49 protein-coding genes, 1 tRNA gene and 1 pseudogene (1 of these 51 only partly in view) are annotated in these 57,671 nt (G+C 44.9%); 30 read left to right on the top strand and 21 right to left on the bottom strand.

Annotated features, from left to right (window positions below; translation table 11 throughout):
- Positions 1 to 1,049 carry the final stretch of a translocation/assembly module TamB domain-containing protein gene (locus M2133_RS10240; RefSeq protein WP_277466026.1) on the top strand. It extends 3,358 nt beyond the left edge of the window, so only the last 1,049 of its 4,407 coding nucleotides appear in the window; the start codon falls outside the window, past its left edge; it ends in the stop codon at positions 1,047 to 1,049.
- A gap of 214 nt (positions 1,050 to 1,263) precedes the next feature.
- A complete protein-coding gene (locus tag M2133_RS10235; protein WP_277466025.1) occupies positions 1,264 to 3,270 on the top strand; it encodes a DNA topoisomerase 3 in 2,007 nt (668 codons plus the stop codon).
- 5 nt (positions 3,271 to 3,275) lie between these two features.
- Here the strand turns inward: M2133_RS10235 and M2133_RS10230 are convergent, their stop codons facing one another.
- Positions 3,276 to 4,847 carry a glycerol-3-phosphate dehydrogenase/oxidase gene (locus M2133_RS10230; protein WP_277466024.1) on the bottom strand — a complete coding sequence of 524 codons (1,572 nt, stop codon included), beginning with the start codon at positions 4,845 to 4,847 and terminating at the stop codon, positions 3,276 to 3,278.
- A gap of 281 nt (positions 4,848 to 5,128) precedes the next feature.
- Here M2133_RS10230 and M2133_RS10225 point away from each other — a divergent pair, with 281 nt between their 5' ends.
- The gene (locus M2133_RS10225) at positions 5,129 to 5,893 is read left to right on the top strand and encodes a DeoR/GlpR family DNA-binding transcription regulator (RefSeq protein WP_277466023.1); all 765 of its coding nucleotides are present in this window, start codon (positions 5,129 to 5,131) and stop codon (positions 5,891 to 5,893) included.
- Positions 5,894 to 5,956: 63 nt separating this feature from the next.
- Here M2133_RS10225 and M2133_RS10220 read toward each other — a convergent pair whose 3' ends face one another.
- The 11 genes from M2133_RS10220 to M2133_RS10170 form a co-directional block, all read right to left on the bottom strand.
- A complete protein-coding gene (locus M2133_RS10220; protein WP_277466022.1) occupies positions 5,957 to 6,121 on the bottom strand; it encodes a hypothetical protein in 165 nt (54 codons plus the stop codon).
- A 298-nt stretch (positions 6,122 to 6,419) separates the two neighbouring features.
- Positions 6,420 to 7,808: a phosphoglucosamine mutase gene (glmM, locus tag M2133_RS10215; protein ID WP_277466021.1), complete on the bottom strand. Its 1,389-nt coding sequence runs from the start codon at positions 7,806 to 7,808 to the stop codon at positions 6,420 to 6,422.
- A 5-nt stretch (positions 7,809 to 7,813) separates the two neighbouring features.
- Entirely contained in the window at positions 7,814 to 8,407 is a 594-nt protein-coding gene (locus tag M2133_RS10210) for a DUF4827 family protein (protein WP_277466020.1), read from the bottom strand.
- A 55-nt stretch (positions 8,408 to 8,462) separates the two neighbouring features.
- Positions 8,463 to 9,512, bottom strand: coding sequence for a bifunctional oligoribonuclease/PAP phosphatase NrnA (locus M2133_RS10205; protein ID WP_277466019.1), 1,050 nt, complete (start codon positions 9,510 to 9,512; stop codon positions 8,463 to 8,465).
- 54 nt (positions 9,513 to 9,566) lie between these two features.
- Entirely contained in the window at positions 9,567 to 10,829 is a 1,263-nt protein-coding gene (locus M2133_RS10200; RefSeq protein WP_277466018.1) for a ComEC/Rec2 family competence protein, read from the bottom strand.
- A 36-nt stretch (positions 10,830 to 10,865) separates the two neighbouring features.
- Positions 10,866 to 11,516, bottom strand: coding sequence for a ribulose-phosphate 3-epimerase (gene rpe, locus M2133_RS10195; protein WP_277466017.1), 651 nt, complete (start codon positions 11,514 to 11,516; stop codon positions 10,866 to 10,868).
- 323 nt (positions 11,517 to 11,839) lie between these two features.
- Positions 11,840 to 12,433 (bottom strand): sigma-70 family RNA polymerase sigma factor, encoded by a 594-nt coding sequence (locus M2133_RS10190; protein ID WP_277466016.1) that lies wholly within the window; start codon positions 12,431 to 12,433, stop codon positions 11,840 to 11,842.
- 204 nt (positions 12,434 to 12,637) lie between these two features.
- Positions 12,638 to 13,303 (bottom strand): lipoyl(octanoyl) transferase LipB, encoded by a 666-nt coding sequence (gene lipB, locus M2133_RS10185; protein ID WP_277466080.1) that lies wholly within the window; start codon positions 13,301 to 13,303, stop codon positions 12,638 to 12,640.
- A gap of 1 nt (position 13,304) precedes the next feature.
- Positions 13,305 to 14,984, bottom strand: coding sequence for a bifunctional metallophosphatase/5'-nucleotidase (locus tag M2133_RS10180; protein WP_277466015.1), 1,680 nt, complete (start codon positions 14,982 to 14,984; stop codon positions 13,305 to 13,307).
- Positions 14,985 to 15,079: 95 nt separating this feature from the next.
- The gene (locus tag M2133_RS10175; protein WP_277466014.1) at positions 15,080 to 17,500 is read right to left on the bottom strand and encodes an alpha-L-rhamnosidase C-terminal domain-containing protein; all 2,421 of its coding nucleotides are present in this window, start codon (positions 17,498 to 17,500) and stop codon (positions 15,080 to 15,082) included.
- Between the two features lie 25 nt (positions 17,501 to 17,525).
- Positions 17,526 to 18,035 carry a TlpA disulfide reductase family protein gene (locus M2133_RS10170; RefSeq protein WP_277466013.1) on the bottom strand — a complete coding sequence of 170 codons (510 nt, stop codon included), beginning with the start codon at positions 18,033 to 18,035 and terminating at the stop codon, positions 17,526 to 17,528.
- Positions 18,036 to 18,246: 211 nt separating this feature from the next.
- On the opposite strand from M2133_RS10170, the gene M2133_RS10165 reads away from it, so the two are divergent.
- Positions 18,247 to 18,501, top strand: a complete 255-nt coding sequence (locus tag M2133_RS10165) for a type II toxin-antitoxin system Phd/YefM family antitoxin (protein ID WP_277466012.1) — start codon at positions 18,247 to 18,249, stop codon at positions 18,499 to 18,501.
- Positions 18,501 to 18,773 (top strand): Txe/YoeB family addiction module toxin, encoded by a 273-nt coding sequence (locus M2133_RS10160; protein ID WP_277466011.1) that lies wholly within the window; start codon positions 18,501 to 18,503, stop codon positions 18,771 to 18,773. The genes M2133_RS10165 and M2133_RS10160 overlap by 1 nt, the downstream gene beginning before the upstream one ends.
- Positions 18,774 to 18,909: 136 nt before the next feature.
- On the opposite strand, the gene M2133_RS10155 is transcribed toward M2133_RS10160, so the two are convergent.
- Complete coding sequence (locus M2133_RS10155) at positions 18,910 to 19,059, bottom strand: hypothetical protein (RefSeq protein ID WP_277466010.1); 150 nt, start codon at positions 19,057 to 19,059, stop codon at positions 18,910 to 18,912.
- A gap of 264 nt (positions 19,060 to 19,323) precedes the next feature.
- Here M2133_RS10155 and M2133_RS10150 point away from each other — a divergent pair, with 264 nt between their 5' ends.
- From M2133_RS10150 to mnmA, 24 genes and pseudogenes are all read left to right on the top strand, one after another.
- Positions 19,324 to 21,627, top strand: coding sequence for a TonB-dependent receptor (locus tag M2133_RS10150; protein ID WP_277466009.1), 2,304 nt, complete (start codon positions 19,324 to 19,326; stop codon positions 21,625 to 21,627).
- A 773-nt stretch (positions 21,628 to 22,400) separates the two neighbouring features.
- A complete protein-coding gene (locus M2133_RS10145) occupies positions 22,401 to 23,735 on the top strand; it encodes a glycosyltransferase family A protein (RefSeq protein WP_277466008.1) in 1,335 nt (444 codons plus the stop codon).
- Positions 23,732 to 24,712: a DUF4922 domain-containing protein gene (locus tag M2133_RS10140; RefSeq protein WP_277466007.1), complete on the top strand. Its 981-nt coding sequence runs from the start codon at positions 23,732 to 23,734 to the stop codon at positions 24,710 to 24,712. The genes M2133_RS10145 and M2133_RS10140 overlap by 4 nt, the downstream gene beginning before the upstream one ends.
- Positions 24,713 to 24,857: 145 nt before the next feature.
- Positions 24,858 to 25,961, top strand: a complete 1,104-nt coding sequence (gene lpxK, locus M2133_RS10135) for a tetraacyldisaccharide 4'-kinase (RefSeq protein ID WP_277466006.1) — start codon at positions 24,858 to 24,860, stop codon at positions 25,959 to 25,961.
- A 6-nt stretch (positions 25,962 to 25,967) separates the two neighbouring features.
- Entirely contained in the window at positions 25,968 to 26,990 is a 1,023-nt protein-coding gene (gene thiL, locus M2133_RS10130) for a thiamine-phosphate kinase (protein ID WP_277466005.1), read from the top strand.
- A gap of 158 nt (positions 26,991 to 27,148) precedes the next feature.
- Positions 27,149 to 27,221: transfer RNA gene (locus M2133_RS10125), tRNA-Phe, on the top strand.
- Positions 27,222 to 27,473: 252 nt separating this feature from the next.
- A complete protein-coding gene (locus tag M2133_RS10120) occupies positions 27,474 to 28,595 on the top strand; it encodes a site-specific integrase (protein WP_277466004.1) in 1,122 nt (373 codons plus the stop codon).
- Between the two features lie 585 nt (positions 28,596 to 29,180).
- Positions 29,181 to 29,489 carry a metalloregulator ArsR/SmtB family transcription factor gene (locus M2133_RS10115; protein WP_277466003.1) on the top strand — a complete coding sequence of 103 codons (309 nt, stop codon included), beginning with the start codon at positions 29,181 to 29,183 and terminating at the stop codon, positions 29,487 to 29,489.
- A gap of 75 nt (positions 29,490 to 29,564) precedes the next feature.
- Positions 29,565 to 29,798: a thioredoxin family protein gene (locus tag M2133_RS10110; protein WP_277466002.1), complete on the top strand. Its 234-nt coding sequence runs from the start codon at positions 29,565 to 29,567 to the stop codon at positions 29,796 to 29,798.
- Between the two features lie 10 nt (positions 29,799 to 29,808).
- Positions 29,809 to 30,255, top strand: coding sequence for a nitrophenyl compound nitroreductase subunit ArsF family protein (locus M2133_RS10105; RefSeq protein WP_277466001.1), 447 nt, complete (start codon positions 29,809 to 29,811; stop codon positions 30,253 to 30,255).
- Positions 30,255 to 30,956, top strand: a complete 702-nt coding sequence (locus M2133_RS10100; RefSeq protein ID WP_277466000.1) for an aromatic aminobenezylarsenical efflux permease ArsG family transporter — start codon at positions 30,255 to 30,257, stop codon at positions 30,954 to 30,956. Before M2133_RS10105 ends, M2133_RS10100 begins: the two co-directional genes overlap by 1 nt.
- Before the next feature lie 10 nt (positions 30,957 to 30,966).
- Positions 30,967 to 31,293, top strand: a complete 327-nt coding sequence (arsD, locus tag M2133_RS10095) for an arsenite efflux transporter metallochaperone ArsD (RefSeq protein ID WP_277465999.1) — start codon at positions 30,967 to 30,969, stop codon at positions 31,291 to 31,293.
- A gap of 9 nt (positions 31,294 to 31,302) precedes the next feature.
- Positions 31,303 to 33,012 (top strand): arsenical pump-driving ATPase, encoded by a 1,710-nt coding sequence (arsA, locus tag M2133_RS10090; RefSeq protein WP_277465998.1) that lies wholly within the window; start codon positions 31,303 to 31,305, stop codon positions 33,010 to 33,012.
- Positions 33,013 to 33,017: 5 nt separating this feature from the next.
- Positions 33,018 to 33,422: pseudogene (locus M2133_RS10085) on the top strand (arsenate reductase ArsC); the annotation flags it as partial.
- 241 nt (positions 33,423 to 33,663) lie between these two features.
- Positions 33,664 to 34,710 (top strand): ACR3 family arsenite efflux transporter, encoded by a 1,047-nt coding sequence (gene arsB / locus M2133_RS10080; RefSeq protein WP_277465997.1) that lies wholly within the window; start codon positions 33,664 to 33,666, stop codon positions 34,708 to 34,710.
- A gap of 510 nt (positions 34,711 to 35,220) precedes the next feature.
- Entirely contained in the window at positions 35,221 to 35,748 is a 528-nt protein-coding gene (locus tag M2133_RS10075) for a dihydrofolate reductase family protein (protein WP_277465996.1), read from the top strand.
- A 69-nt stretch (positions 35,749 to 35,817) separates the two neighbouring features.
- Positions 35,818 to 36,240, top strand: a complete 423-nt coding sequence (locus tag M2133_RS10070; RefSeq protein ID WP_277465995.1) for a DUF302 domain-containing protein — start codon at positions 35,818 to 35,820, stop codon at positions 36,238 to 36,240.
- A gap of 70 nt (positions 36,241 to 36,310) precedes the next feature.
- Complete coding sequence (locus tag M2133_RS10065; protein WP_277465994.1) at positions 36,311 to 36,733, top strand: transcriptional repressor; 423 nt, start codon at positions 36,311 to 36,313, stop codon at positions 36,731 to 36,733.
- Positions 36,734 to 36,762: 29 nt separating this feature from the next.
- Positions 36,763 to 37,080, top strand: coding sequence for a hypothetical protein (locus M2133_RS10060; RefSeq protein WP_277465993.1), 318 nt, complete (start codon positions 36,763 to 36,765; stop codon positions 37,078 to 37,080).
- 105 nt (positions 37,081 to 37,185) lie between these two features.
- Complete coding sequence (locus M2133_RS10055; RefSeq protein WP_277465992.1) at positions 37,186 to 41,532, top strand: CusA/CzcA family heavy metal efflux RND transporter; 4,347 nt, start codon at positions 37,186 to 37,188, stop codon at positions 41,530 to 41,532.
- Between the two features lies 1 nt (position 41,533).
- Positions 41,534 to 42,754, top strand: coding sequence for an efflux RND transporter periplasmic adaptor subunit (locus M2133_RS10050; protein WP_277465991.1), 1,221 nt, complete (start codon positions 41,534 to 41,536; stop codon positions 42,752 to 42,754).
- Positions 42,755 to 42,885: 131 nt separating this feature from the next.
- The gene (locus M2133_RS10045; RefSeq protein ID WP_277466079.1) at positions 42,886 to 44,745 is read left to right on the top strand and encodes a heavy metal translocating P-type ATPase; all 1,860 of its coding nucleotides are present in this window, start codon (positions 42,886 to 42,888) and stop codon (positions 44,743 to 44,745) included.
- A gap of 91 nt (positions 44,746 to 44,836) precedes the next feature.
- Positions 44,837 to 45,769, top strand: coding sequence for an IS982 family transposase (locus M2133_RS10040; protein WP_277465990.1), 933 nt, complete (start codon positions 44,837 to 44,839; stop codon positions 45,767 to 45,769).
- A 40-nt stretch (positions 45,770 to 45,809) separates the two neighbouring features.
- Positions 45,810 to 46,877, top strand: coding sequence for a tRNA 2-thiouridine(34) synthase MnmA (mnmA, locus tag M2133_RS10035; protein WP_277465989.1), 1,068 nt, complete (start codon positions 45,810 to 45,812; stop codon positions 46,875 to 46,877).
- Here the strand turns inward: mnmA and M2133_RS10030 are convergent.
- Positions 46,874 to 47,746, bottom strand: coding sequence for an Mfa1 family fimbria major subunit (locus M2133_RS10030; protein ID WP_277465988.1), 873 nt, complete (start codon positions 47,744 to 47,746; stop codon positions 46,874 to 46,876). The genes mnmA and M2133_RS10030 overlap by 4 nt on opposite strands.
- Before the next feature lie 54 nt (positions 47,747 to 47,800).
- Entirely contained in the window at positions 47,801 to 49,186 is a 1,386-nt protein-coding gene (locus tag M2133_RS10025; protein WP_277465987.1) for a DUF3575 domain-containing protein, read from the bottom strand.
- A 315-nt stretch (positions 49,187 to 49,501) separates the two neighbouring features.
- On the opposite strand from M2133_RS10025, the gene M2133_RS10020 reads away from it, so the two are divergent.
- Entirely contained in the window at positions 49,502 to 50,401 is a 900-nt protein-coding gene (locus tag M2133_RS10020; protein WP_277465986.1) for a helix-turn-helix transcriptional regulator, read from the top strand.
- Between the two features lie 351 nt (positions 50,402 to 50,752).
- Here the strand turns inward: M2133_RS10020 and M2133_RS10015 are convergent, their stop codons facing one another.
- The 6 genes from M2133_RS10015 to M2133_RS09990 form a co-directional block, all read right to left on the bottom strand.
- Positions 50,753 to 52,021 carry a site-specific integrase gene (locus M2133_RS10015; RefSeq protein ID WP_277465985.1) on the bottom strand — a complete coding sequence of 423 codons (1,269 nt, stop codon included), beginning with the start codon at positions 52,019 to 52,021 and terminating at the stop codon, positions 50,753 to 50,755.
- Positions 52,022 to 52,112: 91 nt separating this feature from the next.
- Positions 52,113 to 52,415, bottom strand: coding sequence for a dihydrofolate reductase family protein (locus tag M2133_RS10010; RefSeq protein ID WP_277465984.1), 303 nt, complete (start codon positions 52,413 to 52,415; stop codon positions 52,113 to 52,115).
- Positions 52,416 to 52,510: 95 nt separating this feature from the next.
- Positions 52,511 to 54,304: a DGQHR domain-containing protein gene (locus M2133_RS10005; protein WP_277465983.1), complete on the bottom strand. Its 1,794-nt coding sequence runs from the start codon at positions 54,302 to 54,304 to the stop codon at positions 52,511 to 52,513.
- Between the two features lie 9 nt (positions 54,305 to 54,313).
- Positions 54,314 to 55,579, bottom strand: a complete 1,266-nt coding sequence (locus M2133_RS10000) for a site-specific DNA-methyltransferase (RefSeq protein WP_277465982.1) — start codon at positions 55,577 to 55,579, stop codon at positions 54,314 to 54,316.
- Positions 55,580 to 55,654: 75 nt separating this feature from the next.
- Positions 55,655 to 56,908 carry a type II toxin-antitoxin system HipA family toxin gene (locus M2133_RS09995; RefSeq protein ID WP_277465981.1) on the bottom strand — a complete coding sequence of 418 codons (1,254 nt, stop codon included), beginning with the start codon at positions 56,906 to 56,908 and terminating at the stop codon, positions 55,655 to 55,657.
- A gap of 5 nt (positions 56,909 to 56,913) precedes the next feature.
- A complete protein-coding gene (locus tag M2133_RS09990; protein WP_277465980.1) occupies positions 56,914 to 57,279 on the bottom strand; it encodes a helix-turn-helix transcriptional regulator in 366 nt (121 codons plus the stop codon).
- Positions 57,280 to 57,671: the final 392 nt, after the last annotated feature.

Here is a 57,671-nt window from a genome sequence, read left to right as displayed (position 1 = left end):
GGCGACCGGCAAACACCGACGGCGCCGAGTTGCGCATGAACTTCCAGGTCGATATCACACCCGACGCAACCATCGAACTGATCATGGACCCGGCAGCCGGCGACCGGATCAAAGGCAATACCAACGGGAACCTGCAAATCCAGTACGGCACCCGATCCGATCTGAAGATGTACGGAGGTTTAAATATCGTTCAAGGCAACTATAACTTCAGCCTGCAGCAGCTGATCTACCGCGACTTTAAGATCCGCGACGGCAGTACGGTCAGCTTCCAGGGCGATCCTTTCGGGGCGACGATGAATATCGATGCGATCTACAGCGTGACGGCGAATATCGGCGATCTGGATCAGCATCTGTTGCAGGAGAGCGACCGGGTGAACGTTCCGGTCAACTGCGTATTGAAGCTCGACGGTATGCTGCAGAACCCGCTGATCTCTTTCGACCTCGAACTGCCGGGATCGAACGATGAGATCGAACGACAGGTCCGCAGCTTCATCGATACGGAAGATATGATGATCCGGCAGGTGGTGTATCTGATGGTGCTTCATAAGTTCTACACGCCCGACTATGCGACGACCTTATACCGGACCAATGAATTCAGCGCCGTAGCCTCCTCGGCTATCTCTTCCCAACTGTCGAATATGCTGAATACGATCACCGACAAAGTGCAGATCGGCACGAATATCCGCACCAGCCAGGACCGTTTCGACGATACCGAAGTCGAGATGCTGCTCTCCAGCCAGCTGCTCGACAACCGGCTGATCTTCAACGGCAATTTTGGCTACCGCAACAGCATCAGCCTGCAAAAGAATGTATTCGTCGGTGAGTTCGACCTCGAATACAAACTCACCCCCGGCGGAGAAGTCCGCCTCAAAGCCTATAACCATGCGAACGATATGTATCAATACCTCAAGCAATCCCTCTTCACCCAGGGTGTAGGCATCCTTTTGAAGAAAGATTTCACCACGCTGTACGACCTGTTCTACCGGCGCCGCCGCCCTCTCGTACCCGCCCTTCCTCCCGAGCCACAGGAGGCAGCCCTTTCCGACTGATCATCCGCCTTTTTTGGTTTCCCGCCGGCCATTATTATTTTGAGGTACCTCAAAACAGATTATGACGTACCTCAAAACGAATTATGACGTACCTCAAAACGGATTATGACGTACCTCTAAATAATTTTAGCCGGCAGCATGGCAGATTTTTCGGCCGGACTGAAAAGAAAAGACTACTTTTGTTTTTTAAACAGAGCGAAAGAAAGAAGAGAAAATGAAAGTATGCATTGCGGAAAAGCCCAGTGTGGCGCGTGAGATAGCGGAAGTATTAGGCGCCCGCCAACGAATGAACGGATATATCGAAGGCAACGGATACCAGGTGACCTGGACATTCGGACATCTGTGCACCCTGAAGGAACCGCATGAATATACCGACCGCTGGAAGCAATGGTCGATCTCTTCCCTTCCCATGATCCCGCCCCGCTTCGGCATCAAACTGATCAGCAATCCCGGCTATGAACAACAATTCAAGGTGATCGAAGGACTGATGCAGAACGCCGAGATGGTGATCAACTGCGGGGATGCCGGGCAGGAAGGGGAACTGATCCAACGCTGGGTCATGCAGAAGGCGGGGTGCAAATGCCCGGTCTACCGCCTGTGGATCTCTTCTCTAACGGAAGAAGCGATCCGCGAAGGGTTCCAACACCTGAAAGATCAATCCGAATTCAATCACCTCTACGAAGCCGGACTCTCGCGAGCGATCGGCGACTGGCTATTGGGCATGAACGCCACCCGCCTGTACACCATCCGCTACGGGCAAAACCGGCAGGTACTGTCGATCGGAAGGGTGCAAACCCCTACCCTGGCTTTGATCGTCAACCGGCAGGCGGAGATAGACCATTTCAAGCCCGAACCGTATTGGGAGCTTAAAACCGTCTATCGCCACACGACCTTCTCGTCGACCAAAGGCAAGTTCACGAAAAAAGAAGAAGGGGAAGACTTTCTGAAAACCGTACAGGAGAGCGACTTCACCGTGACCGATATCACCGAGAAGAAAGGCAAAGAATATGCGCCGCGGCTCTTCGACCTCACCTCGCTGCAGGTGGAATGTAACAAAAAGTTCTCGTTTACCGCCGACGATACGCTCAAACTGATCCAGTCGCTCTACGAGAAGAAAGTCACCACCTACCCCCGCGTGGATACCACCTTCCTGAGTGAAGATATCTACCCCAAGGTGCCCCAGACCCTGAAAGGACTGACAAACTACGCCGAATTGGTCGCCCCCCTCCTCAATGCCAAACTGCCCAAGAGCAAGAAGGTGTTCGACAACGCGAAAGTGACCGACCACCACGCCATCATCCCCACCGGTGTGCCGGCACGCGGACTGAACGAGAACGAAGAGAAGGTGTACGACCTGGTCACACGCCGCTTTATCGCCGCTTTCTATCCCGATTGTGAGATCTCGACGACCACCGTCCTGGGGAAAGTCGATAAGGTAGACTTCAAGGTGACCGGCAAACAGATCCTCAAACCCGGATGGCGCATTGTCTTCGGTGCCGAAGAGAAAGATCCCGAGAACGATCCGGCGGCAGAAGAGGAAGAAGGGGTACTGCCGGCTTTTGTCAAAGGCGAGAGTGGGCCGCACAAACCATTATTGAAAGAAACCTGGACACAGCCACCCAAGCCCTATACCGAGGCGACTCTGTTGCGGGCGATGGAGACCGCCGGTAAGCTGGTGGACAACGAAGAACTGCGGGATGCCTTGAAAGAGAACGGGATCGGACGCCCTTCTACCCGCGCGGCGATTATCGAAACACTCTTTAAACGAAACTATATCCGCAAACAACGCAAAAGCCTTATCCCGACGCAAACGGGCATAGAACTGATTGCCAACATACAGGAGGGACTGCTCAAAAGCGCCGAACTGACCGGCTTATGGGAAAAGAAACTGCGGCAGATCGAACGGGGCACTTACGAAGCGCGTATCTTTCTGGAAGAGTTGAAAGAGATGGTCTATCAGGTGGTCAGCAGTGTTCTGTCGGCCGCGCCCAACAAAGCTCCGCAGCAGCCTGCGCCGCAAGAGAAACCGCTCGCTCCGGCTCCGGCGGCGGAAAAACCTATCTGCCCGGTCTGCCGGAAAGGACATATCCTGCGCGGCAAGACAGCCTACGGATGTGCCGCCTACAAAGACGGCTGCACCTTCCGCCTCGACTACGCCACCTATGGCGAAGGGCTGACCGACGCGCAACTGATCGAGATCATCCAAGGATTACCCGGCTGATCGGATCATTTCAATAAGTAGCCTTGCGCCACAGCCGTGAATGCTTCTGTCTGCGCTTTCGCCCAGGCGTCGTCTTTCTTCAGCTCTTTGGCCATCAGCGCTGCGACCGTTGGCGCAATCTCGATGGCTGCCCGAGCATCCAGGAATAGTAAGCGCAATCGCCGCGCCAATACATCCTCCACGGTCAATGCCATCTCTTTGCGAACGCCCCAGATCACTTCGGCCGCGATATAATCGTACTGCGGATGGAGCTTCTCCGCCCATTGCGGCTCCTCCGCGGCAAGCGCCAGGATGTGTTCGTAGTCCGATCCGTAGACATAACCGAAATGCGTGCGGTCGACATTTTTTTTGTATCCGTGAATAGGGAGATCCTTCGTTTTACATTTGACCCGCGGCAAGCCGCCGACGACGATCGCTTTGTTGATCACATCCTCGGCCATGTCCCTGTACGTGGTCCACTTCCCGCCGGTGACGGTCAGCAAGCCATTCTCCGAGAGGATAATCTTATGGTTTCGGGAGATCTCTTTTGTCTTTCTCCCGTCGGCATTATGCTTGGGAGCGGCCAAAGGACGCAATCCGGCGAAGACGGAAAGCACATCCTCCCGCCGGGGTTGTCTGACCAGGTAGTCGCCCGAGGTCTTCAGAATGAAGTCAATCTCTTCCTCCAGGGCTTTAGGTTCCAACTCAAAGGTATCCACAGGCGTATCGGTCGTTCCCAAAACGACTTTCCCGTGCCAGGGCACACCGAACATCACCCGCCCGTCGCTGGTCTTAGGGATCATAATGGCCGTATCGCCGCCCAGGAAAGATTTGTCGACCACCAGATGGATGCCCTGGCTCGGACGAACGATCTTACTTTTGCCCGCAATATCCATTTGCATCAGTTCGTCGACGAATATCCCGGTCGCGTTGATCACGACTTTGGCCTGAAGCGTGAAGGTCTGCTGCCCGATCAGGTCGACCGCCTCCACACCAATGATCTTGCCGGTTTCGTTTTTAAGCAATTGAGTGACTTTGGTATAATTCACGGCAACGGCATGGTGTTCGCAAGCCGTTTGCAGGATATTGATCGCCATACGCGAATCATCGAACTGACCGTCGTGGTAGACCACTCCTCCTTTCAGGCCTTTGCTCACGATCTGTGGGATCTCACCGACTACCTCTTTCTTCGACATCGGAAGCGAACGACCCAACGAGCGCTTCCCCGCCAACAGGTCGTACATCATCAGCCCTATGGCATAGAACGGTTTCTCCCACCATTTGTAATTCCCGATGATAAACCGTTGATCTTTGACCAAGTGCGGAGCATTCTGTCGCATCACGCCGCGCTCGTGCAACGCTTCGATCACCAAACCGACATCACCCTGCGCCAGATAGCGCACTCCGCCATGCACCAGTTTAGTACTCCGGCTCGAGGTCGCTTTCGTAAAATCGGATTGCTCCAGAAGCGCAACCTTATAGCCTCTGGATGCCGCATCCAAGGCAGTTCCCAACCCGGTGGCCCCGCCACCGACAACGACAAGATCCCATACCGTCGTACGATCGGCTAAAAGGTCTATGAAATGTATTCGATTCATGTTTGCAAATCTTTAGGACTTTCGCAAAGGTAAATAGTCTTTGTTGAAAAAAAAATAATATCGAAACTTTTTAATTCTCTATCGAAGCAATTCGAATATGTTTCAAAACATTTAATGCATATTTCGAAACCATTCCGAAATTAATACAAAGAAATCTAATGGCCTTTCGTTCTATTTCATTTTTCCATATCTTTGCAGAAGATAGGATGCGCCTCAGCAGAAGCAAGCTTGCTTCTGCATTCGGCTTTCACTATCTTTGTACGGGACAAGAGACTTAAGTTATGGCCAATATTGATCAAAGACATAAATACATCCTGGAGCAACTCAAGCTACACGGATACGTGAAAGTACAGGAACTCAGCGAAAAACTGAATGCCTCGGAAGTGACCATACGAAAAGATTTGAAATTCCTCGAAAGCAAAAAGCTATTAACCCGAAATCATGGGAGTGCCAGCAACCTGACGTCGATCATTTCAGACAAGCATATCGATATCAAAGAGAAGATGCAGGCGGAAGAGAAGATCCGTATCGGTCAGGCGGCTAATCGCCTATTGGAAGCGAACGACAAGATTATCATTGCCTCTGGAACCACCCTTTTGGCTTTTGCCCATGCCATCGATATCCAGGACAACCTCACGGTCATCACCTCCTCGGTGAAGGTGTCGCTTTCGTTGTGTTACAAACCGAATATCGAGATTGTTCAACTGGGCGGATCCATCCGCAAAAATTCCGTCTCCGTGATCGGCCATTACGCGGAAGGGATGCTGGAAAGCTTGTCCTGCAATAAGCTATTTATCGGTGTCGATGGCATCGACCTGGAGAACGGTTTATCAACAAGCGATATGAGCGAAGCACATATCAACAAGAAGATGATCAAAGCGGCGCAGAAGATCGTCGTACTGACCGACTCCTCCAAATTCGGCAAAAGAGGCTTCTGTAAGATCTGTGATTTCGACAAGATCCATCAGATCATTACCGACACCAACGCCCCGCAGCATATCATCGAAATGATCCGGGATAAAGGGATTGAAGTGACACTGGTATAGAGGCTCACCCGCGATCTGAATAAAAAAAAAGGACTGCCTCAATCCGACAGTCCTTGTTATTAATTAGCCTAACTTCTTTAATACTTCTGCGAAGGGAATAAAATGTCCTCGCTCCGCATGGTCTAGATTCGTTCGTTTGTCACGTTCCAGATTAACATCTCCATCATCAACTCTTTGCCTTTCGACTACCTGAGTCGAAACATACATCTTCATTTCTTTTTCTTTCATTTCTTTTACTTTTCCAGTTGAGGTTATTACTAGCAAAGATAGGATTATTTTCAAGGGATGCACTATCTTTATTATTAAAATAACATAATCACGGCTTCAATTGTTCTACGGTTTTTATGCTTTTTACAACCGTGCCCTCCTTTTTCGTGAGACATCCCAGCCCCGTTCGGACGGCCCAAATAAAACACCGGTATTTCGCGAAGAAAACATCAGTATTTCGCAACAAAAATACCGATGCTTTGCGAACAAAACATCGGTACTTCGGAATAGGAATATTTTTAGGGGGGCAAACCGGGGTTTAACCGGCCATATCCTGAATGATCTTGATCAGTTCATTGCCCAAAGCTTCGGCTTCTTCCATCGTATGGGCTTCGGCGTAAATCCGGATGATCGGTTCCGTATTGCTCTTGCGCAGATGCACCCATTTGTCGGGGAAATCGATCTTCACGCCGTCGATATCCGTAATATCATACGCGGCAAATCGCTCTTTAACCTTGGCCAGGATGGCATCGACATCGATATCCGGTGTCAGTTCCACCTTTTGTTTGGCAATGAAATACGGCGGATAGCTCGCGCGCAGTTCGCTGGTCTTCATTTTCTTCTTCGCCAGATGAGTCAGGAAGAGGGCGATCCCCACCAGGGCATCGCGCCCGTAATGGCTGGCCGGATAAATCACACCGCCATTGCCTTCGCCACCGATCACGGCCTGGGTCTCTTTCATCCGGGTCACGACATTCACTTCGCCCACCGCAGCGGCAGTGTACTGTCCGCCATAGGCTTGCGTCACGTCGCGCAAGGCACGGCTCGAGCTCAGATTGCTCACCGTATTGCCGGGCGTATGGCTTAATACATAATCGGCCACGGCTACCAGCGTGTATTCTTCGCCAAACATTTCGCCATTCTCCGACACAATCGCCAGACGGTCGACATCGGGATCGACCACAAAGCCAACATCGGCCTTGGACTGCCGCATCAGTTGGGAGATCTCCGTCAGGTTTTCGGGCAGCGGCTCCGGGTTATGGGAGAAATTACCATGAGGCGCGCAATGCAACTTCACGATATCCTTTACACCCAAAGCAAGCAGGAGGTCAGGCAAGACAACGCCTCCCACAGAGTTCACAGCATCGATTGCAACCCGGAACTGCGCGGCCTTGATGGCTTGCACATCGACCAGTTCGAGATCCAATACGCTCTGAATATGTTTGTTGTTATAGGAAGTATCCAACGTGACTTTCCCCAGTTGGTCGACATCGGCAAAAACAAAGTCTTCGGCTTCCGCCAAGGCCAGAATCTCCGCCCCTTCGGCGGCATTCAGAAACTCGCCTTTTTCATTGAGCAGCTTCAATGCATTCCATTGCTTCGGGTTATGGCTCGCCGTGAGGATAATGCCTCCGCAAGCCTCTTCCCAGACAACGGCCAACTCGGTGGTCGGCGTAGTGGCCAGGTCGAGGTCGACCACATCGAAGCCCATACCGGTCAAGGTGCCCAGCACGATTTGTTTCACCATCGGACCGGAGATACGTGCATCACGCCCTACTACGATCTTGTTTGTCTTAGCCTTTGAGTTTTTCCGAATGAAAGTGGCATAGGCAGCCACAAACTTCACAATAGCCAGAGGGTTAAGGCCTTCGTCGGCGGCACCACCGATCGTCCCCCGGATACCTGAAATCGATTTAATTAATGTCATGAGTTTTATTCCAATATTTTGTATTCTAAGTCTTCGAAATGTACGGCATATCCATATTGCTGGTCATAGCTTGATCCTCTCTTGAAAGGAACAATAAGCCTTACCCGGCCTTTATTCCCGACATATTCCAAGCCGGCCTGAAGCCCTTCGCTCATAAAGCCTTCCAGTACGGACTGATAATCAGTAGTTGAGGATTGAGGGATGACAGTCGTATAGCCATAGATAAATTCGATCGGCGCCGTGCCGTTGCTGTTCGGGCCGAAGTTGGAGTAGCGGTTTTGGTAAGTCGCCGTATCCAGCATAAACCGGTTGGCCGTGAAACGACACAGGATATGACTGCTGTATTGCGTTGCCCGAGTGCCGTCACCCGTATCTACGATCTGCAGGTAAACGTCATTATCCAATTTGACATACTCATTCTCTTTGAATTTGTAATCCGATGGCATCCGCTTGAGGATTTCCAATCCTTCCTGGTCGATCAGCCGATCTATAGCTTTTCCTTCCGCTTTCAACATATCGGTATAGGACTTCGTTTTATTACAAGACAGAATGACCATACCGACAAACAAAATCAACAAAACATTAAAACCTCTCTTCATCTCTCAAAGCTTTTATTTATATGAACTGGCAAATGTATACATTCTCTGCCAGAACTTAGTCATGATTAACTATTTCTTCATTTTTATTAGGATTAAATTCGATTAATCCTTTCTCGAATAAGGCAATGGCATCCTCCAAAGAACCATAGAACTCCCCACCGGAAGCATTCAGGTGACCGCCACCGTTGAAGTATTCCGCGGCAAACTTATTGACCGGGAATTCGCCTACCGAGCGCAACGACACCTTGATGTAGTCTTCGTCTTCGCGCAGGAAAACAGTGAAGGCTACGCCAGCGATGCTCAAAGGCAGATTCACAAAGCCTTCGGTATCTCCCGTCTGGTAGCTGAACTGCGCCAATTCTTGCTTCGACAAAGTGATCAATGCGGCCTGTTGTTCGGGGTAAACCTTCATCTTTTCATACAGGACATAGCCCATCAGGCGCAAACGCGATTCGGAATAGACATGATTGACTTCGCGGTAGATCAGGTCTTTGTCGATACCCTTTTTGATTAATTCGCCGATGATCGTATAGACCTCGGGGTGATTGGAGTTATAGGTAAAAGAGCCGGTATCCGTCATCATACCGGTATAGATGCACTCGGCTGTTTTCCTGTCGATCAGATCAAACAAGCCCATGCGGCATATCAAGCGGAAGATCATCTCACTGGTCGAAGACATTTCGGGATAAGACATCACCACCCGGCAGAAGTCGCCCGGATTGAGGTGATGATCAATCATGACTTTCCGCCCCTCTGCCGCCAATACCGCAGGCGCCATCTTCTCCATGCGTTTGGGTTCATTGAAATCCAGACAAAAGATCACATCCGCCTCGCCGATCAGTTGCTCGGCAAACTCGGGATACTTCTCATAGATAATAATCTCTTTCCGTCCCGGCATCCAATTATAAAAAGAAGGGAAACTGTTGGGAACGATAACCGATACGTTATCTTTCCCGTAATTGGTAAGGAAATGGTATAAAGCCAGGGATGAGCCTAACGAGTCTCCATCCGGAGAAACATGGGAAACGATGACAAAACTATCTCCCCGTTCGATGTACTTATGTGCTTTTTGGATCTTATCCTCGTGAATGATCTTGGTAATCATAGATTCTCTCTGTTATTTTAAGTCACAAAGGTAATCCTTTTTTGTTTTATTAGATCATAATCGATTAAACAACCGAATAAGTAAAAGTAATAAGCAAAGACTCAAAGCCAATAATAGCATCCACGGAGAACGTCGCCGGAGATAAAAGAACAAGAGGAAAAGCATACCATAACCGGCAATCATCGAAAGGAGGCCAAAAGGGAAATCAACAGAAGCTCCGGGTAATGAAGCGATGAAATCGACCACCCGGACAAGCAAACGGGTCAGCCATTCCAATCCACTCTGCAACAGGGAATAACCCGGCACTCCCGCCGGCAATAACAGCCAAAGCAGCCCCAACGGAATAAGCAAATTAGCAAACACAATCACCGGCAGGTTGGCATAAAGGAAAAAGACCGAGAAACGTCCGAAATAGTACAAACAAAGGAAAGTCGTGCCGATCTGCGCCGCCAGGGTGACCGTGATCCATCGCCAAGGCATTGCCAACACGGGGTTTCGCACCTTGATCCAGGCGGCCAGGCGCGGTTGAAGATAAAGAATGAAGAAGACAGCGGAATAACTCAACTGAAAGCCGATATCAAAAAGATAAATCGGCCGGTAGGCCAACATACAAAAAGCCGAAGCCGCCAGGGTATTATAACTGTCGGAAGAGCGCTGAAGCAGTCGTCCGGTCTGGAAAAACGTAAACATAATGCCCGCACGCGTCGCCGGAGCAGACATCCCGGAAATAAAGACAAAACTCCAGACCAATAGCATCAGAAGTATGTAACGCAGCCAGAGCAAAAACAAATTACCTCGGGGCAGAAAAGAAAAGAAGAAAGTCAGGAAGCCCGCCACCACCGCCACATGGAAGCCACTGACGGACAGGATATGAGAGACGCCCGCTATCGAAAATTTCTCGCGGGCATCCCGCGACATCGCTTTGCGGTAGCCCAACACCAGGGTAGCCAACACGGATTTCTCCGCATCCGTCAGTTGTAAGCGGTCAATCGATTCGACCAATTCCAACTGGATCGCCCGCGGCTTGGCCATCATTCGCTCAGAAGAATAAGCATAATCGGTTGAGAAACGGGAGACCGTAAACGACAAGAGCAACAAAAGGAAAAACAAGACGCTCCCTCCTACCCACCGGTTGCCGTAGGTCAAAGCCAACGGATAAAATCTCGCCAACCCTAAAGAAACAAACAGGAATACGAACAGAAAACATAAAAGCCCCCCGAAGCCGATAGAGGTATAAACAGAAGAAGAGAATACGATCCCCACGATCCAGCATAACAGTGGACGGACAAAAGGACGCTTTCGTAATTCAGCGATCATAACAGTCAGGTTTTAGTTTTCGTTATCTTTAGCCTGTCATAGCTCTTTCAATGCGTGAATAGCTTGCTTCTGATCGTGCGCTTTAAAGACAAAGTTACCGGCCACCAAAACATCCGCACCGGCATCCACCAGCCGCTTTCCGGTTTCCAGATTCACTCCGCCATCCACTTCGATCAGGGTATCCAATCCTTTATCTACAATCATTTCTTTCAGCCGGGCCACTTTGGCTACCGAATGTTCGATAAACTTCTGCCCGCCATAGCCGGGATTGACCGACATCAACAACACCATATCCACATCGGGCAGGATATCCTCCAATAAGGCTACCGGCGTATGGGGATTCAATGTCACACCGGCCTTCATTCCGGCTTCTTTTATCGCCCCTATCGTACGATGCAGATGCGTGCAGGCTTCATAATGCACGTTCATCAGATAAGCGCCCGCAGCAGCAACCTCAGCGATAAACTTCTGCGGCTCCACAATCATCAGATGCACATCCAACGGTTTGCGACAAATGCCTTGCACGGCTTCTAACACAGGAAAACCAAAAGAGATATTGGGAACAAAAACTCCATCCATCACATCGATATGAAGCCAGTCGGCTTCACTTTCATTGATCATTTCCACTTCCTGTGCGAGATGCAGGAAGTCTGCGGCTAACAGAGACGGAGCAACTAAGTGTTTCATACGTAAAAGTTTTCGACAAAGATAAACAAAAAAGGGAACATCTTCTAAAGATGCTCCCTCTTTCGCAGTTTCTTAATTCAACACATACGAGCCAAGTTCACTTCCCAAGGCCGGTTCAACCTTGTACACTCGTGCCAATTGAGTAAGAAAGTCCAACGTTTTCTTACGTGGATTACCGCCAACCTCACTGAGGTTATTTTTTCGGATACTTCCGCATCTTTGCGGAGAACGGGTAGAAAGTCTCTTCATAGGCCATTTATTCATTTATATAAATAAACGGACCTACTCCCGGCTTATTGTGTGAAGCCCTGTTTTTTTTGACTTTAGGCCAAAGACAATTCCATTTTGTTTTCTTCGGCCATCCGGCGCATGTTTAATATGGCATAACGCATACGTCCCAGAGCCGTATTGATGCTGACACCTGTCATATCCGCAATTTCTTTAAAGCTCAGATCCTGGTAATAACGCATTTCCAAAACCTCACGCTGGTTTTCCGGCAAATGTTTGATCAATTTCTTCACGTCGGAAAGCACCTGGTGGCGTACCAGATTGTCTTCGACGGTGCCGTCACACAGCTTGATATTATTAAAGAGATCGACTTCGACCTCATCGTTGGAAAGCGTATTCTCACTGCGCTCCTGACGGAAATTATCAATAATAAGATTGTGGGCGATGCGGGTGATCCAGGCTTTGAATTTACCGTTTTCAGTATACCGGCCTTGCTTGATGGTCATGATAACCTTCACGAAAGTCTCCTGAAAGATGTCTTCCGTCAGATCTCTGTTGCGCACGATATAATAAATATAGGAATGGATACTGCTTTTATAACGGTTCAACAAGACGTCAAAAGCTGCGTTTTCACCTTTAGCATACAAACTGACCAACTGCTCGTCGGCCATTGATTTCAATGTACTCATTACTTCTAATTTTTCAATTTATCGAGTAATGTCTTGCTATAGGCTTGAAGTTTTTAAGTTGAACAATATTTTTTAGTCGGAGCAAATTAACGAAAACTATTTTGAACCGGCAAATATTTTTTCTTTAATTAATAGATAATTGTCCCTTTCCATGGGGTTTCACGAACAAAAGGATGCTTTCTCCCAACAAAACCGCCTTTTCTATCAGGAGAAATAATCTTCAAAAAGAAGATATAATTCATCTTTTGCTTTTTCAAAGTCCTGCACGCCTCCCAACTCATTCGCCAGCGAAGTGACTCCTTTATCGATGAATCCGCAGGGGTTTATTAATGAAAAATAGCTTAGATCGGTATTGATATTCAAAGCAAAACCATGCATCGTAACATACCGGCTGCTCTTCACCCCGATCGCGCAGATCTTTCTGGCCCGGCCCGGCACATCGGGATCCAGCCAGACACCGGTTGCCCCCGTCAGGCGTTCGCCTTTGAGGCCGTATGATGAGAGGAAACGAATAACCACTTCTTCCATCCGATAGATATACTCTTTCAGCCCCAGGTTCCACCGATCCAGGTCGAAAACCGGATAACCCGTGATCTGCCCGGGTCCATGATACGTAATGTCTCCGCCCCGGTTTATATGAAACAGGGTTGCGTCTTTTGCTTTCAGGAGCGCTTCAGGGATAAGCAGATTCGAATCATCCCCGCTTTTACCGATCGTAAACACATGATTGTGTTCACAAAAGAGCAGGGTGGATTCTCCCGATTGCCCGTCTTTCTTTTGCGCCAACAATTCCTCGAAGATTGCCGTTTGCGCCGTCAGGGCTTCCGCGTAGTCTACGCGCCCCAGATCTCTAAATACAAAACCCGCCATATTATTCCTCTTCAAACAAAAGTCTATAATCCTTTTCTGTGCCACTTCTGACCCAGTTGTCCGGAACAAATTTCCAATGATTCAAGACTCTCGGATGAATCACCTTATTCTGTTTGATATAGTCGACCAGATAATACAAAAAATCCTTCTCGGTAATGGAGAGTATACGATTGTCCAGGTCTTCTATACGCAGACCCGCCCCTCGCGTCAACAGTTCTCCGCCGCCATTCCCGCGGTAAGAGGTCAATGCGACCGAATACATGTGATCCAATTCAAAAGGAGCCCCATCACTCAGACACAATATGGATATTTTCTCTCCTCTTGGCTTGGTCACATCTACCACATAGATGATACCTGCCGCCGAGTCGAAGAAATAATAGAAATTGGCGAACAAGGTTTCTTCATCGTCATTATCCAGGAATAAAAGTAAATGGTCGTCCTGGTTTTCCATTTGGTTCGTCCACAGAGCGTAAGATTCTTCCAGGTAATTCTTGATCTCCATCCCGGATAAGCTCATGGTATAGATCAGGTTCTTGTAGCGATACAACCGGAACACGTCGCAGATCCGGATATCTCCGCTTTCGATCGACGCATCAAAAGACAAAGGAGAAGCGAAGGAGACATCAGCCTCCGTGATATTCAATTGAAGCGAATGGATAAAATCGACAAAAGCAGAAGGGCCGAAATAAGCCGGACGCGTTGTTACCCGCTCGGTGAATACGCCTATTTTCTGCGAAACGAAATCATTCACGGTTTTATGCTGAACGGCATAGCGCTTGACGAAGTCTTCATCCGGCGTGTAACTATCCACATCCACCAGGCGCCCATCAATATTCTTTTGCACCACAAGCCCGTCTTTCAATTTTACCGACAGGGTGATATCAGCCACCATAAGCCCGGCGCTTCCGGGGTTGACCAAAAATACAGAGTCGCCATCCGCATTCGCGATCTTCTCACAATACAGATTATGATCATGGCCCATCATCACCACATCAAAACCCGGCACATTTCGGGCAACCTCCAACGCCACATCATCTTTATAGGTATTCCCAATCAACCGGGCATCTTTTCCCGAATGGAACAAGCCAACGACTATATCCGGTTTTTCTTTTTCTTTGATTACCGCCAACCATTCCTTTGCCGCTTCTTCCATATCCTGAAACTCCAACCCTGCCCACAGGCTTTTGCATACCCATGCCGGAGTTGCGGCCGTACTCAAACCCAACACTGCGATACGGAGCCCGGCGCGTTCGAAAACCGCATAAGGTTGCATATAGGGTTCACCCGTCGCTTTCCACAGCACGTTTGCCGCCAATATTGGGAACTCACAGTCCCGGATCCAACGATTAAGGACCGGCTGACCGGTTTCTATTTCATGATTGCCCAAATTCCCCAGATCGTACTGCATATAGTTCATCATATCCGCAGCGACATGAGGGGATACGGTATCTACATAGTTATAATAATAAGAGATAGGCTGGCCTTCGATCATATCTCCATTGTCAAACAACAATAAGTTACGGCCATACTTCTTACGCTCCTGCTTGAGATAAGAATGGATCCTGGATAAGCCCCCATTCCAATCACATTGATCGACATAATTATAGGGAAGATAATTCCCATGGATATCGCTTGTCTCAACAAGCTTCAACTCCACCACCCCAGTTTTTCGTGCAGACATTGAATATCCGCACATGCAGACGAATAAAAGTAAAATACAAATAATACGTTTCCTATAATTCTCCATTTTTCCCCATTTCAACGGAACAAAAATAACTAAAACTCTGTTATAATCCGCTGTTTTCCTGCTTTTAATGCATATTTTTTATCTTTCCATACAAATTCACCGGAGGTATCTGCCGGCAGTTCAAATGCTGCGATCAATTGGCCCTTTTGAGTTACAATATACGAGGCAGAAATATTTCCTTTGGGATGGGGAATAGTACCTGAAACTTCTTTCAATTCGCCTAATGCCGGGGCAAAATGGATCTTCTCAAAACCGGGCGAAGCGCTCCGGATTCCCAGGACAATGCGATAGAACTCGATATTGGGACTGGCTCCCCAGGCATGACAATCGGAGCGTGCCGGCTCGGGCATCTCTGCCCAGGTGGTCAGCCCCAATGCCATCTGATCGCGCCAGATCTGCAGGTTATCGAAGTATTGATCGCCCAGTCCGGCTTTCGCCAAGGCCTGGTTCAGGTAATAACGGAAATAGATCGTGGCCTGAATCAAGCTGTCGTCAGTCAAGGTGCGTTTCATCACCTCTTTTGCCTCATCCCCTTCGACAATACCGGCCAGGATGGCCAGGGCATTCACATGCTGCGAGAAACTTTCCTGGGCAAACGTATCGGCAAACAGCCCTTTGCGCGCGTTCCAGTATTTCGTTCGGATGGTCTGCCGTATGGACGTGGCTTGTTGTTTATACTGCTCACCAAGGGCGGCACTACCCAAATGCTGTTCCATCTCCGCCGCGGCATCCAGCGTCATCAGATAGAGCAGATCCTGGAAGGCGGAGTTGCCCTCCTTTTCCCGTACCGGCTCGCCATAGTCGAACCCGCCGGCCCAATCGGCAAAGAACCAATGGGGCACGTAGTTCAGGCTGTAGTCCGGCCGCAGCCACTGTGCATACCAGGACAAGACATTACGGAAAGCGGGAAGCAACGTCTTCATATACGCTTCGTCGCCCCGGTGCATCCAGTAGTCGTGGCCCATCTGTATCCACCACAAAGAGAAAGAGGAGATAAACTGGTGAATGGCCGAGGGATAACGGCTCATGGTAATGCCATCGGCTACCATCGACTGCCGTCCCTGCTCCAGGGCGTTCTTCACCATATACGGGTCGCGTGTATTATATAATGTAATCATCGCCTGGATACGGGTGTCGCCGAAATACTGCAATTGTTCGTAGTACGGGCAATCCATATAGGTCTCGTTGGCACAAAGACGAGCCGTCCGCCAGCCGATATCCAGCATCCGGTTGAGCTCCTCATGCCCGGGGGCAGAGAAAGCAGTGGCATTCTCGAAAGGATAAGCCGAGAAGGTGCCGTAGATATCGTCCAACACCAGGGGTTCATCAGCGGTGGTGATCTCCAGGTTCACATAGCGCCAGGTGCGCCACCAGAGCGTCGTAAACTCCCGGCGATCACCGCCGTCGGGTAGGATCTTGTCTTCATAGCCGATAAACAATTTATCGTCGATCACATCGCGGTTTTGCTTCGGATTCAGGTGATAAGATTTGGTGGTCGCTTCTTTGTTCGCCAGATATAAGGCTTCGGCATAGCCAATGCGGATCTCGGCGTTCCGTCCTTTGCTGAACAAGAGGGAGAGATAGCCGGTAGTCAGTTGTTTATGATCCAACAACAGGCGCACCTTCCGGTTGGCCGGGATCGTCAAGGGGGTAGGTTGCGCGGGAAATGCCTGCGGACAGTTGATCCCTTCCGCCAGGCGGACAGCATCAAACCGCTCTTTCCGGTATTCCATCGGCGGGATAGGCGACGGCACCAGAAGTCGCTCGGGATAGTCACGGCTTCCTTTCATGGCTCCTTCCCTGCCCTGTGCGGCAGGCAGCCAGGCCTGATCGTCGTAGTCGGGCTGCTCCCATCCCCAGGGATAAGCTGCGGCCTGCAAGAGTTCGCCCGGTCCGGCGACGTAATAGCCCAATACGGTCCAGTCCCACCAAGGGGCATACGCCTTATTCTTCTGGCAGATCCATGTCGCGTTCGTATTGAAAACGGCTTCTTTTTCCGTATTGCCTTGCAGGATAAATCCGGTTTTGTTCAGGCTGATCTGCGCGGCAGGCTTCTGCTCGGCGTAGTTCCAGACCACAGCCGCCAACACATTCTTTCCCTGCCGGAGATAGGGTGCCAGGTCGACCGTCTCGAAGTTCCAGTTGTACACATCGCCCCGCGCCGGTCCCAACGCCACCAATTGTCCATTCACATACAATTTGTAACGGTTATCGCCCGACACATGCACCACACAGGATTCGGGCGCTTCAGGCAGATCCACCGTCTTGCGGAAATGGTAAACGCCATAGACATTTTGCGGTTCCCCCGGCAGGGAGATCCAACGGGCTTTCCAGGGCGTGGTGTACAACTCGGGATGAATCAACGCTTCGTTATACCCCCTCAACTGAATTTGTGCAGCGAGGGAGGGCATAAGAATTAATGCCAACAAAAACAAGACAGTACGTTTCATGGATCAGGTATTTACAGGTAACAGTTTATTTGAGCGCGGCTTCGATCTTCTGCATCAGTGCCGCAAAATCCTCCTCGTTGTATCCGATGGATTTATAGATCACCTTGCCGTCCTTGCCGATCAGGTACGATCGCGGGATCAGGCTTTTGGCAAAAGAATCGTAGATCTTCCGGTCGCGGTCGGGATAGAGCGGAAAGGTAAAGCCTTTCTTCTCATTATACGCCTTCAGGTCGGCATCGGTATGCTCGCGTCCCAAGGTCAGCATCACAAAGTCTTTATTCTTACTGTATTTCGGCCACAATACCGCCTCCATCTCCGCCAGCTCTTTCTGACAGGGAGGACACCAGGTGGCAAAAAAATTGATAAACACGACCTTCCCTTTCAAGGAATAGGAATGAAACACCGCCCCATCATCGGAGACAATCACAAAAGCAGGCATGGCATCCCCTTCTTTCACGATATCCTGATCGGCTTGTTGTGCTTTCGCCGTAAACAGCGTAACAGCCAGCAGACTCAAAATCAAATGTATCTTCATAAAAATTGCGCTATTTAGATTTCTCTTTATAGCGCAAAAATAGGGAAATATTTCTTCTTTAACCCGCATTATCACCCAAATTTAGTGTTTCCGCATTCCTATATACGGGTATTAGGGCAAAAAAGAAGACACCCGGCAGCCTGTTGTACGAAAAATATCAGTACATTTGTACACAAGAATAAAACGAACATCTCATTCAACCGTATTGATTATGATTATTATCAGCTCTTCCGAATTCAGAAACAAGCAGCGTGAATACTTCGACCGGGTCGACAGAGGCGATCAGGTTATCATTCAAAGAGGTGACAACCAGGCCTATAAATTAACACCCGTCACCGATGAAGATATGTATTTCACTCCCGAGATGATCGAAAAGATCAAACGCTCCATTCAACAAGCCGAAGCCGGAAACGTCATCAGCCTTAAAACCCCTGCCGAACTAAATGCCTATTTAGATTCATTCTGATGTATACCATCGAAATCACCCCGGAAGCCGATAAAGACTTGCGTCGGCTAAGCAAGAACGACCCTGCCGCCTATAAAAAAGCCAAAACGCTCATTAACGAACTTGCGACACACCCCTACTTTGGCACCGGCCGCCCCAAAACACTCACCGGAGATCTTGCCGGATACCAATCCCGGCGAATCACTGACTACCATCGCTTAGTATATAAAGTAATTCATGACAAAGTTGTTGTAGTCATCATCTCCGCATACGGGCATTACGGCGATAAATAGATTAAAAAAATAAAAAGCGAGTCGTTCGTTAGCTATTATCTATTATCTTTGCGCCCGTTTCACGCTACGCAATAAACTTCAAGAGTTTTAGGTGAGAAAGATTAAGACACATTTTTCAAAATGGTTTTTGCCCGTATTATTTATCGGGTACTATTGCTGCATCTCTCTCTGCGCCCACGTCCATCTCGAGAATGGGGTCGTTATCGTTCACTCTCACTTCTCGCCCAAGGATAAGGGCCAAATACCTCATCAGCACCATTCGCTGGAAGAAATCATCTTCTTTCATACGCTTTCCACGGTTCAAGCAACCGACGGAGCGGTACAGACATTTGCCTTAGAACAATTTACTTATCCATACTTCACCATTGTCGCGACTAAAGAATCGCCCGATCTCTCCTGTCCGACATTCGGGGCCGCTGCGCCGAGAGCTCCTCCTGCGTTTTTTGTTTAATATGTTTTTTAGTTTGTCAGACAGACATTCAGATGTCGGAGCGCCCAAACCGGGAAGCTTCTGAGATTGGAGTTGATTTTTTATTAAACAAAAACACTTATGCATAAAATAATACTGCTGATACTGGCTATCAGTTTTACCACCAGCCCTGTATGGGCGAATCATGATGAAGTGACACTGAACCCGTCCGACGCGAATATCGTGGGGCATGTCGTGGACAAAAAGACCGGCGAGCATCTCTCGTTTATCAATATCTTTATCGAAGGGACAACGATCGGCACGATGACCGATGCCACGGGCCATTATTACCTGAAGAATCTCCCGGAAGGACATTTTAAGGTGGTGATGAAATCGATCGGCTACAAGACGTTCCTGCAGGATGTCGACGTGAAGAAAGGCGTCACGCTCGAAGTAAATTTCGACGCCGAAGAAGATGCCGTAGCCCTCGACGGGGTGGTGGTATCGGCCAATCGCAACGAGACGACCCGCCGCCTGGCGCCTTCGCTGGTGAATGTATTGGACGGCAAAGCTTTTGAGAAATATCATTCGGCAACCCTTTCTGATGGATTGAACTTCCAGCCAGGCGTACGGGTGGAGAACAACTGTCAGAACTGCGGCTTCCAGCAAGTACGCATCAACGGCTTGGAAGGTCCCTACACCCAGATCCTGCTCGACAGCCGCCCGATCTTCAGTGCGCTGACCGGCGTATACGGTATCGAACAGATCCCTGCCAATATGATCGAACGCGTCGAGGTGATGCGCGGAGGCGGCTCGGCCCTGTTTGGCTCTTCGGCTATCGCCGGAGTGATCAATATCATCACCAAAGAGCCGTTGCGCAACTCCGCCCAGGTGGCGCATTCCCTGACGATGATCGACGGCAGCCGGCCGGATAATAATACGACGGTCAATGCCTCATTGGTGACCGACGACCACAAAGCCGGCATCTACGTGTTCGGGCAAAACCGTTACCGCAGCGGATACGACCACGACGGCGACGGCTATACCGAGATCGGCCATATCGACGCCAAGACCATCGGTTTCCGTTCGTACCTGAAGACCAGCAATTACGCCAAACTGACTTTCGAATACCATAACATCTCGGAATTCCGCCGGGGTGGTAACCTATTGGACCGTCCGCCGCACGAAACGAATATCACGGAGCAGACCGATCATAACATCAATGGCGGAGGCCTTAAGTTTGATCTCTTCTCCAAGAATCTATTGCACCATCTCAATATCTACACCTCTGCCCAACATACCAAACGGGACAGCTACTACGGAGCGAATTTCGACGCGAACGCCTATGGCAATACCACCGGACTGACTTTTGCCGGCGGAGCGCAATACGCCTACGACTGGGCAAACTGCTTGTTTATGCCCGCGCAGTTCACCGGCGGCGCCGAATACAATTACGACGACTTGCAGGACGAGATGATCGGCTACGAACGCGTGATCGCCCAGACCGTGCATATCGGAAGCGTATTTGCCCAGAACGAATGGAAAAACGATCGCTGGAGCTTCCTGATCGGCGCCCGACTCGACAAGCATAACCTGATCGATAACGCCATCTTCAGCCCGCGTGCCAACCTGCGCTATAACCCGACACAGGATATCAACCTGCGCCTGTCGTACACCAGCGGATTCCGCGCACCCCAAGCATTCGACGAAGACTTGCATATCACCGCCGTCGGTGGCGATGTGGCATTGATCAGCCTCGCACCCGACCTGAAAGAGGAGAAGTCGCAGAGCCTGAGCGCTTCCGCCGACCTCTACAAACGTTTCGGAACGGTGCAGACCAACTTCCTGGTGGAGGGCTTCTACACCGACCTGCGCAATGTCTTTATTCTCGAAGAGATCGGACACGATACACAGGGCAACCTGATGCTCGAACGCCGTAACGGTGCGGGCGCCCGTGTGATGGGTCTCAACCTGGAAGGCAAGATGGCCTATTCCTGGCTACAGCTTCAGGCAGGCTTTACGTTTCAAAGAAGCCGCTACAAAGAACCAGAACAGTGGAGCGAAAACGAAAACATCGCGCCCCAAAAGAAAATGTTCCGCTCGCCGGATACCTACGGTTATTTCACCTCAACGATAACGCCGGCAAAAGATTTCAGTATCGCCCTGACCGGCACCTATACCGGCAGCATGCTCATGCAGCACATGGCGGGTTATATCGCAGAAGACCGCGAAGAGAACACCCCCGAGTTCTTCGATGCCACCATCAAACTGGCATACGACATCCCCTTATTCAACGGCACCAAGCTGCAAATCAACAGCGGCGTACAAAACATCTTCAACGCCTACCAGAAAGACTTCGACCAGGGCCCCGACCGCGACTCCGGTTATATCTACGGCCCAGGCGTGCCCCGAAGCTATTTTGTGGGTTGTAAGATTAGCTATTGAAATTCGCTTATCATTATCGGAGACGGGGTAGATCTTCAGATTTCCTTCCATACGAATGGACTTTGCGTATTTATAAACCGTTGAAAATGAGGTGTTAATATTTTCTTCATAAACTACCGGTACTTTGTGCACAAAATACCGGTAGTTTGTCGACAAAATATTAGTAGTTTGTGGCAAAGTACTGGTAGTTTGAAAAAGGGGGTCTTATAGGGGTTTAAACAGGTTGAGATATAGGGAGTATTTTCCCCTTGTCTTTGGAGTATTTGTTTGTTGACAACCGTCAACACATTTGTTGATAATTGTCAACAGATCTGTTGATAACTATCAACAAACTTGTTGATAATTATCAACAAATGAATGCTCTCGGCAATATATTCATTTACTGCTGCTTACATCTACCGGATCACTCCGAACCGAAGGTCGCTTAGCGAAGCGTAAAGCAAAAGTTGTGGAGTCGAAATTCGAGTGGGTATTAAAAATCAGCCCAAAAAAGAAAGGTAGGTCTATAAAAAAGGAAAGGCTGTCTTCACAGACAACCAATCTTCATTGTTAACCTTAAAATCTAATACCATGAAAAACACAATGCAAATATACGACATTTTATGTTATGCAGCATGAAAAGACGCCTAAATCTCGCGGCGTTTAAATATATTTAACGCTATACCTGCCGCACAACATATTTTCATCCGACGATAATCTCGATTAAAAGACTACACGCCAGCGGATTTTCATTGCCCCACTCTATTTTTCACTACTTTTACGAAAAAAAGAATATGGAAAAAGTCAAAAGCTTCCGGATCAGTCCGGAGGTAGATCTTCGAAACACAGAGACCCTGCGGCAGATCGCGACACAGGCAGACACGGAATTCATACTACTTTATACCCATAGCGAAGCGCCGGTGCCGGGCTTGTTCGCTCTGGAACGATTTATCGCCATTGCGGAAGATACACGGGCGGGATTGCTCTATTCGGATTATTACGCAGTGAAGGAAGGCGTGCAAACACTTCATCCACTCATTGATTATCAGATGGGGAGCCTACGCGACGACTTCGATTTCGGACCGCTATTGTTCTATCGCACAGCGGCATTGAAAGAAGCGGTGGCGGCAATGGATCGGACTTATAGTTTCGCGGCGCTCTACGACCTGCGATTGAAGGTCTCGCAAAAATATCCGGTCATACATATCAACGAACCGCTTTACACCCACATCGAACAGGATACGCGCCTGTCCGGCGAGAAGTTATTCGATTACGTAGACCCCAAAAACCGGGCGGTACAGATCGAAATGGAAGAAATATGTACCCACCACCTGAAAGAGATCGACGGATACCTGCCGCCTCAGTTTCGCCACGTGGATTTTGCGGAAGAGTTCGAAACGGAAGTGTCTGTGATCATCCCGGTGCGCAACCGGGTGAAAACGATCGAAGATGCGATCCGGTCGGTCTTAAACCAGCAAACGACATTCATTTTCAACCTGATCATCATCGATAATCATTCGACCGACGGGACAAGCGAAGCGATCGCGCGTTACGCCTCCGACCGGCGGGTGATCCACCTGATCCCGGAACGGAACGACTTAGGCATCGGAGGCTGCTGGAACCTGGGCGCGCATCATCCGGCATGCGGGAAGTTCGCGGTTCAGCTGGACAGCGACGACCTTTACAGCCGGGAAGATACATTGCAGATCATCCGGGATGCCTTCTACGAACAACAATGCGCCATGGTTGTCGGTACCTATCAGATGACGAACTTCAACCTCGAACCCATCCCGCCCGGCATCATCGACCACAAAGAATGGACACCGGAAAACGGACGCAACAACGCCTTACGTATCAACGGCCTGGGAGCACCACGGGCATTCTACACCCCAATCCTGCGCGCATTCAATCTGCCCAACACCAGCTACGGCGAAGACTATGCCATGGGCCTGCGCATCAGCCGGGAATACCCGATCGGACGGATCTACGAGGTGCTCTACCTCTGCCGCCGCTGGGAAGAGAATTCGGACGCCGCATTGAACATATCCCAGACCAACGCGCACAACCGATACAAAGACCGCCTCAGAACCTGGGAATTGCAAGCCCGTATAAACCGTTCGCGCTCATGAAACCCAACAAATGGATCAGTTCGGCACAGGCAGACGAACTACTGAAGAAACAATTGGTGACCTGGTCCCTGCCCAAAAAGAATTACGACGATCTGCAGCAGGTACAAACCCGGCAATTGGACCTGGGAGGCATCACCGTACAGGTACAACATAATCCCGCCCGGATCGCCTCAACGGGAGCAAAAACCGACGGACAGTCTATTCGGCAGCGGCAATGCTTCCTGTGCGCCGACAACCTGCCTGCGGAACAGATACGCCTGCCGTTCGGCTACAATTATGATGTCTTGTGCAACCCCTACCCGATCTTCCGCGAACATTTCACCATCGTTTCCAGAAAGCATGAAAACCAGGAAATAGCGAAACGTCTACCGGATTTTCTGGAGCTGGCCTACCGCATGAACCGCCATACGGTCTTTTACAATGGTCCCCGCAGTGGAGCCTCCGCACCCGACCATGCCCATTTTCAAGCCGTCACCCGCGGACAAATGCCGATCGAAAAAGAATTACACGACCTGCCCAATCGTTACGCCAAAGAGATCCTCTCGCTGGAATACGGGAAACTTTTTGCCCTCACCCATTATTTCCGAAACGGTTTTGTGATCGAAGCAAGCGACAAAAAGACAATATCCCTCCTGTTTCACCTTATATATAAGGTATTGGACAAAAAACCGGACGAACCGGAACCCGGCATGAACCTATTCGCATCATACGATGAAAATCAATGGCGATTGATCCTTATTCCCCGCCACAAACATCGTCCCTGGCAGTACGACGCAACCGGAGAAGACCACATCCTGTCGAGTCCCGGCGCAGCAGACATAGGCGGATTATTCATTACGCCAAGAGAAGAAGACTTCATGAAAATCAACCCCCACATCATTCAGAATATCTACGAACAAGTAGGCTATGCGGATGATGAGATTCTAAAATTAACCGATCAGATTGTAGCGAAACACAAGAGTAATAACAAATTATGAATAAAAAGTAAGGTTTAAAAGAATATGTTAATTATCTTTGTAGACAGATGTTGTTCCGGTTCCGATTTTACACAAAAATGAGGTCGTGTTGTATCCGTTCGGAATCCGGCCAGAGCTTCCTTGAACTGAGTTATTTTGGAGAAAAATGTCATCTGATAGCGAGATAAAATTTAATTATTCATTGGCGCCCCTGTCCTACTTCTACGGCTTGGGGGTAAGAATAAGAAACAAATTGTTTGACGCAGGAATACTTCCCAGCGAACGATTTCCTGTCCCCGTTATCTGCGTCGGAAACTTAGCGGCCGGCGGGACCGGCAAAACACCCCATACGGAATACATCATCAGACTTTTGCAACGACGCTACCGGATTGCCGTCCTCAGCCGGGGATACAAGCGCAAAACAACCGGTTATATACTGGCTACGCCGCATAATACCAGTAGCGATATCGGAGATGAACCCTATCAGATCCTGCAAAAATTCCCGGACATCACACTGGCGGTCGACGCCGACCGGCGCCGAGGCATACGTAACCTCTTGGAACTGCCGGAAGACAAACGCCCGGATGTGATCCTCCTCGACGACGGCTTCCAACATCGCTACGTCAAGCCGTCTTTCGCGATCATCCTGACCGATTATCACCGGAGATTTAATTTCGACAAACTGCTGCCGATGGGATTCCTGCGGGAACCGATAGAAGCGATACGCCGCACCGATATGGTGATCGTGACCAAATGCGAGAAAGACCTCAAACCGATCGAATACCGGATCATGGAAGAAGATATGCACTTATTGGCCCACCAGCAGGTATTCTTTACGCGCGTGGTGTATAGCGATCTGAAACCCGTATTTCCGAAGGTGGCAAGCCCACGGGTACTGCGGGATATCCGCCGGAACGATGAGGTATTGGCCATCTCGGCCATCGCGAACCCCGCACCGTTTGAGGAAGAAATAAAAAGATATTCCAAAAAAGTCCATTGCGCGAACTTCCCCGATCACCACGATTTTACAAAAAAAGACTTCAAAGACCTGACCGAAGTATTCAACACCATGGTCTCCTCCGAGAAACTGATCGTTGTGACCGAAAAAGACGCCGCACGGATACAAAACAACCCCCATTTCCCGGAAGAATGGAAAGGAGTGATCTACACCCTGCCCATTTCGATCGTCTTCCATGGAAAACGGGAAAACTTTGATGAAATTTTAATTAAACATATCGAAACCATTCGACGAAAAGGTTTCACTGAATAAAAATATATGAATAACCGAACTGAAATTGCATCTTTAGGCGAATTCGGACTCATTCGCCACCTGACCGACAGACTGGAAATCAAAAATAACAGCACTCTTTTTGGAGTAGGCGACGACGCTGCCGTATTAAACTACCCGGACAAACAGGTGCTTGTCACAACCGACCTTCTGATGGAAGGCGTTCATTTTGATCTGATGTATGTTCCCCTCAAACACCTGGGCTACAAAGCGGCTATTGTGAACTTCTCCGATATTTACGCCATGAATGGGCATCCTAAACAGATCACCGTCTCTTTAGGCATCTCCCAACGATTCGCGGTAGAAGACCTGGATGAATTCTACTCCGGCCTGAAACTGGCCTGCGATATCTATGGAGTGGACCTGGTCGGAGGCGACACCTCCTCCTCACTGACCGGATTTACGATCAGCATCACCTGCATCGGCGAAGGGGAAAAAGAGAAAATTGTCTACCGCAACGGCGCCAAAGACACCGACCTGATCTGTGTCTCCGGCGACCTGGGCGCCGCCTATATGGGACTGCAACTATTGGAACGGGAGAAAAAAATATTCCACGGACAGAAACACTTCACCCCTGATTTCTCCGGAAAAGAATACCTCCTGGAAAGGCAATTGAAACCCGAAGCCCGCAAAGACATCATCCAGCTATTGAAACAATCGGGAATTACACCGACCGCAATGATTGATATTTCAGACGGCCTCTCTTCCGAACTACTGCATATCTCCAAAGAAAGCAACACGGGATGCCGCATTTACGAGGAACGCATCCCCATAGACTTCCAAACCGCGTCTATGGCCGAACAATTCAGTATGAATGTTTACACGATCGCCCTCAACGGAGGCGAAGATTATGAACTATTGTTCACCGTCCCCTTAACCGCACACGATCAAGTGGCAGCCATTGAAGGCATTCGCATCATCGGCCACGTAACCAAGCCGGAATTAGGCAACTACCTGATTGGCCGCGATGGCGGAGAAGTCGCCCTCCAGGCACAGGGCTGGAAGATGTAATGGAGTAACAGGCGTTTTCTTCAACGAACAACAAATATTTCTTTCACACAAACAACAGATTATTTTCACAGAAAACGCCCCACCCCATTGCATATTAAAAAAACTTCCCTATCTTTGCACCCGTATTGAAAAAAACGGTACAAAAACACGCAACCCACGGTGCCATAGCTCAGTTGGTAGAGCAAAGGACTGAAAATCCTTGTGTCCCCGGTTCGATTCCTGGTGGCACCACTTAAGAAGAGTAGCAAAACGAAGCAAATCCCTGAAACATAGACAGTTTCAGGGATTTTTCTTTTTAGGGCAACCCCGCGAAAATGGCAAAAAACGGCGGTTTACAGCATATTTCTCTATGTTCATTCATATGCTTTTTTTCGACACAAAAAAAGCAAACGAAATGGTATTTAATGTATTGATTTGCTGCGTTTTGCATACCGACCATCTCATTTCATTTCCTTATTTTTAAACCATTAAAAAAGAGGTATTATGAAGCAAGAAATGATGAGTGCTCTGGTCTACATTATCAAGACCCGAAAATTGAGAAACGGAGAATGCCCTGTATTACTTAGGGTAACTATTGACGGGGTTTACAGCGACATCCGTATTAACCGCAGCGTAAAAGAAGAACTCTGGGATGCAAAGTTAGGAATGTGCCGGGGAAAGAGCCGGGAGGCTAATGAACTGAACGATTATATCCGCGGCCTCCATACCCGCCTGCATGAAATCCATCGGAACATGGTATTGCAGGATGAGCATTTCACCCCTGAAATCTTATTAAAAAAACTCTTTAATAAGGAAACAACAAAAACCGTCCTTACATTTTTCAAAGAGCATAACGAGGATTGCCGACGGCGTATCGGGCTGGATTATGCCTACTCCACTATCAATAGGTATGATAACTGTTATAAGTCCCTGCAAGTGGTCATAGAGAAAGAGTACGGAAAACCCGATATAACCTTCAGCGAGTTTACTACCCAGCTTATTCGAAAATATGAACTATATCTGATAGTTGATAAAAGGTTGAGCCAAAATACACTCGTCCGGTATATGAAAGTGATTAAAAAAGTAACATCCCTTGCTTTTGCAGCAGGTTTACTGAAAAGCGACCCTTTTATGGGAGTTAAATTTAGGCAGGTAAAAACCAACCCCGTTTTTCTTACAAAGGAGGAATTGGATACAATTGCAACCAAAGATTTTAACCTGCCCAGAATTGATTTAGTAAGAGACGTGTTTGTCTTCTGCTGCTTCACCGGGCTAGCTTTTATTGATGTAAGCAACTTGAGAAAGGAGCATATTGTTTTGGATAACGAAGGTACCTACTGGATTCGTAAGTCAAGAGAAAAAACAGATAATATGTGCGACATACCACTGCTTGATATTCCGTTGGAGATAATTCGCAAATATGAGAACCATGAGATGTGTAAGTCCAAAGGTCTTCTTCTTCCGGTTATGTGTAATCAGAAGATGAACTCGTATCTGAAGGAAATTACCGATTTCTGCGGGATTGATAAGGATGTTACTATGCATTGCTTAAGGCATAGAAAATTTTTCAGTCGATTGAATTTCAGTGCATTACAAATTCGATTTTGCAGACAGGTAACGATTTAGAAACCAGCTATCATCATTCGCTGATTAGCTTCGTTTTCAACAATACATTAAGAGCGACTTATTAGTGCAAAATTACTAAATAATCCCCATATTGCCAATATTCTTACCCGATTTTCAACAGTATTTTTCATCCAGCGATTAATGTACGGGACACAATGCAGGCCAAAATAACACGTAATAAAAAAAATGAAAAAGATCATCCTATACATTGCTGCATCACTCGACCAGCGTATTGCAGCCGGACGGTAGTTTGGATTGGCTTACCGAATTTCCCAGCTCCCAAAAGATAGATTACGGTTATAAAGACCTGTTGGTTTCTGTCGATACGGTTATCATAGGTGGTAAGACCTACCGCGAATTACTGAGTATGGACGTAATTTGGCCATATCCAACCTGTTCAAAGATACATCTTCTTTTCAAATAAATAACTATCTGGATTATAGTAGTTTATTTTTAGTGCAAGGTGCAAGCATCTATATATAGATAAACTTGCACCTTGCACTAAAAAACAGAAATACATTTGGAATATTAGAACATTGTTCGTAAGTTTGCGAACAGCAATAAAGAAAGAAAATGAAAACAGCAATGAAAATAGAAGACCAAGAGTTGATCGCCCGGATTGCAAAAGCGTTGGGGCATCCGACAAGGGTGGCTATATTGTTGTTTTTAGCAAAACAGGATAGCTGCTTTTTCGGCGATATTCACGAAGAACTACCTATCGCAAAAGCTACGGTTTCCCAACATTTGAAAGAACTGAAAGATGCCGGATTGATTCAGGGTGAAGTAGAAGCACCCAAAGTAAGGTATTGCATCAATAAAGAGAATTGGGAGAATACCCGTAATTTATTCGCAAGCCTGTTCAATATATACGTTGAAAAGAACGGATGCTGCTGATGTAGCATATGTTTTTTGCTTTGAGTGTTCGCTGTTCGGCAAACAACTGTCTGTAAAACTTAATAAAAGCAAGATATGGAAATTAAAGTATTAGGAACGGGATGTGCAAACTGCAAAACGCTATTATCAAGGGTTGAGCAGGTCGTTGCGGAATTAAACTCGGATGCAACAGTAACCAAAGTGGATGATATTCTTAAAATCATCGAATACGGTGTACGAGGGCTTCCCGCACTGGTTGTCGATGAAAAGGTTTTATCGACAGGGAAAGTTTTATCAAAGGACGAAATTGAACAATTAATCACTCAATAACCGTTAACGTATGAAAAATCTGATTTATGTTTTTGCTGCAATAGTCCTGATCTCTTGCGGTGGCGGAACAAATAAGAAAGCGAGTGCGACGGCGCAAACAAAGGGAGCAGCTCAGGGCGACCGCATAGAAGTTCTTTATTTTCATGGAGCGCAACGCTGTATTACCTGCCGTGCCATCGAGAAACATACCATAGAATTACTGGATAGCCTATATTCAAAAGAGTTGGCAAACGGCGCTATCGTGTTCAAAGCGATAGATATTTCGCAAAAGGAAAACGAAGCGATTGCGGACAAATATGAAGTTACTTGGTCTTCATTGTTTATCAACGGATGGAAGAACAATCAGGAAACCATTAACAATATGACCGACTACGCTTTTTCTTATGTGAAAGGGCAACCGGACGTTTTCAAAACCGGAATTAAGGATAAGATTGAAGAACTACGCCCGAAGCAGTAATGGAGTACATTCAGTCGCTTTTAGAGAATAGCAACATCCCCGTTATCACCGCATTTCTTTTAGGGATTCTGACAGCTATAAGCCCGTGTCCGTTGGCTACTAACATAACGGCCATAGGCTTTATCAGTAAAGATATAGAGAATAAGCATAAGATTTTCTTAAACGGTCTGCTATATACGCTGGGAAGGGTTATCGCCTATACCGCTTTGGGATTCATACTCATTCCGATACTACGGGAAGGTGCAAGTATGTACTCCGTTCAGAAATTCATCGGCAAATACGGCAGCATGGTTATCGCTCCGGCACTTATTCTTATCGGAATTTTTATGCTGGATATAATCAAAATCAGAATGCCACAAATCAACATGGGCGGGCATAAAGTGAAAGCCAAAGGCGGATGGGGAGCGTTATTGTTAGGGATTCTTTTCTCCCTTGCGTTCTGCCCCACAAGCGGAGTGTTTTACTTCGGGATGTTGATACCGATGTCGGCTACCGTATCAGGTGGTTTTCTACTACCCGTTGTGTATGCCATAGCAACAGGATTACCCGTAATTATCGTTGCATGGATATTGGCTTACAGCGTTGCCGGGCTGGGTAAATTCTACAACCGGATGCAAACGTTTGAAAAATGGATGCGAAAAATAGTAGCTGTCCTTTTTATTGCAATCGGTATTTGCTATTTGATAATTAACTATTTATAATAAGAACAATATGAAAAAGATAGAAATATTTGACCCCGCTTTATGTTGCCCCACAGGATTGTGTGGGCCGAACATAAACCCTGAACTGTTGAGGATCGCCGCAATGACGGAAGCCCTGAAACGCAAAGGGGTAGCTATCGAACGCCATAACCTGCGGGATGAACCGCAACTCTATGTTTCCAACAAGGTGGTGAACGACTATTTGCAGGAACACGGTGCGGAAGCCTTGCCTATTACCTTAGTGGACGGCGTTGTAACCGTATCGAAAGGTTATCCGACAACGGAACAGCTAATGGAATGGACTGGCGTGGATTTGGGTTTTGTGAATTTAAAATAAACAGGGATAATGAAAGCATTTAATCTGTCCGGCATTGGGCTTACAAAATACCTGTTCTTTACAGGAAAAGGTGGGGTAGGTAAAACATCGGTTGCCTGCGCTACTGCCGTAAGTTTAGCCGACAAAGGAGCGAAAATTTTATTAATCAGTACCGACCCCGCTTCCAACCTGCAAGACGTATTCGGTCAAACGTTGGACGGACACGGTATTGCAATCAAGGAAGTTCCCGGACTTACGGTTGTCAATCTCGACCCCGAACAGGCAGCAGCCGAATACCGCGAAAGCGTAATTTCTCCGTATAGGGGCAAATTACCCGAAAGCGTTATTCAGAATATGGAAGAACAGCTTTCAGGCTCTTGTACGGTAGAAATAGCCGCTTTCAATGCCTTTTCGGACTTCATAACCGATGAAAAGAAACAGACCGGGTTCGACCATATTATTTTCGACACTGCACCCACCGGACACACTTTGCGTATGCTTCAACTGCCGTCGGCGTGGAGTACGTTCATTGACGAAAGTACGCGCGGCGCGTCTTGTTTGGGACAGTTATCGGGACTGGAAGAACGCAAGGGAATCTACAAACAGGCTGTTGCCACCCTTTCAGACGGGGATAAAACACGCCTGATACTGGTTAGCCGTCCTGAAACGACTGCTTTAAACGAAGCTGCCCGTTCCTCCCACGAACTTATGTCGCTGGGGATTAAGAACCAAACATTGGTTATCAATGGAGTGTTGCAACAAGTCGATGAACAGGATTCCGTTTCGAGTCAGATTCACGGCAAACAGCAGTCGGCAATTAAAAATATGCCGGAAGGACTTACCGGATTTCCTCTGTTCAATGTTCCGCTTCGCTCTTACAACCTGTCAAACGTGGCGAATATCCGCCGTTTGCTGAGCGAAGATGAAGTTCAGCCTGTTGCCGGCTATAAACCGATAACCGGAGAAAAGAGCCTCGACAACCTGATAGACGATTTATACGCATCGGGCAAGCGGGTTATTTTCACTATGGGTAAAGGCGGTGTCGGCAAAACCACATTGGCCACCGGTATCGCATTAGGGTTGGTTTCCCGTGGTGCGAAAGTCCACCTGACAACTACCGACCCTGCGAATCACCTGAATTATGACCTTGCGGTTAAATCGGGACTGACAGTTAGCCGGATTGATGAAGCAGAGGTGTTGGAAAAATACAAAAACGAAGTCCGCAGTACGGCTGCGCCAACCATGAGCGCCGAAGATATGGAGTATATCGAAGAGGATTTACGTTCGCCATGCACTCAGGAGATAGCCGTGTTCAAGGCTTTCGCGGAAATCGTCGATAAAGCGGACAACGAGGTCATTGTGATTGATACCGCACCTACCGGACACACGCTGCTCCTGTTGGATGCTACGCAAAGCTACCACAAAGAAGTGGAGCGCACACAGGGTATTCCCGATTCGGTAAGCAAACTTTTACCCCGTTTAAGGAATGCCCGTGAAACGGAAGTGGTTATCGTTACGTTACCCGAAGCCACGCCCGTATTTGAAGCGGAACGATTGCAAGTCGACCTGCAACGTGCCGGAATCAATAACAAATGGTGGGTGGTCAATTCCTGCCTGTCGTTGGTGGAAACCCAAAACCCATTCCTGCAAGCTAAAGCGCAAAGCGAATTAACATGGATAGAGAGAGTTAAACAACTATCGAGCGGGAATACTGCGCTGGTAGAGTGGAAAAATATATAGAACAAATGGAAAAGAAAATTTTAATCCTTTGTACGGGAAATAGCTGTCGCAGCCAAATGGCTCACGGGTTCTTACAATCGTTTGATGACGGATTGGATGTGCATTCCGCCGGAACAAGAGCAAGCGGGAAATTGAATCCCAAAGCGGTCGAAGTGATGAAAGAAGCGGGAATCGACATTTCGCACCACACATCGGATAGCGTTGAAAAATACCTGAACGAAGAATGGGATTACGTCATCACCGTTTGCGGTGGTGCGAATGAGAGTTGTCCGACTTTTTCCGGCAAGGTAAAACATAGCTTGCATATAGGATTCGACGACCCTTCGGATGCAACCGGAACTCCCGAATTTATCGACAGCGAGTTTCGCAGGGTACGGGACGAAATCAAGGCTGCATTCTATGAATTTTATCAGGAAAATATATTGTTGAAATATCTGAATGATCGTCCAGACAATGTCCCTATATGTCATTGCAGCGAAATAACATTAGGAGAAATCAGGGCTGCCGTTCGTGCGGGTTGCAAAGACATAAAATGTGTGAGGGACTATGCACGAAAGCATAAAACAGGCTATTGCAAGGAACTTTCCCCTGATAGAAAATGTTGCCACAATAGATTCAATGAAGTTATTAACCAGTTGATTGCAAGAAACAATGAGTAGAAAGAAGATGGGGTTTCTGAATAAGAATCTGACGCTGTGGATATTCCTTGCAATGGCTATCGGTGTGGCACTCGGATATTTCGCGCCGTCATTTGCCGTAACGGTCGATTCTTTTTCAAGAGGTACTACCAATATACCATTGGCGATAGGTCTTATTCTTATGATGTATCCGCCGTTGGCGAAGGCGAATTACAGGTTATTGCCGAAAGTTTTTTCCAACGTAAAAATACTGGGGACATCCCTCGTTTTGAATTGGGTCATCAGTCCCGTACTTATGTTTATTTTAGCGATAATCTTTTTGCAGGACTACCCCGAATACATGGTGGGGGTTATTCTTATAGGCTTGGCTCGTTGTATCGCAATGGTTTTGGTGTGGAACGATCTGGCGGAAGGGAATACCGAGTATGGCGCTGGCTTGGTGGCATTGAACAGCATCTTTCAGGTCTTTCTTTATGGCTTTTATGCTTGGCTGTTTATCACCAAACTACCGCCGTTGTTCGGCTTTGAGGGAGCAATAGTGGATATATCCATCGGGACAATCGCTAAAACGGTGACGATTTACTTAGGTATCCCGTTCCTGATGGGGATATTAAGCCGATTAATCTTGGTTAAGGCAAAAGGGGTCGAATGGTACGAAAAAAAGTTTATTCCTGCTATCTCCCCTCTTACACTAATCGCATTACTGCTTACCATTGTGCTAATGTTCAGCCTTAAAGGTGAACTTATCGTACAGATACCGATGGACGTGGTTCGTATCGCAATCCCTCTGTTGATATACTTTGTCGCTATGTTCTTTATCAGCTTCTTCGTGGCGAAAGCGGTGGGTGCGTCCTACGATGTAAACGCATCGGTTTCATTTACGGCAGCCGGAAATAACTTTGAATTGGCTATTGCCGTAGCGATTGGAGTATTTGGAATCCATAGCGGACAGGCATTTGCGGGAGTAATCGGGCCACTGGTAGAAGTCCCGGTACTCATTGCGTTAGTAGGCGTTTCGCTATGGCTTAAAAAGAGATACTACGATACGAAATCAGTATAGCGATCATATTTCTATTCCTTCTATTTCTTTGTGTCCGAACTTGATTTTTTTGCCTACCTATCTCTTGGATTCTAAGTTACTACATTTTTTGAGTAGCTAAATCTTCTGAATATCAATATTTATGTTGGCACAAGATGTGAATTTATCTAATATTGATACTTGCACCTTGGTTAATAATTGATTTAAATATTATTAATAGTCCAAACACATTGCTTTAGATCGTCTGCAATTTGATTAGAATCACTATCTTTGCAATAGATAAAAAAGAATTGTAACGGATAAACTCCGTTTAGATAAAAACATAACGTTCGCTGAACGTCTCAACACGAAAACTGGTAATTTTCATTTGAAAGAGACTGATAGCGCAATGTTCATGCTATACGAAAGTATGGCGTGGACTTGCCTGTTTCTTTCAAGGGTATACCAGTACCTCGTGTTGGAATAGTGTGAGTTCCACGCTTTTTTTGAAATACAGCGAGCAATAATATAAATGATTAAATTCAAAAAAAAATGAAAAAGATCATCCTATACATTGCTGCATCACTCGACCAGCGTATTGCAGAGCCGGACGGCAGTTTGGATTGGCTTACCGAATTTCCCAACCCCCAAAAGATAGATTACGGTTATAAAGACCTGTTGGTTTCTGTCGATACGATTATCATGGGTGGTAAGACCTACCGCGAATTACTGAGTATGGACGTAATTTGGCCATATACAAACCAACATACTTATGTTGTATCCCACCATGAATGGAGTGAGAGAGAGAACGTCAGTTTTATTACGGAGAACATAATCGGGCGTATCAAAACACTACGCAATGAAACCGGAAAAGATATTTGGCTGGTCGGTGGCGGTGAATTGGTTTCGATGCTGCTTGCTTCCGACTTGTTGGACGAAATACGGATAACTTACTTCCCTGTAATTCTCGGCAGGGGAATATCCCTGTTTCCAGAACAGCCAAAAGAATCGAAATGGAAGTTATCAGGAAGTAAGTCTTATGGAAACGGAGTACTTTCGGTGATCTATCAAAAAGAGTGAGATCCGTTTATAATTAAGTCAAAATAGGAACTAATAAAAGCAATACATAACCATGTAAATAATAAAGCTATGAAATCAACAGAACAACAGGCGGGCAACATGTTTCTGGAAAGCGTAAGCCGCTACAGTTATGACGAAACTGTCGAAAAATTGTCGGAAAAAATCATGTCTATCGGGAACTGGAAAATTCAGCATATTCATGATTTGCAGGAAACGCTCCGTAAAAACGGGAAAGACGTTTTGCCCATAAAAATCATAGAATTATGCAGCCCCAAATATTCGGGCAGAATACTGGAACGTGATGAAGAACGTCTTTATTCTTCGTTGCTACCATGTCGCATATCCATCTATCAGACCTCTGACGGCGCAACCCGTATTTCGCGTATGGACTCGGCTGCAATGGCCGCACAAATCGGCGGGCTGGTGGAAGAGGTGATGACCGAAGCCTTCGCTGAAATCGAAAAAGTGTTGGGTGAAATGGGAAAATCATAAATTTTTAAATAAACAAAGCCTATGATCTCAAGGTAAATTCGTAATTTTGTAGTGGAAAAATTTTGGCTGAATGTCTGAAAATGTAGAAATATTGTTACAAGCAAGGGACATAAAACCGACTGCTATGCGTATGCTTATTTTAAAGAATATGCTTGGCTTTTCACGGGCATTCAGTTTGGCAGACTTGGAAACTGTATTGGAGACTGTCGATAAATCAACGATTTTTCGTACTATTATCCTTTTCCATGAAAAAACACTTATCCATAGCATTGATGATGGTTCAGGGGCTATAAAATACTCCGTATGCAGCAGTAATTGCAGTTGCAGCATCGGTGATTCACATGCTCACTTTTACTGTTTACATTGCAATAAAACTTTCTGCTTGGAAAAAGTTGCTGTTCCCGATTTAAACATTCCTGACAACTTGGTTCCGGTAAGTATAAACTTTGTCATTAAAGGGTTTTGTGAAGATTGTAAGATGTTTGCAACTTAGTTGCAAAACAAAATCACTATCTTTGTCGCATGAAAATATTCGCAGCCATACTTGCATTATTTATTTTATCACTTTCGGCTAACACTTTTGACGGAATTGAGTGTTTGTGCCAGAAATATGAGATTGCAGCGAATATAGACGGAAATCAACAAAGCGATGATGGCTCATGTACCAACGGTTGTTCTCCTTTTCATTTATGCCATATTTGTTCAGGCTTTATTTTATCTTCAACAGTTCTTATTGTAAAACCAGTGTCGAACAATACGTCTTCTACTCCGGTTTCCCATCCTCAACAATTTATACCAGTATTCTACGGGAATATTTGGCAACCGCCCAAAATCGGTTAATTATCACCTTTTATAAGGGGCAAACTTTGCGTTGAACACATTTATTGCTGCTCAACGAAATAATTTTTGTATTCACTAAAGTTGTCAATAATTAATCCGAATAGTATGTTCGATAAAATCATCAAGTTCTCAATCGAGAACAAACTTATAATTGGTGTCTTAACACTGGCACTAATTATTTGGGGAACCATATCCGTGGTACGGCTGCCAGTGGATGCCACTCCCGATATTACCAACAATCAGGTACAAATCATCACACAAGCCCCAACTTTAGGGGCGCAGGAGGTGGAGCAGTTTATTACTACGCCCATCGAACTGGCTATGTCTAACATACCTGATGTAATTGAAAAACGAAGTATCAGCCGTAGTGGGATTTCCGTAATCACCATCGTATTTAAAGACGATGCCGACATCTATTGGGCACGACAGCAGATAAGCCAGCAATTGAAAGAAGCGGAATCGCTAATCCCTAAAGGATTAGGCGAGCCGACCTTAGCCCCTATCTCCACAGGCTTGGGTGAAATATATCATTATGTTATTCATACGAAGGAAGGGTATGAAGATAAATATACCAGTACCGATCTACGAACCATACAAGACTGGATCGTAAAACGCCAACTGGCAGGAACCGAAGGTTTAGCCGAAGTGAGTGGTTGGGGTGGCTATGTGAAAGAATACGAAATAGCATTAGATAATGATAAACTGGCTTCAACGAATGTAAGTATCGCTGAAATTTACGAAGCACTGGAAAAGAATAATGAGAATACAGGAGGAAGTTATATAGAACAAGGCAGTAACTACAACTTTATCCGTGGCATCGGTTTAGTCAAAACCTTATCCGACATAGAGCGGATTGTCATTAAAAACACCAACGGTACACCCATTCTAATTAGAGATGTAGCCGAAGTACGTTTCGGAACGGCAATACGCAATGGAGCTGTAACCCGTAACGGAGAGGGTGAAGTGGTAGCGGGTATTACATTGATGTTGAAAGGCGAAAATTTTTCGCAAGTAATAGCCAATGTTAAAGAGCGGATGGAGCAAATCCAAAAGAGCCTTCCCGAAGGTGTAGTTATAGAACCCTTTATCGACCGTACTGAACTGGTTGGTCGTGCTATGGGAACCGTAGAAAAGAATCTCCTTGAAGGGGGGCTAATTGTCATCTTCGTATTGGTATTGTTGTTGGGAAATTTCAGAGCAGGATTAATTGTCGCCTCGGTAATTCCCCTTTCAATGCTCTTTGCCGTAAGTATGATGAATATATTCGGTGTGAGCGGAAACCTGATGAGCTTAGGAGCAATCGACTTCGGGTTGATTGTGGATGGGGCGGTTATTATAGTCGAAGCCATTGTCCACCGCATTACAGGAAAGAGCTTGTTATTTAGTAAAGATAAACCCATGCTTACCCAAGCCGAAATGGACAAAGAGGTTTACACTGCCGCTTCAAAAATCCGAAATACTGCTATGTTCGGAGAAATTATCATCCTCATTGTTTATCTGCCCATCTTATCGTTAGTAGGCATCGAAGGCAAGATGTTCAAACCTATGGCTCAAACAGTATCGTTTGCCATACTCGGTGCATTTATTCTGTCATTAACCTATGTACCAATGGTGAGCGCATTGTTTTTAAGTAAGAAAACCTTCCACAAAGAAAACTTTTCCGACCGCATTATCAACACTCTCAAACGTTGGTATCGCCCTGTTTTGGATTTCAGCTTGCGTTGGAAAAAAACGGTTATATTGTCAATGATTGCGCTGTTTATCGTCAGCCTCGGCGTATTCAACCGTTTGGGCGGTGAGTTTATCCCCACTTTGGAAGAAGGAGACTTAACTGTCGAAATTAGTATGATACAGGGAACTTCGCTAACACAGGTAATCGAAACCTTCGGTATGGCTGAGAAAATATTGAAAGATAAATTTCCCGAAGTAAAACAAGCCGTAACCCGTATCGGTAGTGCAGAAATACCCACCGATCCGATGCCTATCGAGCGAGGCGACATGATGCTATCCATGATGCCAAAGGAAGAATGGACAACGGCTGATAGCCGAGAAGAAATGATGGAGGCAATGGAAGAAGCCTTAGAGGTAATTCCAGGCATAAATGTAGAACTGACACAACCGATGCAGATGCGTTTCAACGAATTGATAACAGGTATTCGTCAGGACGTAGCCATTAAAATTTATGGCGAAGATTTAGAAGTGCTTTCTGCACAGGCGGAAAAAGTGGCTGGTTACATTAAAAATGTAGAAGGTGTAAGCGAACCGTTTGTAGAAAAAGTAACAGGATTACCGCAAATACAAGTGGAGTATAATCGCGACAAAATAGCGGCTTACGGTCTTACCATAAGTGATGTGAACACCGTACTACGAACAGCTTTTGCCGGAAACGTAGCGGGTGTGGTATTTGAAGGTGACAGGCGTTTTGATATGGTCGTTCGCCTGAAAAACGATTTGCGTAGCGATTTGGCTAATCTCGAAAACTTATTCGTAATGCTGCCATCAGGCAATCGTATTCCACTTAACCAAGTAGCTGAAATATCCTATAAAACTGCTCCTGCGCAAATCAGCCATGAAGATGGACAACGCAGGATATATGTCGGATTTAATGTTCGCGGTCGCGATGTAGAAAGCACCGTAGAAGAAATTCAACAAATACTGGATAATAAATTGAAACTTCCGGCTGGGTACTATTATACCTATGGGGGGCAGTTTCAGAACCTAAAAGAAGCTAAAGACCGCTTGATGATTGCTGTTCCGGCTGCGTTGTTACTCATTTCTGTACTATTATTCTTTACGTTCCGTAACGTGAAATTAGCCCTGCTTATTTTTACATCTATTCCTCTTTCAGCTATCGGTGGAATATTCGCCCTGTGGCTGCGGGATATGCCATTCAGCATATCTGCTGGCGTTGGATTTATTGCCCTATTTGGGGTTGCCGTACTTAACGGTATTGTGCTGATCGGACAGTTCAAACAATTGAAAGAAGAAGGTATGGATGATCTTTACCAACAAGTGCGAACGGGAACTGCCATTCGATTGCGTCCTGTAATTATGACTGCGTTAGTAGCCTCGCTTGGTTTCTTGCCTATGGCTCTTTCCACCAGTGCGGGAAGCGAAGTCCAAAAACCACTGGCAACGGTAGTTATTGGCGGATTGATAACGGCAACTATACTTACCTTGTTGGTACTGCCTACACTCTACATTATATTCAATTCAAAAATCAACTTAAAGCGCAGAATAATGAAAATAGGAAAATCAACAACCTTGCCGATAATCGTTCTGCTAATTACATTTTCTCTGTTTTCTGTCAAAAATGCAAATGCTCAAAGCAACCGTAAATCCTTACAGGAATGTATTGATATAGCCTTGACAGGAAATCTGCAAATTCGTTCGGCAGGTTTAGGAATAGAACAAGCGAAGGCATTGCAGGGAACAGCATTTAATCCGGGAAAAACAGGCATTGAGTTTGCCCAAGAACCCATTATGCCCGGTTTGACTGATAGAAAGATAGGCATTACGCAAACATTTGAGTTCCCGACTGTTTATACAAGTCAAAGCAAAATGCTGAAACAGGAAACTCTATTGGCAGAAAAATCGAAAAGTATTACACAAAATGAAATCGTGCGCGAAGTATCTGGAGCTTATTACAATATGCTTCACGCATTACAAACGGTCAATATTTTACAACAGCAAGACAGCATTTATGCCGATTTTTCGCAAAAGGCAACCGTTCGCTATAATACGGGTGAAAGTAGCCAACTGGAAAAAATGAATGCAGAAAGCAGGTATCAGGAAAATCGCTTGCAACTTAATCAAGCTATTTCAACGTTGGCAAGTCGCCAATTGGAAATGCAAAAGCTACTTAATACAGGAGAAGCTATTTTACCGCAAGAAAACGAGTTGCAAAAACTTCCTGATTTTGTTTCTTTGGATGCAGAATCGGTATCTGTTAATCCAATGATAGGTTATTTCGATCAACAACTGAACGTAAGTATGGCACAGGCAAATGTAGAAAAGAATAAGCTACTACCCGATATTTTTGGCGGATATAACTTTAGTGATTCCAAAGTTCCGGGCTTTCAAATAGGAATCAGCATACCACTATTTTTCGGGGCACAACGCTCTAAAATCAAAGCAGCCAATATAAGAAGCACACAAATCAGTATGGAAAGGCAGCAAGCCTTACAATCTCTGCAAAATGCTTATGCCGTACAATACAATGAATATCTTAAAGCTAAAGAAAGTTTGACATACTACGAAACCGCAGGAATAACACAAGCCAATGATATGGTACGGATTGCCAATGCGTCCTACCAAATCGGAGAAATTGGCTACATGGAGTACATTCAAAATCTGCAAACGGCTATCGGTATCAAATTGCAGTATGCCGAAGCGATGAATCGTTTCAACCAGTCAATCATTTTGTTAAACTATTTAAAAGGGAATCAGTAAAATGAAAACAATAATAAAATCAATTGCAGCACTTCTTTTGCTGGCAGCTATAATCGGCTTTTCATCGTGTACAGAAAGCGGTAAAAAGCAGGAAGAAACTTCAACAGAAGAAAGCCATTCGGAAGCCATTGAAGTGTCCGAAGAACAAATGAAAGCCGTTGGCATAGAATTAGGAACGGTGGAAATGAAAAACCTTAACAGCGTAGTAAAAGCAAGCGGGCAGATGGCTTTGTTACCTCAGAATAAGGCTGATGTTACATCGTTAGCGGCAGGAATCATCACGCAAATTAAGGTTATCGAAGGAACTCCTGTGAGAAAAGGACAGACCGTTGCCCTATTGGAAAATCTCGAAATCGTGAAGCTGCAAGAAGCTTATCTCGCTCAAAAGCAAGAACTGGCTTTCAGCTATCAGGAATACGAACGCCAACAAGAATTAAGTAATCAAAATGCAGGAACGGGAAAAGTATTTCAACAGGCTACATCCAAATATGAAACAGATAAGGCGCGACTTGCAGGGCTTGAAACCCAACTACGCCAACTGAATATAAACCCGCAGATGGCAGTAGCGGGAAATTTTGTCACACAAATTCCCATCCTTGCCCCCATTAATGGCGTGGTCGGCGAAATCCATATCAAAACAGGAAGCTATGCCGATATGCAAACCCCGTTAATGGAAATCACAAACAATTCGCAAATACAGTGCAATATACAGGTGTTTGAGAAAGATTTCCCCAAAGTAAAAACGGGGCAGCAAGTGGAAATTGTCCTTACCAACATGGAAAAGAAATCTATTTCGGGAAAGGTTTACAGCATCAACCAGTCGTTTGAGAACGACAGTAAATCCATTACCATACACGTAAAATTAGATAACCGAGACGGTGTTAAATTACTTCCCGGTATGTATGTTTCAGCACTGATTAACATCGGCAATCAACTTGTAAAAGCCGTACCTGTCAATGCCGTTGCTCATGCAGAAGGTAAGCAGTTTATCTTTTTATTTACCGGAACAGAAGAAAGATGTAATGATCCTGATTGCAAAGAAGAATGTGATGATGAAGGTAAAGTTTTCCAGTTCAAAAAAGTGGAAGTGATAATCGGCACAACGGAATTGGGCTACGTGGAAATTACACCTTTGGAAACGATTCCCGAAAATGCAGAAATTATTTCAAAAGGAGCATTTTACATTATGTCTAAAATAAGTGGCGGGGAAGAGGAAGAATAATAATCAGAAAATTTAAGATTATGAATATGAAAGAAGAAAAATCAAATGTTACAGAAAATGACTGTGGTTGTTCTTGTTCGTGTGACAGTAAAAAACAGGAAGAAAGCAGCACATGGCGAAAATATATGCCTATGGCAATCAGTTTTGTAATAATGATTGTAGGTATTGTACTTGATAACTACATCAAAACAAGCTTCTTCAAGGGATACATTCGTTTGGCATGGTATATAACTGCTTATCTACCTGTGGGTTTACCTGTGGTTCTGAAAGGCGGTAAAGCCCTTTCCAATAAGGACTTTTTTACTGAATACACATTGATGGTTATTGCTACTGTCGGTGCGTTTTTCATTGGCGAATACCCCGAAGGTGTAGCCGTGATGTTGTTTTATGCTGTCGGAGAATTATTTCAGGAAAACGCGGTAAATCGGGCGAAAAGAAGTATCAGCGCATTACTGGATGTACGCCCCGAAACAGCCGATGTTGTGAAAAGTGATTCACTGGAAACCGTTTCACCTGATAACGTAAATATTGAGGATATTATTGAGGTAAAAGTTGGCGGCAGGGTTCCTCTCGATGGTATTCTGCAAAGTGAATCCGCATCTTTCAATACCGCTGCACTTACAGGTGAGAGCGTTCCACGTACCATTCGCAAAGGAGAAGAAGTTTTAGCAGGAATGATTGCTACCGATAATGTTTCAAGAATTGTAGTAACGAAACCTTTTGGACAAAGTGCCTTAGCGCGTATTCTTGACCTTGTTCAGAGTGCAACAGAGAAGAAAGCTCCTGCCGAACAGTTTATACGGAAGTTTGCAAGAATCTATACGCCCATCGTGGTTGCATTGGCAGCATTGATTATATTACTGCCAATGGTCTATTCAACCATAAGTCCTGCATTCGTTTATAATTTTAATGACTGGCTATACCGAGGGCTTGTTTTCTTGGTTATATCATGCCCTTGTGCTTTGGTTATCAGTATTCCACTTGGGTATTTTGGTGGTATCGGTGCTGCATCGCTGCACGGAATCTTGTTCAAAGGAAGTAACTATCTGGAAGCCATGACAAAAGTCAATACGGTAGTTATGGACAAAACAGGAACGCTGACACAAGGCGTTTTTAACATTCAGAAAATAGTTCCTGCAAACCATATTACCGAAACAGACCTGATAAAGTTGGTTGCATCGGTAGAAACGCAAAGCACGCATCCGATAGGCAAAGCGATTGTTGCATATGCAAATAAACAAAGTATTGAAATTACAAGACCGAATACTGTAAATGAAGTCGCAGGATATGGCTTACAGGCATCAATCAACAATCAAGCAATATTAGTAGGCAATCCCAAATTATTAAATAAAAACGGAATTACATTCCCACCGGAGATAACTGCCATACCCGAAACGATTGTCGTTTGTGCCATCGACGGTTTATATGCAGGTTATATTCTCGTAGCGGATGCACCTAAAGCAGATGCAGCCACTGCGGTTAATGCTTTAAGAGAATTTGGTATCAAAAATATAGTGATGCTGTCCGGAGATAAGCAAGCTATCGTTTCAAAATTGGCGACAGAATTAAGCATACATCATGCTCACGGAGATTTGCTTCCAGAAGGGAAGGTAGAGTATATAGAGCAGTTGAAAGCTGATCCTTCAAACAATATTGCATTTGTAGGGGATGGAATAAATGATGCCCCTGTTCTTGCATTAAGTAATGTGGGTATTGCAATGGGCGGATTGGGTAGTGATGTTGCCATTGAAACAGCCGATGTTATTATACAAACCGATCAACCGAGCCTAATTGCGACTGCTATTGAAATAGGTAAAGCAACACGCCGAATTGTCATTCAAAATATAAGCCTTGCATTCGGGGTAAAACTGATTGTGTTGATTTTAGGAGCGGGCGGCTTAGCGACATTGTGGGAGGCGGTGTTTGCAGACGTAGGTGTATCACTTTTAGCAATCCTTAATGCTGTTAGAATTTTAAAAATGAAATTCTAAGAAATATTGTATAGAATACCCGTTGGCGGAATTAATTCACTAAAAAATGTCAGGAAATAAGTTGTGCATATCATTGATTATTAGTATTTTAATGGTGATTAAACTATTAATATGCAGCTCAATTATGCACAACTTATATGCAATATTCGCTAAATTTCTTGATATATGCAAGATGTTTTCTGCTGATTTAGTAAACGAAAAAGGGAATATACCTCGCAGAGGAGTCGTCCCGAAGTTCTCTGACTTAGAAGTGATCAGTTTAAGCCTTGCTGCCGAATCAATAGGTATAGATAGTGAAAGCTTTTTGTTTTCTAAATTAAATGAATACAAAGATGATTTTTCTTCTCTCATATCCCGTCGTCAATATAATGATCGCAGGAAGCTCACTATCGGCTTATGTAATCAGGTGCGTGAAAGAATTGCATCAAAAGTTGATGGTGGAGAAGCTATTTTCTGTATTGATTCTATGCCAATTGAAGTCTGTCGTCCCATAAGGTCAAAACGTTGTAAAATGGGAAAGAATAATTATGATAAAGCTCCCAATTATGGCTATTGTGCTTCACAGGGTAAACATTATTACGGATATAAATTACATTCTCTCTGTGGGTTGAGCGGTGTCATACACTCTTTTGACCTGACAAAGGCGAGTGTTCACGACATTCATTATTTGAAAGACGTAAAGTGTAACTTTCAGAATTGCACCATCATCGGTGATCGTGGATATATTGGAGCAGCCATACAACTTGATTTATTTGAAAAAGCTAATATCAAGTTGGAAGTTCCATATCGGTCGAATCAAAAAGATTGGAAACCTGTATTTAGTCCATTTGCTAAAGCAAGGAAAAGGGTTGAAACGCTTTTTGCACAATTATGCGATCAATTTATGATAATCAGAAATTACGCAAAACAAACAGAAGGATTGTTTACCAGAATTACGGGGAAAATTAGTGCACTTACAATCCTTCAATATATAAACAAGATTAATAACAAACCCATTGGACAAATTAAATATGCACTAATTTAATTCCGCCAACGGGTATAAATGTCTTTTCAAGGAGGATCAAATGAAAGAGAGAAATAAGCGTGTATTGGTTGGCATGAGCGGCGGAATTGACAGTTCGGCAACTTGCCTGATGCTACAGGAACAAGGCTATGAGATTGTGGGGGTAACGATGCGCGTTTGGGGAGATGAGCCGAAAGATGCCAAGCTACTGGCCGACCGTATAGGCATTGAACACTACGTGGCCGACGAGCGAACGGAATTCAAAGAGACTATCGTAAAATATTTTATAGATGAGTATTGCCAAGGACGGACACCAAATCCGTGTGTGATGTGCAATCCGTTATTTAAATTTCGTATACTTGCGGAGTGGGCCGATAAATTGGATTGCCAATGGATTGCTACCGGACACTACTCTCGCTTGGAAGAATGGAATGAAAATATCTATATTGTGGCTGGCGATGATGACAAGAAAGATCAATCGTATTTTCTCTGGCGATTGGGACAGGATGTATTGCGCCGTTGCCTGTTTCCGTTGGGGAATTATACCAAAGAGCAGGTGCGCGAATACCTGCGCAACAAAGGATTTGCAGCCAAAGCCAGCGAAGGCGAGAGTATGGAGGTCTGTTTTATCCAAGGCGATTATAGAGATTTCCTGCGCGAACAACATCCTACGATCGACGAGGAGATTGGACGCGGATGGTTCGTCGACCCGGAAGGTGTGAAGTTGGGCGAACACAAGGGGTATGCCTACTACACCATCGGACAACGCAAGGGATTGGAAATAGCGTTGGGAAAACCGGCGTATGTGCTACGGATAAATCCCAACAAGAATACCGTGATGCTTGGCGATGCGGAGCAACTGAAAGCTACGCACATGCTGGTAGAGCAACCTAACATTATCGATGAAGAAGAGCTCTTTTCCTGCGAGAACCTATCCGTTCGTATACGCTACAGGAGCAAACCGATTCCATGTCGGGTTAAAAAGCTGGAAGATGGCAAATTACTGGTGCACTTCGAGAAAGAGGCATCGGCTATAACTCCCGGACAATCGGCCGTCTTCTATGACGGTAGACGGGTATTGGGTGGAGCATTCATTGCTTCTCAACGGGGGATTGGAATGTATATTTAAGTATGTTCTTTCTGAAGAAGACCTTGTGCGGTGTTTTCTGTAGCGTATTTTACAGCTAATGATGTAACTGCTGTTCCTGCAGCATTCATAGCAACGTAATCGGAAGCTGCTGTGAAACTTTCAAAGTCGCTTGCAACATAAGTATTCCAGTTCGGGTCTTTTACGATGCTGCTTTCTACTAACTGATATGGGAACATTTTGGTGTTCGATTGTCCGATAGAGAACTTCACGTTTTCAATTGTTCCGGCATTGTCGCTTGTAGCCAGGTTCAAAGAAGCTCCGGCAGTTACAGCCACTTTCGCAACCATACGCTCCATGGTGAAGTTTACGGTGTTTGCAGTTGTATATGAGGCATCTGTCTTTTCAACCAAAGTCGGGTTTTCTTCTGCCGTACAGAACATAGCAATACCGTTGGCGGCATGTACAAGGTCAGTAGCCGTAGTAGTCCATGCTGCTTTCAAGTCGCTAATAGTTGAGATGGTTGGGAAAGAAGACGGAAGGTTCATTCCTACATAGATTTTCTTTGCTCCCGTAGTGGTAGGAATAGTAGCCGAAGCACCTTTTGTGTACTTGTCTGATGATGTGTTGTCGTAAACAAAATCAGTGCTTCCCAGAGATACCGCAGACAATAAACCACTGGTTGCGGGGTCGAAGATAAATACATTGATCGTTGATAACTTCACCTCATTGTCCGTTGCGTTTGCGTCATTTGCTGCACGGGTATCCAATGTTTGTGGGAACTGGATGTTGAGCTTCATAAAGGTGTCGACACCTTGATCGGCCGTAACATCGTCATCGTTTGAACAGCTTGTTAAACCCATCGTGAGGGCAGCGAAAGCCATAATCGCATGTTTAAAACTTACTTTCATGTTCTGAAAATTTTAATTGAAAAATGATTAAAAAATAATTATTACTCTCTTTATTTATTCGTTAGAATTGTTTGGATTGATTGTGTTTGTCAAGTTCCAGTACACCCGGATAAATGTGCCGTTGCGTAGTTCGGGGAAAATATTCTTTTTCAGGTATTCCCATGTGCGACCGCCGTTCAACTTCCGTAATTGGGTTTGCCGTCCGGTTTGCGTCCGGTTGTTCCATACAGGGCTATTATCAATGAGGTTTAGTACCTCTTGCTGATTCGGAACGTTAGGATCGGCTGCAACTGATTTCCGCAACCCCTGCCAGTCGGCAGCACCATTGTGAAGTAGTACAGTTCCTTTTTTTGTCGTGGTATGGGCAAGTAGATAGTCTCTCACAGCAGTGGCTCTTTCTCCCGCCAACTGTTCGTTTCTTGCAGTAGAACCTTCCGGGGATGAGAATCCGGCAATAACTATGTGACTGATTTCTGCCTCCTCGCTATTATTTATAGTATTAACCGCATCGAGTAGAGCGGTAAGTGTGGCGTCGTTACCGGAAAATTCACTTTCTATGGAGCTATGATTTAAGCGGAAATAAACAGTCAACGCATTATCGCGTTCGTCGCCGTAATAGCGAACAGGCTGATTGGGGTCAAACTCGGTTACCGGAAGTACGAACGGGTACTTCTCCGACAGGATTTCCATTTGAAATTTTACAGGTGGAAGATAAATTGGCTCGGGATTAGATTCAACCTCTACAGCAATTTCAGGCTCCGGCTCTTTTTGAATAATTGCCGGAATATACGGTGGAGTGGATTGTTGAGCCTGTTTTTTCTTACCTCCTAAAGTATATATTAAGGTGATTCCGGCTTTTGTGGGTCCAAAATAGTTCTTTGTGTCAGTACCTATTCGTTCTCCACAATTTCCACATTCGTATTTTTTATAATCCAAATAGGCATAACCAACACCAATGGAGGCTTCCATGCTCCAGTTTGTATTAAAGTTCCAGCGATAGCCGTAACTGATACCTGCTCCGGCAAGCCATCCCTGATAGCGGTGGTTTGCCATATTATCCGAAAATATTGCTTTGGGAAGACGACTTACATTATAAAATGCGTAATGGGCATGAAGACCGAAGAAGTGTCCGTGAAAAGTTTCTTTCGTCCACCAGCGAAACTCCGGCTGAACCAAAATATGTTTCCACTTGCGGTTATTGCTGAAAGTCCACGGATTCCAGTTACCCGAAAGATCGAATGAAGTACGGTTGCCGGTACGAAACTCAACCCCCAGATTCATACTACTTGTTGCATCGTACAATAGGTTTGTTTTAATCCCTACTGCCGGTGTAGCAACTTTTGTGTTTTCTAAACTCTGCGCTCTTGCCTCTGTAATTGTTAATAAGAGGGCACAGATCACTACCCATTGTTTCGAATACTTTTTCCTCAGAATGCTCATTGCCTACTTGTGCTTTGTTTTACTTTCTCCCGTCCCGGTTAAGCAAATAATTTTCCCCGTCACTTCATAAGTGTCGGGGTAGCAGAAAGCACTCGACAATTTCACCTGTATTTCAGCATGTTACAAGACGTAAATAATCGCGGAAATATATATTTGTTCAACATTCGTAAAACGGGCATACCAAAATGAGAACTAAAAGGATATTCAAAAAAGCCGATATATACGTGTGTAAGTGCGATTTAATGGGTTGTTCGGAGTATCTGTATTTTCAAGAATAGTAAAACATTTGTAAAACATCCTATTAATCACATAGTTATGGATTTATTGTATAGAAGTGAGCACATGGCTTGCCGTCATTATGACCGGACAGACAAGCCAGTTATTGAAGTGGTAAAAATAGTCAAGGGAGAAAAGCGAATTTTGTCAGTTAACAACAATGAGATCGTTTTTATAATCGAAGGGAGGCTCCGGTATTTCTTTAAGGAATTTCCAACACACGAAGCCGTCAAAGGGCAGATTATATTTCGTCCCGCAGGTGCGGACTACGCATACGAAGGGCTTCTTGATTCGATTGTTGTTATATTCCGTGTGCATAAACCTATTGCGCTTTGCGATAAGTTTTCAATTGAAAAACTCTATGGAAATAAGAAAATCGAAGCGGAGAACATCTCGGAACCACTGCTGGAAGCTGAGCCCGGATTGAAACGCATCGGTACGTTGGAGATCAACTCGCGGATATGGTATTTTATAGATGGTGTAATGGATTGTATCACGGATGGGATAAAGTGCCGTTGTTGGTTTGAGCTGAAAATCAAGGAATTTTTGGTATTGCTCCGTGCTTATTATACTAAAGAGAAACTACACGATTTCTTCTACATTATACTTTCTGGCGACACCGCCTTTTCCGAATATGTGCGTTTGAACTGGCTATCTTTGCGTACAGTACAGAGTTTGGCAGATTCCTTAAACATGACACGAAAGCAATTTACGACCCGTTTCACAAGAGTGTTTGGGAAAACGCCTATACGTTGGATGACTGAAACGCGGGCACAAATGGCGTACAAAGAAATTACTTCAACCAAAAAACCGTTTAAGCAGATTGCTTCTGAATGTGGTTTTTCATCGGATACGGAACTCATTCGTTTTAGCAAGAAGGAATTTAAGAAAACACCAACCGAACTACGCGATCAGGAAGGCAATAGGGAAAAATTGTAAATAGAAAGGCAAAAATAGTAAGGCGCTCATTGGAATAATGTGTCTACTTTTGCACCCGGCACCTAAAACAAAGGACAGCGATTGAAATTCAAGTTCCCCGACACTTATGAAGTGCCAAGAAGCGAAAGGCTCTTGTATTTTCAAGTTACAAAGGTACAAAAATCCATCGTTTCAAAGCAGTTATTGTTGAAGTTTAGTGACTTGTCTGTCGGGTTTTAACGACTACTATTTGCCCGTTTTCTTGCATACGGCAATAACAATCCTGCCCGTCGTAAATACGACAGGTGCAAATTTGGTTTTCCGCAAAAAAAATGAAAGCAGGAATCTCCTGCCCAAAGGTACACTTTAAGCCTACTTAGTGATTGACGATATGATAATCTGATTGGCTGTGTCGAGAACAGAATTGTCTAATGAATCCAAATAAATTTGTGTGGTTCTCTCTGACGTATGCCCCAATGCTTCACTAATAACCGCAATCGGGAAATTATTATACTTTGCGGCTGTCGCCCACGAATGGCGTGCACAATGCGTGCTCACTGGTTTATGGATGCCTGCCAATTCAGCTATCTTCTTCAAGAGGCAATTCTGTTTTTGCAAGGCATTTTCATACTGCCTGTATGCACCTTTTCCTTTGTCCCGGATAATCGGAAATACATAAGGCGAGTTTTTTACCTCCGGAGCAAAACGGTCGATGATTTCCTGTATCTCGGGAGTCAGCCGCACATCAATCTCCTGACCGGTCTTTTTGCGCACGTAGCGGATGAATTCGCCCCGAATATTATCCTTGCGCAGGAATGCCATATCAACAAAGCTCATTCCACGGGCATAGAAACAGAAACCGAAATAACTCCTGGCATGGTGTAGGTCTTCAATGACTTTATATTCGTGGCTGTCGGGCTTTGTCTCTTTCAACAATTTACCCAAATCAAGGTCGTACAGGGCTTTGATTTCCTCCAATGACAGGGAACGCTTTCTTGTTTTTGCCACGCTCGTATATGTTCCGGCAAAGGGGCTTTCTTTGGGTTTAACAATCCGCTTCTCATTTACCGCCTTATTGAAGATTGCCCGCAGGTTACGCATATAAAAGGAGATGGTGTTAGGCAATCTCCCGGCATCGCGCAAATGCTTCTCAAAATCCTTTATCAGGTTGCTGTTGATCTGCGTAAGGGGAATATCTGTGTTGTGGTTAAATTTCACAAGCCCCTTTGTAACCGTTCGGTAGGCTTTTGCCGTACGATACTGTCCCCGGCGTTCGAGTGTATTTATGAGTGTTTCGGTATATCCCAATAATTTACTGGCGTCTTTGCGCTCACGATAGAGCCTTACCAAGTCCTCTACATTGTACCACCCTTTTTTCTGCAAGGTTTGCAGATAGGTGTTTACTAACTCTAATTCATCGTTAATACGATGGTACACTTCTTCCAAAGTGGCAGCCCTGTCCGGGTTGTTTTCGGGGTAAACAACTACCTGCTTGTCTTTATTCCATTCTTCGGGGTAAATACGGCAACCCGGAAGGGTTACGGTTTTAACCTGTCTGTTATGAATCAGCCTCAGGGATAGGCTTCCCGGGAAGTGGCACCCTCTGCTGGAAGGGCGCAACACTAAATTCATTGATGTCATACTCTATTTTATATAATTAGAAATCGGTGCAAAATTAAAGTATGACAGGCATAAAATCATTCCTGCGTAAATAAATGTAAGACCCTACGGATTATTCTTTTATGTAGTTAACTTCCAATATATTATTGTTATACGTTTTGCTGCCGGTCAGTTTCCATTTCGACCGCTGAGGGTGAGCGGGGAATAGCGGAGTACCCTTGCCAAGCATTGTTGGGACATAGAAAATTCGCATTTCGTCCACCAAGTCTGCTTCAAGAAGCATGGAGATTGTTTTACCGCCACCAAATAACCAGATGTTCTTTCCGGATTGCTGGCATAAGGCTTCTATTGTTTCTACTATATTATCGGTAATAAACTTGATGTTCTCCTTTTCACCCCAATCGTTAAAGATCACAAGTTTCCTCTAATTTTAGGTGAAATATGATAACATATCTGACATTCAGGCTATGTGTTATTGATGCCATTTTTCGAAATGTAACAAAATAAGCATCAATTAGCAAAGTATTTATTGAATATATCTTCTCCCATTTTACGATATTGACTTGATTTGTATGCTCTAAAATCAAACTCACTAACGTGGGTAAGTTTGATTTTATAATCTTCAATAGAAGATATTTTTCCGCTTTCAATTAATAATCTTAGGACATTTAATACCCCATTAATAAATGTTACCGTAAGAACACCTTGAGGCACATTTGGTGCATAAGTATGCCATCTCTCGTTAGGAATACTTGCCTTAAATGCAATGAAAATATCCCTAATTTTCTCTACGCAAAAATTGACGTATTGTTCAAGAAGATCGAAATTTTCTTCATCTTTCGTCTTTAGCTTATGTTTACTGGAATTATCCCAAATCGCATATATGCTATCCTTAGCTTTTACATCCTCTATTTTAATGAGAGGACGCAAGCCATAGCTAACAATAGATGCAGTTTTAATTTTACCCGTTTCATACCAATATTGTTCAATAAGATTCCCTAACGGACCACTCTTATTTAGACCTTGAAGTATCTTTTTGGCAATAGCCACAGATGAAAATGGACTCAGCATTAACTCAATTTCCTGTTTTAACTGAGAACTTGCATTGGTTTGATTAGAGTTAATTTCTAAAAAAAGATTCGCTTCAAAATTAATCCTTTTCTGCACTGGCTCGCCACTGGGGAAAAGAATACCTGTAACAAGCAGATTCTGAATTTTTCTTTGCTTGGATATAGTTTTCTCGTATTGATCATCCCCCTCATGATATGCAAATGTTCTATGCTGACCATCAATAATTCCAATGATATTGCATTCATCATTTATTTCAATAGAAGCTGGCATAACTTCGATAGAGTTCTCCCCTAAAAACTGTCCATTGGAATTTAGCTTTAGTTCATTACCCTTACTATCATAAAGTTTTATCTTATCCGTTGCTATAGAAGATATAATATTGTTAATAAATACCCGATCCTTTTCGGATAGATATTTCCGCATACTATTTATTTTTTTCGAAACGAGCATTCGTTGATAATGACCCACATTTTCCACATCTCTCCATCCGCTTTGCCGAAACACATAGGCTCTCTTTAAGAGAGATTCCGCGTCAATATAGAACGACACAATTTTATACCCCTCTTTAAATGAGCTCTTCTCTTCGGGTAAAATGTGTCCAGAAAAAGTATCTGTTGAAGATTTTGACGAATTGTTAAGATTATCTCCCACTGATTTATGGGGGATTCTAAGAAAGTCTAAAAATTCAAATTTACTAGTCCTCTTGATAACCTTTGTAAGGCTACTGAAGTATTTGACTATATGATAATCAAAAAAGGCAATATCATCATTGGCTAAACATTTATGATCATCAGAAATGGCTTGCTTTGAACAATATAGTGTTTTTAGAATAAGTTGATTTTTAGTATATGTCCCTTTGATATGCTCTTCATAGTAAGACTTGAAACTATTTAATTTCTCTTCTTCTAGTAAAAAATCAATAAAAGCTCTTTTGTCAGAATTTACTTTGTTGTAAAAATAGTTTTTCATCAAAAGATGTTCGCCGGGGGTTCCTATGGTGTATTCAACAATGAGGATGACATTTTTATAAATGAATATATCATCCATTTCGGTTTTTTTACCATCATATTGAAAATGCTTTCCGTCAATATAAGGCAGTCTAAAAAAACCAATATTTTTAAGAATACTCGATATCTCCGCCCTTTGTGATTTTTGTTCTTTAAGTACAGCTTTTTCTTGAGGAGATAATTTTTTCTTAGCCTTCTTTTTCTTTCTCTCAACTTTTGTTTTCATATACAAAACCTATAAATAGTCGTTTTCATTCAAATCCACACAAATCGGACTCAATATGCGGACTTTGTGTGAAGAAATATCTCCATCTTTAGCAAAAGAGTATGTATTCGTTTGAGTATATCCATAAAGACCCTGAAGATCATCCTCAGAAATAACTTCGAATGAAAAGCAAGGCTCTATTCCAAACTTTGATAATGGTGGAGACGCAATCAAGTTATCAATAATATTAGCAAATAAGGCTTCATCAAACTCACCTATAATGCGATACTTTACTTTTAATAGTTTGTGAATTAGATTGCTAGCTCCGTCAATCTCAACAATAATCTTGAATTTCTTAAATTCACTTTTCTTCTGAATATTAGTCAATAATACCCTTCCATATTTTAACGCTCTTAAATTTAATATCGTTTCTTCAAATTGACCTTGAGATATGTTATTGTTAGTCAACTCGTATTCCTTCCTTCCTATCTCAAATGTTCTACGTATATACGCCTCGAACATCTTAATATATTCATTATTAGTCTCAAAGCCAATATATTTTCGCTTCATGTAAGCTGATTGAGATAAAACAGTTCCACTTCCTGCGAAAGGATCTAGAACAATATCATCTTCATCTGTACTTATTTGTATCATTGTAGCTACCATATCTTGTGGAAGCGGGCAAAAATGTCGGATGTACTTATCTCCCCAAGACCCTTGTATAGGGATAGGAAATTCCCAAACTTCATCTAAGGCTTTACCTTTAGGATTATATCTTTCAGGGTATTTAACCCACCATTTTTTTAGATGGTTAGTATCATATACTCTTACACTATCTCTGTTAGATTTGTATTTGGACGATTTAGTGAAGAATAAAATATACTCAAATTTTCTTTGCATAAAGCCACTATTAGACCAAGGAACCGTTTTGTCCTTTTTCCAAATAATAATATCTTGAAGCAGCCATCCTATTTCTTTTAATTTATCTGTAAGATCAAAAGGAAGAGTAACAACTTGATTATTTCTTTTGAACGTATCAATAATAATCCAAAGAGTACCATCCTCTTTAGTTATTTTATGTATTCCTTCAAAGATTGATTTTAAATCCATCAAATAGTCATTATAAGTCTGACCATACCCAATTTGATCATCCGATTCATAATCTTTCATGTCAAAATATGGTGGCGATGTAATAGTCGTTTGTACTTTAATATCAGGCGTGATTATGTCTAAGACACGCCTAGAATCCTCATTATAAACTACATCAACATTGCTTTTTCGTTTGGTTCTTACCATTTAAATCTCAATCAAAATGTTATAAAATACAAAAATACAATTAAAATCATAGAGAGACAAAGGATAATATGCATTTTACAATCTAATAAATGCCCTAGCCTTTCGTTCAATTTCACTCGGAGGAACCTTATGTTTTTTTGCCACTTCTCGCCAGTTAGATACAGCATTCACAACTTCTGTTTTTATTTCATCTGCACGTTGAGCCGATAGCAAATAGTAGTGAGCCGTCTTCATCACTAAATCAACGTCTAATGAATTGTCATGTTCGTCGATGTTGAGTTTAAGGCCGGTTCCAGTTTCATTGGCGTTGATGTCGAACGCGGGCGATAATGTCCACCCCGTTTCCGTATAAATAAAGCCATGATTACGCAAATGGTCGTCCGTATTGGACACACACACCGAAAAGAGGACGCGTCGGAAGAGTTCTTCCAAGTTCGATTTGGCATCGGCGCATTCCGACTTGATGAAATCGACCAATTCCAGATAACTTGCTCCCATCCCGCTATCATCGCCGTCGTTGTGCTGCAATAAAGTCATCGCCGAAGCGTAGTGAATCCTGCGGCGGTCTTCTGTCCGATCGAAACGCTGGGATAGGTAAGTATGGTAGGATGTGCCGAGCTTTTTTATAGATGCATTAGGAACATAAATGCCAGCCAACACAGCCAATTCGTGTACAATCATTTCCCATAGACCAACGTCATAATCATCCCTTCTGCTGGGAAATTTCGCAATCCACTGATTTCCTTTGGTATCTATTATATCCGCTTTAGGCCGAGCACCGCCTAATGATGAGCCAGGAGCAATCAGCTGGTCAATCCACTTCAAAGAAGTTTCATCCAATTGGTCTGCATTCTTTTCATATTGTCCAGCGGCATATTCAAGTTCCCTGAGTGAAGTCCAAGGGGGAGCGGCCAGTGCCTTTTCGTTGCTCAAAAAATCTTCGTTTTCATCCTCTTTAAATCGCAGAGCGCCCATTCGGTGGCTATCGTGAACGCCGAGCATAAAATCTATTCCGAATAAAGGACGGGGATCGCGTTTTTTCATTTTTGCCAGAAGTATTTCCCGGCGCTTCATCAACAACTGTCCCCAACGGTCAGGCGAAGAATCCTTGAATATCCCAAAATTATCGTTCGATGCGGCATAATGTAGGCCGGAAAAAAGAGGTAGTTCCGGGTCTATTGCGATTCCGGACTTGATCCATTCCTTGTTGTATTCAAAAGAATAAACAAACTTCCCCCGCAATGCGGAAAAAGTCAAAACTCCAACTAACTGAGGCGAATCATACATATACCAATCCGCATACACCAATATTTCTTTTTTCTGACTCATGATTTCTATTCAAATTCGGGTTCTTCCGTGTCACCCTTATCAATGGCATGTTCAACAATTGAGACCGCCTTCTTCTCTTTCGGCGCTCTTTTTCTAGTAGTTAGTTGAGCATCCTGTATCTGCCTTCCCAACGGGTCTTTTTCAGCAATGAGCCGTAAATCTTCATCCAACCGCAAAACGGATAATACTTGCAGGTAATTTCCTATTGACACAGATGGATATCCGTTCTCAATATTCCCTAATGTCGACACAGCTATGCCTGCACGCTCTGCCATAGAGCGAACAGACAGCTTTCTACGCAAGCGGGCAAGGCGAATGTTTTCACCTACTGTAGCCAGGATGCTTTTCTGCTTTTGAGTATAAGAATTCATAATCGTAACAACTGATATTTCAGCACAAATATAGGCATATTTATTGCAAAAACATAGTTTATGAAAATATTTATCTGGGGGGCATCCGATTATTATTTGATACCCTAATATCAATGAGTATCTTTATATCAAGAGTGATTTTACATAGTGAATGTAGTTCGTGGATTTCCCCCCCCCTTTACCAACTCTATTTTATAAAATACTTTTTGAAATAAAAGCCTTGGAATCAGATTAATTTGTAACTTTGTGAAGTATTGGAAATGACAATAGCATTGTCGGGCAAAACGCCGAAAAAAACACTATGTTTATTCATTTGCGAGGTTGTATAAATACTCTATAAAATATTGTAAATGTGGTAGTTACTAAAACGAAAAACGTACTGGTGGCACCAC

It is taken from the genome of Parabacteroides sp. PF5-6 (genome assembly GCF_029504695.1).
Taxonomy (GTDB): domain Bacteria; phylum Bacteroidota; class Bacteroidia; order Bacteroidales; family Tannerellaceae; genus QVMG01.
Note: the sequence above shows the minus strand (reverse complement) of the source record. Positions and strands in the feature narration are given on the sequence as shown.

What these genes read in the sequence shown, in the direction of transcription:
- arsB (WP_277465997.1), top strand. Translation starts at nt 33,664, where the DNA reads ATGAGTAGAAAGAAGATGGGGTTTCTGAATAAGAATCTGACGCTGTGG.
- M2133_RS10210 (WP_277466020.1), bottom strand. Translation starts at nt 8,407, where the DNA reads ATGAAGAGAGGTTTTAATGTTTTGTTGATTTTGTTTGTCGGTATGGTC.
- M2133_RS10055 (WP_277465992.1), top strand. Translation starts at nt 37,186, where the DNA reads ATGTTCGATAAAATCATCAAGTTCTCAATCGAGAACAAACTTATAATT.
- M2133_RS10145 (WP_277466008.1), top strand. Translation starts at nt 22,401, where the DNA reads ATGGAAAAAGTCAAAAGCTTCCGGATCAGTCCGGAGGTAGATCTTCGA.
- M2133_RS10000 (WP_277465982.1), bottom strand. Translation starts at nt 55,579, where the DNA reads ATGGTAAGAACCAAACGAAAAAGCAATGTTGATGTAGTTTATAATGAG.
- M2133_RS10180 (WP_277466015.1), bottom strand. Translation starts at nt 14,984, where the DNA reads ATGTCTGCACGAAAAACTGGGGTGGTGGAGTTGAAGCTTGTTGAGACA.
- mnmA (WP_277465989.1), top strand. Translation starts at nt 45,810, where the DNA reads ATGAAAGAGAGAAATAAGCGTGTATTGGTTGGCATGAGCGGCGGAATT.
- M2133_RS10175 (WP_277466014.1), bottom strand. Translation starts at nt 17,500, where the DNA reads ATGAAACGTACTGTCTTGTTTTTGTTGGCATTAATTCTTATGCCCTCC.
- M2133_RS10170 (WP_277466013.1), bottom strand. Translation starts at nt 18,035, where the DNA reads ATGAAGATACATTTGATTTTGAGTCTGCTGGCTGTTACGCTGTTTACG.
- rpe (WP_277466017.1), bottom strand. Translation starts at nt 11,516, where the DNA reads ATGAAACACTTAGTTGCTCCGTCTCTGTTAGCCGCAGACTTCCTGCAT.
- M2133_RS10075 (WP_277465996.1), top strand. Translation starts at nt 35,221, where the DNA reads ATGAAAAAGATCATCCTATACATTGCTGCATCACTCGACCAGCGTATT.
- M2133_RS10100 (WP_277466000.1), top strand. Translation starts at nt 30,255, where the DNA reads ATGGAGTACATTCAGTCGCTTTTAGAGAATAGCAACATCCCCGTTATC.
- M2133_RS10155 (WP_277466010.1), bottom strand. Translation starts at nt 19,059, where the DNA reads ATGAAAGAAGATGATTTCTTCCAGCGAATGGTGCTGATGAGGTATTTG.
- M2133_RS10140 (WP_277466007.1), top strand. Translation starts at nt 23,732, where the DNA reads ATGAAACCCAACAAATGGATCAGTTCGGCACAGGCAGACGAACTACTG.
- thiL (WP_277466005.1), top strand. Translation starts at nt 25,968, where the DNA reads ATGAATAACCGAACTGAAATTGCATCTTTAGGCGAATTCGGACTCATT.
- M2133_RS09995 (WP_277465981.1), bottom strand. Translation starts at nt 56,908, where the DNA reads ATGAGTCAGAAAAAAGAAATATTGGTGTATGCGGATTGGTATATGTAT.
- M2133_RS10110 (WP_277466002.1), top strand. Translation starts at nt 29,565, where the DNA reads ATGGAAATTAAAGTATTAGGAACGGGATGTGCAAACTGCAAAACGCTA.
- arsA (WP_277465998.1), top strand. Translation starts at nt 31,303, where the DNA reads ATGAAAGCATTTAATCTGTCCGGCATTGGGCTTACAAAATACCTGTTC.
- M2133_RS10165 (WP_277466012.1), top strand. Translation starts at nt 18,247, where the DNA reads ATGATTATTATCAGCTCTTCCGAATTCAGAAACAAGCAGCGTGAATAC.
- lipB (WP_277466080.1), bottom strand. Translation starts at nt 13,303, where the DNA reads ATGGCGGGTTTTGTATTTAGAGATCTGGGGCGCGTAGACTACGCGGAA.
- M2133_RS09990 (WP_277465980.1), bottom strand. Translation starts at nt 57,279, where the DNA reads ATGAATTCTTATACTCAAAAGCAGAAAAGCATCCTGGCTACAGTAGGT.
- arsD (WP_277465999.1), top strand. Translation starts at nt 30,967, where the DNA reads ATGAAAAAGATAGAAATATTTGACCCCGCTTTATGTTGCCCCACAGGA.
- M2133_RS10235 (WP_277466025.1), top strand. Translation starts at nt 1,264, where the DNA reads ATGAAAGTATGCATTGCGGAAAAGCCCAGTGTGGCGCGTGAGATAGCG.
- M2133_RS10040 (WP_277465990.1), top strand. Translation starts at nt 44,837, where the DNA reads ATGGTGATTAAACTATTAATATGCAGCTCAATTATGCACAACTTATAT.
- M2133_RS10045 (WP_277466079.1), top strand. Translation starts at nt 42,886, where the DNA reads ATGGCAATCAGTTTTGTAATAATGATTGTAGGTATTGTACTTGATAAC.
- M2133_RS10160 (WP_277466011.1), top strand. Translation starts at nt 18,501, where the DNA reads ATGTATACCATCGAAATCACCCCGGAAGCCGATAAAGACTTGCGTCGG.
- M2133_RS10205 (WP_277466019.1), bottom strand. Translation starts at nt 9,512, where the DNA reads ATGATTACCAAGATCATTCACGAGGATAAGATCCAAAAAGCACATAAG.
- M2133_RS10120 (WP_277466004.1), top strand. Translation starts at nt 27,474, where the DNA reads ATGAAGCAAGAAATGATGAGTGCTCTGGTCTACATTATCAAGACCCGA.
- M2133_RS10060 (WP_277465993.1), top strand. Translation starts at nt 36,763, where the DNA reads ATGAAAATATTCGCAGCCATACTTGCATTATTTATTTTATCACTTTCG.
- M2133_RS10050 (WP_277465991.1), top strand. Translation starts at nt 41,534, where the DNA reads ATGAAAACAATAATAAAATCAATTGCAGCACTTCTTTTGCTGGCAGCT.
- M2133_RS10230 (WP_277466024.1), bottom strand. Translation starts at nt 4,847, where the DNA reads ATGAATCGAATACATTTCATAGACCTTTTAGCCGATCGTACGACGGTA.
- M2133_RS10030 (WP_277465988.1), bottom strand. Translation starts at nt 47,746, where the DNA reads ATGAAAGTAAGTTTTAAACATGCGATTATGGCTTTCGCTGCCCTCACG.
- M2133_RS10200 (WP_277466018.1), bottom strand. Translation starts at nt 10,829, where the DNA reads ATGATCGCTGAATTACGAAAGCGTCCTTTTGTCCGTCCACTGTTATGC.
- lpxK (WP_277466006.1), top strand. Translation starts at nt 24,858, where the DNA reads ATGTCATCTGATAGCGAGATAAAATTTAATTATTCATTGGCGCCCCTG.
- M2133_RS10225 (WP_277466023.1), top strand. Translation starts at nt 5,129, where the DNA reads ATGGCCAATATTGATCAAAGACATAAATACATCCTGGAGCAACTCAAG.
- M2133_RS10115 (WP_277466003.1), top strand. Translation starts at nt 29,181, where the DNA reads ATGAAAATAGAAGACCAAGAGTTGATCGCCCGGATTGCAAAAGCGTTG.
- M2133_RS10190 (WP_277466016.1), bottom strand. Translation starts at nt 12,433, where the DNA reads ATGAGTACATTGAAATCAATGGCCGACGAGCAGTTGGTCAGTTTGTAT.
- M2133_RS10065 (WP_277465994.1), top strand. Translation starts at nt 36,311, where the DNA reads ATGTCTGAAAATGTAGAAATATTGTTACAAGCAAGGGACATAAAACCG.
- M2133_RS10025 (WP_277465987.1), bottom strand. Translation starts at nt 49,186, where the DNA reads ATGAGCATTCTGAGGAAAAAGTATTCGAAACAATGGGTAGTGATCTGT.
- M2133_RS10105 (WP_277466001.1), top strand. Translation starts at nt 29,809, where the DNA reads ATGAAAAATCTGATTTATGTTTTTGCTGCAATAGTCCTGATCTCTTGC.
- glmM (WP_277466021.1), bottom strand. Translation starts at nt 7,808, where the DNA reads ATGACATTAATTAAATCGATTTCAGGTATCCGGGGGACGATCGGTGGT.
- M2133_RS10070 (WP_277465995.1), top strand. Translation starts at nt 35,818, where the DNA reads ATGAAATCAACAGAACAACAGGCGGGCAACATGTTTCTGGAAAGCGTA.
- M2133_RS10220 (WP_277466022.1), bottom strand. Translation starts at nt 6,121, where the DNA reads ATGAAAGAAAAAGAAATGAAGATGTATGTTTCGACTCAGGTAGTCGAA.
- M2133_RS10015 (WP_277465985.1), bottom strand. Translation starts at nt 52,021, where the DNA reads ATGACATCAATGAATTTAGTGTTGCGCCCTTCCAGCAGAGGGTGCCAC.
- M2133_RS10020 (WP_277465986.1), top strand. Translation starts at nt 49,502, where the DNA reads ATGGATTTATTGTATAGAAGTGAGCACATGGCTTGCCGTCATTATGAC.
- M2133_RS10005 (WP_277465983.1), bottom strand. Translation starts at nt 54,304, where the DNA reads ATGAAAACAAAAGTTGAGAGAAAGAAAAAGAAGGCTAAGAAAAAATTA.
- M2133_RS10150 (WP_277466009.1), top strand. Translation starts at nt 19,324, where the DNA reads ATGCATAAAATAATACTGCTGATACTGGCTATCAGTTTTACCACCAGC.